The 57,671-nt window shown below is 67.2% G+C and carries 53 protein-coding genes (2 of these 53 cut by a window edge); 25 read left to right on the forward strand and 28 right to left on the reverse strand.

What is annotated here, in order from left to right; translation table 11 throughout:
- Positions 1–406, forward strand: partial view of a putative protein N(5)-glutamine methyltransferase gene (locus tag ABEA50_RS13305; protein ID WP_345495625.1) — the 3' portion only. 398 nt of this gene lie to the left of the window's left edge; the window shows 406 of its 804 coding nt (coding positions 399–804); the start codon falls outside the window, past its left edge; the stop codon is at positions 404–406.
- 116 nt (positions 407–522) lie between these two features.
- Here ABEA50_RS13305 and ABEA50_RS13310 read toward each other — a convergent pair whose 3' ends face one another.
- On the reverse strand, positions 523–1,368 hold the full coding sequence (locus ABEA50_RS13310; protein ID WP_345495626.1) for an SDR family NAD(P)-dependent oxidoreductase: 846 nt from the start codon (positions 1,366–1,368) through the stop codon (positions 523–525).
- A gap of 205 nt (positions 1,369–1,573) precedes the next feature.
- Here ABEA50_RS13310 and ABEA50_RS13315 point away from each other — a divergent pair, with 205 nt between their 5' ends.
- Entirely contained in the window at positions 1,574–2,269 is a 696-nt protein-coding gene (locus ABEA50_RS13315; protein WP_345495627.1) for a TetR/AcrR family transcriptional regulator, read from the forward strand.
- Positions 2,270–2,323: 54 nt separating this feature from the next.
- Here the strand turns inward: ABEA50_RS13315 and ABEA50_RS13320 are convergent, their stop codons facing one another.
- The 4 genes from ABEA50_RS13320 to recC all read right to left on the reverse strand — a co-directional run bounded on the left by ABEA50_RS13320 (position 2,324) and on the right by recC (position 12,118).
- On the reverse strand, positions 2,324–3,289 hold the full coding sequence (locus tag ABEA50_RS13320) for a short-chain dehydrogenase/reductase (RefSeq protein WP_345495628.1): 966 nt from the start codon (positions 3,287–3,289) through the stop codon (positions 2,324–2,326).
- Positions 3,290–3,415: 126 nt separating this feature from the next.
- Positions 3,416–5,353 carry an exodeoxyribonuclease V subunit alpha gene (gene recD / locus ABEA50_RS13325; protein ID WP_345495629.1) on the reverse strand — a complete coding sequence of 646 codons (1,938 nt, stop codon included), beginning with the start codon at positions 5,351–5,353 and terminating at the stop codon, positions 3,416–3,418.
- The gene (locus ABEA50_RS13330) at positions 5,350–8,727 is read right to left on the reverse strand and encodes a UvrD-helicase domain-containing protein (protein WP_345495630.1); all 3,378 of its coding nucleotides are present in this window, start codon (positions 8,725–8,727) and stop codon (positions 5,350–5,352) included. Before ABEA50_RS13330 ends, recD begins: the two co-directional genes overlap by 4 nt.
- 22 nt (positions 8,728–8,749) lie before the next feature.
- The gene (gene recC / locus ABEA50_RS13335; protein WP_345495631.1) at positions 8,750–12,118 is read right to left on the reverse strand and encodes an exodeoxyribonuclease V subunit gamma; all 3,369 of its coding nucleotides are present in this window, start codon (positions 12,116–12,118) and stop codon (positions 8,750–8,752) included.
- A gap of 262 nt (positions 12,119–12,380) precedes the next feature.
- Here recC and ABEA50_RS13340 point away from each other — a divergent pair, with 262 nt between their 5' ends.
- Together ABEA50_RS13340 and ABEA50_RS13345 are read left to right on the forward strand one after the other, a co-directional pair.
- Positions 12,381–12,578 (forward strand): hypothetical protein, encoded by a 198-nt coding sequence (locus ABEA50_RS13340; protein WP_345495632.1) that lies wholly within the window; start codon positions 12,381–12,383, stop codon positions 12,576–12,578.
- 247 nt (positions 12,579–12,825) lie between these two features.
- Entirely contained in the window at positions 12,826–13,710 is an 885-nt protein-coding gene (locus tag ABEA50_RS13345; protein WP_345495633.1) for a serine hydrolase, read from the forward strand.
- A gap of 34 nt (positions 13,711–13,744) precedes the next feature.
- Here the strand turns inward: ABEA50_RS13345 and ABEA50_RS13350 are convergent, their stop codons facing one another.
- Positions 13,745–15,223: a cytochrome P450 gene (locus ABEA50_RS13350; protein ID WP_345495634.1), complete on the reverse strand. Its 1,479-nt coding sequence runs from the start codon at positions 15,221–15,223 to the stop codon at positions 13,745–13,747.
- A 230-nt stretch (positions 15,224–15,453) separates the two neighbouring features.
- On the opposite strand from ABEA50_RS13350, the gene ABEA50_RS13355 reads away from it, so the two are divergent.
- Positions 15,454–16,998, forward strand: a complete 1,545-nt coding sequence (locus tag ABEA50_RS13355) for an NAD(P)/FAD-dependent oxidoreductase (RefSeq protein WP_345495635.1) — start codon at positions 15,454–15,456, stop codon at positions 16,996–16,998.
- Positions 16,999–17,062: 64 nt separating this feature from the next.
- On the opposite strand, the gene ABEA50_RS13360 is transcribed toward ABEA50_RS13355, so the two are convergent.
- Positions 17,063–18,562 (reverse strand): MFS transporter, encoded by a 1,500-nt coding sequence (locus ABEA50_RS13360; RefSeq protein WP_345495636.1) that lies wholly within the window; start codon positions 18,560–18,562, stop codon positions 17,063–17,065.
- Between the two features lie 96 nt (positions 18,563–18,658).
- Between ABEA50_RS13360 and ABEA50_RS13365 the strand changes: the two genes are divergently transcribed.
- Positions 18,659–19,336: a TetR/AcrR family transcriptional regulator gene (locus tag ABEA50_RS13365; protein ID WP_345495637.1), complete on the forward strand. Its 678-nt coding sequence runs from the start codon at positions 18,659–18,661 to the stop codon at positions 19,334–19,336.
- A 14-nt stretch (positions 19,337–19,350) separates the two neighbouring features.
- Here the strand turns inward: ABEA50_RS13365 and ABEA50_RS13370 are convergent, their stop codons facing one another.
- The 3 genes from ABEA50_RS13370 to ABEA50_RS13380 all read right to left on the reverse strand — a co-directional run bounded on the left by ABEA50_RS13370 (position 19,351) and on the right by ABEA50_RS13380 (position 21,963).
- Positions 19,351–20,028, reverse strand: coding sequence for an O-methyltransferase (locus ABEA50_RS13370; RefSeq protein WP_345495638.1), 678 nt, complete (start codon positions 20,026–20,028; stop codon positions 19,351–19,353).
- Between the two features lie 186 nt (positions 20,029–20,214).
- Positions 20,215–21,531, reverse strand: a complete 1,317-nt coding sequence (locus ABEA50_RS13375; protein WP_345495639.1) for an SPFH domain-containing protein — start codon at positions 21,529–21,531, stop codon at positions 20,215–20,217.
- On the reverse strand, positions 21,532–21,963 hold the full coding sequence (locus ABEA50_RS13380; protein WP_345495641.1) for an NfeD family protein: 432 nt from the start codon (positions 21,961–21,963) through the stop codon (positions 21,532–21,534).
- Between the two features lie 166 nt (positions 21,964–22,129).
- On the opposite strand from ABEA50_RS13380, the gene ABEA50_RS13385 reads away from it, so the two are divergent.
- From ABEA50_RS13385 to ABEA50_RS13395, 3 genes are all read left to right on the forward strand, one after another.
- Entirely contained in the window at positions 22,130–22,954 is an 825-nt protein-coding gene (locus ABEA50_RS13385; RefSeq protein ID WP_345495642.1) for a DUF3097 domain-containing protein, read from the forward strand.
- A gap of 348 nt (positions 22,955–23,302) precedes the next feature.
- Positions 23,303–24,124 (forward strand): hypothetical protein, encoded by an 822-nt coding sequence (locus ABEA50_RS13390; RefSeq protein WP_345495643.1) that lies wholly within the window; start codon positions 23,303–23,305, stop codon positions 24,122–24,124.
- Between the two features lie 9 nt (positions 24,125–24,133).
- The gene (locus ABEA50_RS13395) at positions 24,134–24,907 is read left to right on the forward strand and encodes a S1 family peptidase (RefSeq protein WP_345495644.1); all 774 of its coding nucleotides are present in this window, start codon (positions 24,134–24,136) and stop codon (positions 24,905–24,907) included.
- A 601-nt stretch (positions 24,908–25,508) separates the two neighbouring features.
- Here the strand turns inward: ABEA50_RS13395 and ABEA50_RS13400 are convergent.
- From ABEA50_RS13400 to ABEA50_RS13440, 9 genes are all read right to left on the reverse strand, one after another.
- Positions 25,509–25,973 (reverse strand): hypothetical protein, encoded by a 465-nt coding sequence (locus tag ABEA50_RS13400; protein WP_345495645.1) that lies wholly within the window; start codon positions 25,971–25,973, stop codon positions 25,509–25,511.
- A gap of 75 nt (positions 25,974–26,048) precedes the next feature.
- Positions 26,049–27,113, reverse strand: coding sequence for a ferrochelatase (locus tag ABEA50_RS13405; RefSeq protein WP_345495646.1), 1,065 nt, complete (start codon positions 27,111–27,113; stop codon positions 26,049–26,051).
- 21 nt (positions 27,114–27,134) lie between these two features.
- The gene (gene inhA / locus ABEA50_RS13410; protein ID WP_345495648.1) at positions 27,135–27,971 is read right to left on the reverse strand and encodes an NADH-dependent enoyl-ACP reductase InhA; all 837 of its coding nucleotides are present in this window, start codon (positions 27,969–27,971) and stop codon (positions 27,135–27,137) included.
- A gap of 98 nt (positions 27,972–28,069) precedes the next feature.
- Positions 28,070–28,786: a 3-oxoacyl-ACP reductase FabG1 gene (gene fabG1 / locus ABEA50_RS13415; protein WP_345495649.1), complete on the reverse strand. Its 717-nt coding sequence runs from the start codon at positions 28,784–28,786 to the stop codon at positions 28,070–28,072.
- Between the two features lie 116 nt (positions 28,787–28,902).
- Positions 28,903–29,904, reverse strand: a complete 1,002-nt coding sequence (locus ABEA50_RS13420) for a VWA domain-containing protein (RefSeq protein WP_345495650.1) — start codon at positions 29,902–29,904, stop codon at positions 28,903–28,905.
- Positions 29,901–30,857 carry a DUF58 domain-containing protein gene (locus ABEA50_RS13425; protein ID WP_345495651.1) on the reverse strand — a complete coding sequence of 319 codons (957 nt, stop codon included), beginning with the start codon at positions 30,855–30,857 and terminating at the stop codon, positions 29,901–29,903. Before ABEA50_RS13425 ends, ABEA50_RS13420 begins: the two co-directional genes overlap by 4 nt.
- A gap of 26 nt (positions 30,858–30,883) precedes the next feature.
- A complete protein-coding gene (locus ABEA50_RS13430; RefSeq protein WP_345495652.1) occupies positions 30,884–32,074 on the reverse strand; it encodes an AAA family ATPase in 1,191 nt (396 codons plus the stop codon).
- A 188-nt stretch (positions 32,075–32,262) separates the two neighbouring features.
- The gene (locus ABEA50_RS13435) at positions 32,263–33,672 is read right to left on the reverse strand and encodes an NlpC/P60 family protein (RefSeq protein ID WP_345495653.1); all 1,410 of its coding nucleotides are present in this window, start codon (positions 33,670–33,672) and stop codon (positions 32,263–32,265) included.
- 1,054 nt (positions 33,673–34,726) lie between these two features.
- Positions 34,727–35,314 carry an Rv1476 family membrane protein gene (locus ABEA50_RS13440; protein WP_345495654.1) on the reverse strand — a complete coding sequence of 196 codons (588 nt, stop codon included), beginning with the start codon at positions 35,312–35,314 and terminating at the stop codon, positions 34,727–34,729.
- A gap of 290 nt (positions 35,315–35,604) precedes the next feature.
- On the opposite strand from ABEA50_RS13440, the gene acnA reads away from it, so the two are divergent.
- Positions 35,605–38,421 carry an aconitate hydratase AcnA gene (gene acnA, locus ABEA50_RS13445; RefSeq protein ID WP_345495655.1) on the forward strand — a complete coding sequence of 939 codons (2,817 nt, stop codon included), beginning with the start codon at positions 35,605–35,607 and terminating at the stop codon, positions 38,419–38,421.
- A 151-nt stretch (positions 38,422–38,572) separates the two neighbouring features.
- Entirely contained in the window at positions 38,573–39,139 is a 567-nt protein-coding gene (locus ABEA50_RS13450) for a TetR/AcrR family transcriptional regulator (protein ID WP_345495656.1), read from the forward strand.
- A 3-nt stretch (positions 39,140–39,142) separates the two neighbouring features.
- Here ABEA50_RS13450 and ABEA50_RS13455 read toward each other — a convergent pair whose 3' ends face one another.
- A complete protein-coding gene (locus ABEA50_RS13455) occupies positions 39,143–39,685 on the reverse strand; it encodes a MarR family winged helix-turn-helix transcriptional regulator (protein WP_345495657.1) in 543 nt (180 codons plus the stop codon).
- A 68-nt stretch (positions 39,686–39,753) separates the two neighbouring features.
- Between ABEA50_RS13455 and ABEA50_RS13460 the strand changes: the two genes are divergently transcribed.
- From ABEA50_RS13460 to ABEA50_RS13475, 4 genes are all read left to right on the forward strand, one after another.
- Positions 39,754–40,224, forward strand: a complete 471-nt coding sequence (locus ABEA50_RS13460; protein ID WP_345495658.1) for a cupin domain-containing protein — start codon at positions 39,754–39,756, stop codon at positions 40,222–40,224.
- A gap of 168 nt (positions 40,225–40,392) precedes the next feature.
- Positions 40,393–40,857 (forward strand): acyl-CoA thioesterase, encoded by a 465-nt coding sequence (locus tag ABEA50_RS13465; RefSeq protein WP_345495659.1) that lies wholly within the window; start codon positions 40,393–40,395, stop codon positions 40,855–40,857.
- 226 nt (positions 40,858–41,083) lie between these two features.
- A complete protein-coding gene (locus tag ABEA50_RS13470; RefSeq protein WP_345495660.1) occupies positions 41,084–41,584 on the forward strand; it encodes a hypothetical protein in 501 nt (166 codons plus the stop codon).
- Positions 41,585–41,596: 12 nt separating this feature from the next.
- Positions 41,597–42,559 (forward strand): MvdC/MvdD family ATP grasp protein, encoded by a 963-nt coding sequence (locus tag ABEA50_RS13475; protein ID WP_345495661.1) that lies wholly within the window; start codon positions 41,597–41,599, stop codon positions 42,557–42,559.
- Positions 42,560–42,662: 103 nt separating this feature from the next.
- Here ABEA50_RS13475 and ABEA50_RS13480 read toward each other — a convergent pair whose 3' ends face one another.
- Complete coding sequence (locus ABEA50_RS13480; RefSeq protein WP_345495662.1) at positions 42,663–42,899, reverse strand: helix-turn-helix domain-containing protein; 237 nt, start codon at positions 42,897–42,899, stop codon at positions 42,663–42,665.
- Positions 42,900–42,979: 80 nt separating this feature from the next.
- Complete coding sequence (locus ABEA50_RS13485; protein ID WP_345495663.1) at positions 42,980–44,611, reverse strand: ABC-F family ATP-binding cassette domain-containing protein; 1,632 nt, start codon at positions 44,609–44,611, stop codon at positions 42,980–42,982.
- Between the two features lie 177 nt (positions 44,612–44,788).
- Between ABEA50_RS13485 and ABEA50_RS13490 the strand changes: the two genes are divergently transcribed.
- A complete protein-coding gene (locus ABEA50_RS13490; RefSeq protein ID WP_345495664.1) occupies positions 44,789–45,553 on the forward strand; it encodes an SDR family oxidoreductase in 765 nt (254 codons plus the stop codon).
- A gap of 54 nt (positions 45,554–45,607) precedes the next feature.
- Here the strand turns inward: ABEA50_RS13490 and ABEA50_RS13495 are convergent, their stop codons facing one another.
- Complete coding sequence (locus ABEA50_RS13495) at positions 45,608–45,868, reverse strand: hypothetical protein (RefSeq protein ID WP_345495665.1); 261 nt, start codon at positions 45,866–45,868, stop codon at positions 45,608–45,610.
- A 351-nt stretch (positions 45,869–46,219) separates the two neighbouring features.
- On the opposite strand from ABEA50_RS13495, the gene ABEA50_RS13500 reads away from it, so the two are divergent.
- Together ABEA50_RS13500 and ku are read left to right on the forward strand one after the other, a co-directional pair.
- Positions 46,220–47,314 (forward strand): lycopene cyclase family protein, encoded by a 1,095-nt coding sequence (locus tag ABEA50_RS13500; RefSeq protein WP_345495667.1) that lies wholly within the window; start codon positions 46,220–46,222, stop codon positions 47,312–47,314.
- Positions 47,314–48,237, forward strand: coding sequence for a non-homologous end joining protein Ku (ku, locus tag ABEA50_RS13505; RefSeq protein WP_345495668.1), 924 nt, complete (start codon positions 47,314–47,316; stop codon positions 48,235–48,237). The genes ABEA50_RS13500 and ku overlap by 1 nt, the downstream gene beginning before the upstream one ends.
- Before the next feature lie 373 nt (positions 48,238–48,610).
- On the opposite strand, the gene ABEA50_RS13510 is transcribed toward ku, so the two are convergent.
- Positions 48,611–49,474, reverse strand: coding sequence for a MetQ/NlpA family ABC transporter substrate-binding protein (locus ABEA50_RS13510; protein WP_345495669.1), 864 nt, complete (start codon positions 49,472–49,474; stop codon positions 48,611–48,613).
- A gap of 132 nt (positions 49,475–49,606) precedes the next feature.
- On the opposite strand from ABEA50_RS13510, the gene ABEA50_RS13515 reads away from it, so the two are divergent.
- From ABEA50_RS13515 to ABEA50_RS13525, 3 genes are read left to right on the forward strand one after another with little or no spacing between them, the layout of a single operon-like run.
- Positions 49,607–50,491: a MetQ/NlpA family ABC transporter substrate-binding protein gene (locus tag ABEA50_RS13515; RefSeq protein ID WP_345495671.1), complete on the forward strand. Its 885-nt coding sequence runs from the start codon at positions 49,607–49,609 to the stop codon at positions 50,489–50,491.
- Entirely contained in the window at positions 50,488–51,549 is a 1,062-nt protein-coding gene (locus tag ABEA50_RS13520; protein WP_345495672.1) for a methionine ABC transporter ATP-binding protein, read from the forward strand. The genes ABEA50_RS13515 and ABEA50_RS13520 overlap by 4 nt, the downstream gene beginning before the upstream one ends.
- Positions 51,550–51,552: 3 nt before the next feature.
- Positions 51,553–52,215, forward strand: a complete 663-nt coding sequence (locus ABEA50_RS13525) for a methionine ABC transporter permease (protein ID WP_345495673.1) — start codon at positions 51,553–51,555, stop codon at positions 52,213–52,215.
- Between the two features lie 61 nt (positions 52,216–52,276).
- Here the strand turns inward: ABEA50_RS13525 and ABEA50_RS13530 are convergent, their stop codons facing one another.
- The gene (locus tag ABEA50_RS13530) at positions 52,277–52,702 is read right to left on the reverse strand and encodes a DUF4189 domain-containing protein (protein WP_345495674.1); all 426 of its coding nucleotides are present in this window, start codon (positions 52,700–52,702) and stop codon (positions 52,277–52,279) included.
- Between the two features lie 108 nt (positions 52,703–52,810).
- A complete protein-coding gene (locus tag ABEA50_RS13535; protein ID WP_345495675.1) occupies positions 52,811–53,179 on the reverse strand; it encodes an antibiotic biosynthesis monooxygenase family protein in 369 nt (122 codons plus the stop codon).
- A 46-nt stretch (positions 53,180–53,225) separates the two neighbouring features.
- Here ABEA50_RS13535 and ABEA50_RS13540 point away from each other — a divergent pair, with 46 nt between their 5' ends.
- Positions 53,226–53,723, forward strand: a complete 498-nt coding sequence (locus tag ABEA50_RS13540) for a MarR family winged helix-turn-helix transcriptional regulator (RefSeq protein ID WP_345495676.1) — start codon at positions 53,226–53,228, stop codon at positions 53,721–53,723.
- A 108-nt stretch (positions 53,724–53,831) separates the two neighbouring features.
- Here ABEA50_RS13540 and ABEA50_RS13545 read toward each other — a convergent pair whose 3' ends face one another.
- Entirely contained in the window at positions 53,832–54,236 is a 405-nt protein-coding gene (locus ABEA50_RS13545) for a winged helix-turn-helix transcriptional regulator (RefSeq protein WP_425577603.1), read from the reverse strand.
- Between the two features lie 97 nt (positions 54,237–54,333).
- On the opposite strand from ABEA50_RS13545, the gene ABEA50_RS13550 reads away from it, so the two are divergent.
- Positions 54,334–55,161 carry an NAD(P)H-binding protein gene (locus tag ABEA50_RS13550; RefSeq protein ID WP_345495677.1) on the forward strand — a complete coding sequence of 276 codons (828 nt, stop codon included), beginning with the start codon at positions 54,334–54,336 and terminating at the stop codon, positions 55,159–55,161.
- The gene (locus ABEA50_RS13555; RefSeq protein WP_345495679.1) at positions 55,128–56,084 is read left to right on the forward strand and encodes a haloalkane dehalogenase; all 957 of its coding nucleotides are present in this window, start codon (positions 55,128–55,130) and stop codon (positions 56,082–56,084) included. Before ABEA50_RS13550 ends, ABEA50_RS13555 begins: the two co-directional genes overlap by 34 nt.
- Positions 56,085–56,143: 59 nt before the next feature.
- On the opposite strand, the gene ABEA50_RS13560 is transcribed toward ABEA50_RS13555, so the two are convergent.
- Positions 56,144–56,710 (reverse strand): TetR/AcrR family transcriptional regulator, encoded by a 567-nt coding sequence (locus tag ABEA50_RS13560; protein WP_345495681.1) that lies wholly within the window; start codon positions 56,708–56,710, stop codon positions 56,144–56,146.
- A gap of 106 nt (positions 56,711–56,816) precedes the next feature.
- Here ABEA50_RS13560 and ABEA50_RS13565 point away from each other — a divergent pair, with 106 nt between their 5' ends.
- Positions 56,817–57,671: the 5' portion of an NmrA/HSCARG family protein gene (locus tag ABEA50_RS13565; protein WP_345495682.1), read on the forward strand. 69 nt of this gene lie beyond the right edge of the window; the window shows 855 of its 924 coding nt (coding positions 1–855); it begins with the start codon at positions 56,817–56,819; its stop codon lies off the right edge, out of view.

A 57,671-nucleotide genomic window follows, 5' to 3' on the forward strand; every position in this document is an offset into this window, starting at 1 on the left:
CCCCGCCGCGGTCGCGTGCGCACGCGACAATCTCGCCGAGCTGGGCGCGCGGGTGTACGAGGGTGACCTCTTCGCCGCGCTGCCAGCCGACTTCCGCAACCGCATCGACATCCTGATGTGCAACACGCCGTACGTGCCGTCGGACATGATCGCGCGGCTGCCAGCGGAGGCACGCGACCACGAACCACGCGCCGCCCTCGACGGCGGCCGCGACGGACTCGATGTCCTGCGTCGAGTCGCCGCACAGGCGCCGGCGTGGCTCGCTCCGCACGGACATCTCCTGGTCGAATCCGGACAGTCCCAAGCGGACGCCGCCGTGGCGATCCTCGACGAGCACGCCCTGCGCGGCAGCGTGCACGCCTCGGAGGAGTACTTCGCGACGGTGCTCGTCGGCACACCGAGATGACCACGCGCCCGTAGGCACGGCCGACTGGCAAGACCCGTCAGGATGTCCCGGTGACCAGGCTGAGGTCAGCACGCACCCGTGACAAGGCAGCTCGATGCCGACCTCTGGCGCGCCGGCTACTTCCGGCCGGTGAACTCGTCCATCGAGTGGTAGACGCCGACAGTGTTCAGGAACAGGTCGCGCAGCTTGATCGGCAGCACACCGGACAGCGCCTTGTTCAGCCGTGAGGTCCACGGCATGATCACCACCGGGGTGCCCTTCTTCATCGCCTGCCACGCGGTCTCGACCACGTCGTTCTGCTCGAGGATCGGGGTCAGCAGGAATCCCTTGGCGCCCTCGAACATTCCGGTATTGATATAGGTCGGGCAGACGGTGGTGACGCGCACGTGCTTGTGTCCCGCGTGTTCGAGTTCGATGCGGACCGAATCCGACCAACCGATCGCGGCCCACTTGGACCCCGCGTACACGCTCATCCTCGGGTTGGCGACCAAACCCGCGGAAGAGGCGATATTGAGTACCCGTGCCTCGCTGGTGCCACCGACCATGGCGGGCAGGAATTCCCGCGTGATGTACATGGGCGCAAGGGAATTGATCGCGATGGTCTGGTCGATATCGGCCGGGTTCTCGGTCTCCCAGAAGTAGCTGTTGCCGCGCACGATGCCCGCGTTGTTGACCAGGATGTCGATGCCGCCGGTTTCGGCGCGCACCGCGTCGGCCGCCGTGGCGACCGCGTCACGCGCGGAAACATCGACCGCGTGCGCATGGATGACACCGCCGCGACCGGTCGCCGCGGCCAGCGCGCCGAGTTCCTCGGCGGTCTGCTTCAGCGCGACTTCGTTGATGTCCCAGACCACCACGGCGGCGGCACCCTCGCGCACCGCGCGTTCGGCGAACAGTTTGCCCAGCCCCATGGCGGCACCTGTGATCAGGACCCGCTTGCCCGCGACCGTGTCCAGTTTCATCCCGTCGTCCATTCGTCGTCCCGGTCGTCATCGACCGGAGTGCCAGCACATGCGGCGACCTCTGTGGGTCGAATCTCGATCGATCCACCGAATCGCCCCTATTTAATTGAACAATGCTGTTAGATTAATATTTCCCCCGGTACCCGTGTCAAGGTGGTCGTCGTGGAACACAGCCGAGTCGAGTCCGAGTTTGTGCGGCGTCACCATGTCCGCTGACGCGTCGACATCGGCTACCACCGCACGCCGCGGTCGGCCGCCGCAGACGCCGGAACAAGCCGAGGAAGTGCGCGCCAAGATCGTCGACGCCACCGCGGCCGTGTTCACCCGCGCCGGTTCGCGCGGACTCAGCGTCGCCCAGATCATCGAGCAGGCCGGACTGGCACGGCCGACGTTCTACCGCTACTTCGGCAATGCCACCGAACCGCTGCACGTGCTGCTGGAGGCGTCCAACCAACGGCTGGTCGGCGGTATCGCCGCCGCGCTCTCGGACACCGCGCAGCCGGTGCAACTCGGCATCCACCTGATCGACGCCTACCTCGCCTGGGCCAACGGCCACGGCCCGATGCTGCGACCGCTGTTCGCCGAACTGCACGATCCGGCCTCACCGGTCTCGAGCTACCGCGAACGCGCCCTCGACGACATTCGTGACCTCGTACTCGCGACCTTCGTCACACTGCACCGCCCAGCGCCGACACCCCTCGACCTCGATGCCGCGCTGCACGTCTGCGAATACGTTGTCTACCGCGTCTCCTCGGGCACCGAACCCGGCGTGCGGCCCGACCCCGCCACGGTCGAAGCGGCACGGGGCACCATGATTCGCGTGCTGCTCACCACCCTCGGCACCAGGGCCGATCTCGAATACGCGATGACGCTGCCCGGCATCATGCGTGCGGCGGACTGAACGATCGGCTTCGACCGAGCAGCGAAACGCCTTGCCGTGCCGTCGGATTCACCCTCAATGGGGGACCGGGCGCACCGACTCCTTGGTGTCCACCTTGCGCTCCAGGTGCCGGATCAGTTCGTGCACACGCAGGTCGCGGGCCAGCCGATGATCGAGCACCACGTTGAATACGCCGCGCAACAGCGAGTAGACCTCCCACTGCGGCGGTGCCACCACGCGCGGCGCGCGTGTGGCGATCGCCTCGGCCAACGCCTGCGCCGCGTCGTACACATCCAGCCTGCCGTTGAGCGGCCACGGCAGCAGCTCGGCCATGGCGGAGCCGAGGCCGCCGTCGTCGAAGACCTCCTTGGTCATCGCGGTGTCGACGGCACCGAGATAGGCGACACCCGCCGTCGCACCCACCGCGGCCAGTTCCACGCGCAGCGCACGACCGAACTGTTCGGTGGCGGCCTTGCTCACCATGTACGCCGAGCCGGTCATCCCCGGTGTGAACGCCGCGACCGACGAGACGACCAGTACGTGACCGCGCGCCTCGATCACGTCCTCCAGCGCGGGGCGCACGGTATTGAAGACACCGGTGAGATTGATCCCGATGACACGATCGAAATCGGCGGGGCTCATCTGCCGAATCGTCGACGGCCGAGGCGCGACACCCGCGTTGGCGACCACCACGTCGATCCGCCCGAACCGCTCACGCACCTTCGCGAACGCTTCGCGCATGCCGATCCGATCGGAGACGTCGGCGCGCACCGCCAGCGCGCGCTCCCCCATCGAACGGCCGACGGTCGCGGCGGCCCGTTCGTCGATGTCGATCAGCGCCAGCAGCGCGCCCGCCCGGTAGAGCCGCTCGGCCAGCGCGCGGCCGATTCCCGCACCCGCACCGGTGATCACCACCACGCGTCCGGCGACGTCGAACTCTTCCGTGCCCGAATCGGACACTGACCTGAGCAGTTGCTTTGTCGCATCGAACGCTCGAGTCGGATCGAACGTCCGCGCCAGGTCGAACACTGAAGAGCTCATCACACCCGTACCTCATCGGAATCGGCCTCGCCGCCGTGGGTTTCGACCCTATGCGACGCCCCGACGCCGGTTCAAGACCTGGCACACCCGACGGCACCCACCTGTCTCGACGCGGGTCGATCAGGATCAGCCACCCGCGGTCCCCGCGCCCGCGCCCGCGCGCGACAAACCGCTGGCACGCAATACCCGTCGAGCGATGGCGGCCCTGATGGACTCCTCGGTGCCGAGCACGCGCACGTGAGCGCGCGCCCTCGTGATCGCGGTGTAGAGCAATTCCCTGGTGAGCAAGCTGGATTCGGGTTCGGGCAGCACCACCGAGACGGTGTCGTACTGGCTACCCTGGCTGCGGTGGATGGTCATCGCGAATACCGTCACCACGGCGGGAAACTGGGTCGGATGCACCAGGTACGGTTCGCTGCCACGTTGCAGTGCCGCGCGTAACGAGCCGTCGGGCATGCGCACCACCACCCCGGTGTCGCCGTTGTAGACGCGCGCCTCGTGGTCGTTGGCGGTGACCAACAACGGTTGCCCCGGGTACCACGGTGCCTGCGTCGAATCCGGTCCGGCGCCACCGGCAGCGGCCCACTCCGCGGCCATCCGGTCCCACCGCTCCACGCCGAACCGTCCCTGCCGATGCGCACACAACAGCCGATGGGATTCCAAGGCGCGCAAGGCGGCTGTCGCATCCCCGGCCAGCGCGGCGGTGGTCACCTCGTTCGCCGCGCGGACCACATCCGCGCGCGCCGCGGCCATCTCGTCGGGTTCGCTCAGCGACAGTTCGTCGCCGCCCGCGCGCAGCAGAGCCAAGGCGGTGTCGGCGTCGCCCGCGCGCACCGCGACGGCGAGCTCGGCGATCTTGCCGCCGAATCGCCTACCCCTGGTGAGCCGAACGATGCCGCCGCGCAGCCGAGCGCGTTCCAGGTCGGTCAGCGCGGCTTCGGGCGCCCCACCGGCGGATGTCGTGGCGGACTCCGGCGCCACGTCCTCGCCGATCACCTTCTCCAGCAGGGGGTTCGGCGCCGACTCGACCGGCGCGGCCACCAGATCGGCGAGCACCGCGCCCGCGTCCACCGAGGCCAGTTGGTCCGGGTCGCCCACCAGCACCAGGTGTGTGTCGGGCCGCAACGCCGCCAGCAGCCTGCTCATCATGGTCAGCGAAACCATGGAGGTCTCGTCGACGACGATCACGTCGAAGGGCAGCCGATTGAATTCGTGGTACCGAAACCTGGTGGTGCGCCCGCGCTGCCAGCCGAGCAGCCGGTGCAGGGTGGCCGCGCTCAATTCGGGCAGGCCGAGCGTCGGCGCCTGCTCGCGCACCGCCTCCTGCAATCGCGCCGCCGCCTTGCCCGTCGGTGCGGCCAGCGCGATACGCAGCGCGGGCAGCTTGGGATGGGCGCGACGATTGGCGTCGAGCAAAGCGATGATGCGCGCGATGGTGTGCGTTTTGCCGGTGCCCGGCCCGCCCGCGACCACCGTGGTCCAGTGCGTAGCGGCCAGGGCCGCCGCGAGCCGCTGCCGGTCCGACAGGCCGACGGGATCCGCGTCGAAGAGCCGATCCAGCTCGCGCCGAACAAGATTCGGGTCCACCACGGGGTGCTGCTGTGACCGCTCGACCAGTACCCGGCGGATCGTCTGTTCCTGCTGGTAGTAGCGGTCCAGATAGAGCAGCGGCCCCGCGTCGTCGCCGCGCCGCGCGGCCACGAGGCGGAGCGGGCGCAGTGGACCCGCTGGCCCGCCGACCACCAGCGGACTGACCCGCAGCGCGGCACTCACCAGCTCGATATCCGGCCACGGCAAGGTCTCCGGGTCGATACCCGCACCACCGTCGGGGATCTCGTCGGCCTCGATGCCGATCTCCCGCATCCGATGCAGCTCGAGGCACACCGACCCGGACCGCACCGCGCGCACGGCGAGCGCGGCCGCGAACAACACCTCCTCGGTCTGCTCACCGGCCATCCGGCCCAGCCGCAACGCGACGTGCACATCAGCGGCCGAGAGCACGCCCGCCTCGTTGAAGGTGCGCAAGAGCCCGGTCGCGCGCTGCGCCAACTGGATCGCGGTCATCGGCGCACCTGCCCAGCCAGCAACCGCGACACCGCGACCACCAGGTCGGCCGGTGGGTCCCAGGCGAACACCCCGTGCCCCCGCGGCGTACCCGGGCCGACCATGCCGCGCACGAACAAGTAGCGGGCGCCACCCAGGTGCGTCGCGGGGTCGTAGTCCGGCAGGCGCCAACGCAGATACCGGTGCAACGCCACCGAATACAGCAGCGCCTGCAACGGATAATGCGACCGCGTCATCTCCGCCGTCATCCGCTCGCCGGTGTAGTGCTCGACGGTGAGGTCGCCGGTGCCGAGCCGGTTGGTCTTGTAGTCGACCACCACGAATCGAGTCACACCGTTCTCGGTGACCCGCAGCACCGCGTCGATGCTTCCGGTCAGGTAGCCGCGCAACGGAATACCGTCCAACGCGGCAAGCTCATCGGCGTAATCGACGAGAACGTCGTCGGCGGGCAGATGCGCGCGCAGCAACTCGGCGATCGCACCGAGCGTCGCGCTCGTCGCGGCCTGCTCGTCACCACCGGCCAGCGGCAGTTCGAAATCGAGCTCGTTCAACCGATCGCCGGACGCGATGTCAGCCAGGGTGATGCCGTCGAACGGGGTGCGCAGCACCGCCGACAGCGCGGTCGCGAGTTCGGCGGGGTCCATGTCGGCCATGAGTTCGGCCACCGCCTCCGCGCAGCGCGCGTGCACCTGCGCGTCGAGATCCGTCGCGTCGGTATCGATCCGTTCCAGCACGCCGTGCACAAGGGTGCCGAATTCGGCACCGTAGGGCAATCCGTTCATCAACGACGGCTGTCCGATCGGCGCGGGCGCTTCCTCGTCGAGCGTGGGTTCCTCGGCGGGCTCGTCCAGGGGCCCCCTCGGATCGTGCTGTTCGAGTTCCGCGACCGCGGTGGGCCCGTGCGCGGCGGCGGTCAATGCCGAATACGAGGTGCGCCGCCAGTGCTGGTCGATGACGCGATCGAAGCTCGCCGCCGCGAGCGCGGTGTGACCGTCGCTCACGCGCACCCGACGCGGAACCAACTCGGCGGGTCCCGCCACTTCGGTCACCGAGATGGTGCCGCGCGCATCGTGTGCCCAGTCCCGCAGTGTCCGTGCCGCACTGTCATCGGCCGGGACAGTCGCGCGCGGTGGCACTGTCGACCCGCGATCGGGTCGACCGAAGATCATCCGGTGCAACGGTCCCGACGCGGTACCGGCCGTCGGCGCCCACCAGGCCACGACCTGACACATGGCGCGGGTCAGCGCCACATAGAGCAGCCGAAGCTCCTCCCCCGCCTCTTCGGCTTCGCTGCGCGACCTGCGCTCGGCATAGCCGGTGGCTTCCTGGCCGCCGACATCGAGGACCCGCGCACCGGACTCGTCGTGGAACAACAGCGTCGCCGGATACGGGTTCTTCGCGCTGTCCCACGCGAAAGGCAGGTAGACGAAAGGGAATTCGAGTCCCTTGCTGGCGTGCACGGTCGCGACCTGCACGGCCGCCGCGTCCCGGTCGAGGCGACGACTGCGGTCGGCGACGGCACCGGAGGCCGGATCGCGTACGCGGTCGGTGAGCCAGCGGGTCAGCGCGGTGAGCCCGAGGGATTCGGTGAGCGCGACCCGATCCAACAACTGCGCGATGTGACGCAGGTCGGTGAGCTGACGTTCCCCGTTGTCCACCGCGAGCAGCCGACGCGCAAGATCCGTTTCGGCCGAGATCTTCTCGAACACCGCCGCGAACCCCGACCGCGCGAACACCCGTGCCGCCTCGCGCAGCCGCGCACTGAGCCGGCCGACCAGATCGGCTCCGCCGCTGTCGATCTCGGCGGCGCGAACCCCGAGCAACGGCGTGCACGCCGCCAAACGGACCCGATCCGAACGATGCGGTTGTTCCAACGCCCGCAACAGCCACAGCCAGTCGGTCGCAGCACCGGTCGCGAACACGCTGGTACCACCAGCGAGCACCGACGCGACGCCGACCTTGTCCAAAGCGGTACGCACCACGTCGATTTGGGTGCGGGTTCGCACGAGCACCGCGATATCGCCCTGGCTCACGGCGCGCGCCTGCGCATGGTCGTCGCCACCGAGGGTGACCCCGGATTCCAAGAGCCGCACGATATCCGCGGCGAGATCGTCGGCGACCCTGGCGCGCATTCGCCCAACCACCGGAAAGCCGGACCTGTTCAGCGGCCCCGCACCCGTGCGCGGCAGACACCGCATGCGCAGCGGCGTGATCGCCTCGGTCGGCCCGGACAATCGCGTCCACGGTCGGGTCGCGGCGACCGGGTGCACGCCGATCTCGTGGTGGCCGAGGCTCGCACCCCCGTACAGGTGCTCGAGCGCGGCGAGCAATCCCGCGTCGCTGCGCCAGTTCGTGGTCAGTTCCTTGCGCGCGTCGGCGAGGGTGACCGCGTCCAGATAACTGAATACTTCGGCGCCTCGGAAGGCGTAGATGGCTTGCTTCGGGTCGCCCACCAGCACGAGGGTCGCGTGCCCGTGGAAGCACCGCCGCAGGATGTCCCACTGCAACGGGTCGGTGTCCTGGAACTCGTCGACCAACGCCACCCGGTGACGCTCCCGAATCCGACGGCAAGCACTCGGCCCGTGCTCGGGATCGGCGAGCACACCGTGCAGCAGAACCAACAGGTCGTCGAAGTCGCGCGCTCCGGTCAGTCGCTTCCTGCGCTCGGTTTCGGCGCGCACGGCCGTGGCGAACGCGACGCGTTCCCCCGCCGCGGACTCGCCCACCGGCACCAGTGTCGCGTGCCGATCACGCACTGCGGCCAGCGCGAGCCGGTGGGCTTCCTTCACCGAGAACGGCGGCTCGTCGCGGGCGTATCGGGTCAGATACAGGTCGTCGGCGACGGTGGTGACGAGTTCGTCCACCGACTCGACCACCCGCGCACCCGGGTCGTGCTCCCCCGCCGACCCCAATTCGTCGAGCATGCGTTGACAGAAGCTGTGCGTCGTCGCGATGGTGCCCGCGTCGAAGTCCGACAATGCCGCGAGCAATCTGCTGCGGCGCAGCAGGACCTGCGCCGCATCGGCCTGTGCCAGATGCCGGATCAGCTCGTCGGCGTGGGCGCGCGCCAGCTCGGGATCTGCCAGCCCCTCGGCCACCGCCACGAAGCGTTCGCGGGTGCGTTCACGCAGTTCCTGGGTGGCGGCGCGACTGAAGGTCACCAGGAGCAGCTCCGAGATATCGATCCCGGCCTCGGCCACATACCGCACGGCCAGGACGACGATCGCGTAGGTCTTGCCGGTTCCCGCGCTCGCCTCGAGCACCGTTGTCCCCGTTGGCAACCGGCCGTAGGGCTCGAAGCCGGTGCCGCTGCTGCCGACGCCGGTGACCTCGACGACACCGGGTGCCGTGAACGCCGCCTCGTGCACGGTCATGCCGACTCCCGCCTTTCCTCGCTCACGGTTGCCCCTGGTTTTCCGCGGCCAACATCGGTGCCCACAGCCGTCGCGCCAGCGCGCCGAAACGCGTGGTCTCGCCCGGTTCGCCCGCCTGCGCTGGCGCACGCATCAGGTCATCGAGCCGTGGCGCGGAACCGAAGACGAAGCGCAGGTGTCGATCGGTGTGATCGCCGAACGCGCCGGGACCGTTGGGGCCGCCGTTGAATTCCCGTTCGGCGGCGGTGACCGCGTCCTCGACGCTGCCACCGCGAAACCGACGTTCGGCATAGGCGGCGCTCGCGGTGGGCGCGATCGGCAGTGGCTCGACCATCCCCGCGTCACGCAAAGCCACCAACTCACGCAGAATCGCCAGCGCGGCAGGCGGTTCCGGCGCGGTCAGCTCCGAACGCCATGCCGGACGCCCGAACTGACCGCGTCCCGTGCCGACCGCACGCCACGACCTGTCCTCGGTGACCGCGAGCGCCAACACCGAAACCCACGCCGAGATCCGGTGTTTCGGCGCCAGCCGGGAAAAGGTGGTGCGCACCAGCGTTTCGCCGCGCACCTCCGGCACCGTTCCCGCGAGCCTGCGACCATTGCCGAGATCCACCGCGATATCCACCGCACGCGCCGTCCCCGTGTAATCGTCCTTCGACACCCGCACCAGCCGGTCCACCGTGTGCTCCACCTCGTCGAGCACCGCGGCACCGAAGCCGAAGGGCGGCAAGGTCCCTCGCCGCCATTCCGCGGCACGCAAAGCGGCGGGATCGGCGCCGGTGAGCCGCGCGGTGAGCAGTCGCTCGCCGAGCTCCCACTTCGCCAAGCCGTCCAACTCGATGGGCAGCCGGTCGGCGATGTCGTCGTCGTGTTCGGGAATCCGCAGGCCGAGGCGCTGCCACAGGAACGCGCGCAGCGGGTGTTCGACGAACGAGATCAGTTCGGCCAGCGCCACGTCCTGCTGGCTCATCGGCGGCAACGGCTCGGACAGGAACGCGGCCCGCACCACGGCGGGCTGTTGCGCGGCACGTGCGCCTTCGAGCGCAACCGTGTCGAAGCTGAACGGGCGCGCACCGGAAAAGTTACGAGCGTCGAAGTCCTGCAACGGATGCCGGGTAAGAACCCGATCCATTTGCGCAGGATCGACCTGCGCGCGCAGCACATCCAGCAGTTCGGCCACCGGGACGGCGGGCGGTCGCGGCGTTCCCATGACGGGATCCGCACCGGAGTAGAACACCAGCAGGCGATCGCTCGCCGCGAGCACCGCCTCCAGCAACAGCTGCCGATCCTCGCTACGCGGATCGCGTTCGCCCGCTTGCGGATCGCGCGCCAACACGTCGTCGCCGTCCACGCCACCCGCCCGGGGGAACACCTCGTCGTCCAGGCCGAGCAGAACCACCACCCGGTGCCCGACCGCGCGCATCGGCGCCAGTCCGCACACGGTCAACTCACCGGTGCGGAAGTTCGCACGCGCCGGGCTCGCCGCGAGACGCGAACGCAGCAGCACCTCGATATCCGGCAGCCGCAGGTCCACCGCGTCCGCGTGTTCGGTGGCGGTGGCCAATTCTCGACGCGCCTCGGTGCGCACCCACTCCTGCGCCCTCGGCACATCGGTCAACAGATCGAGCGCGCGGGCGAGCACCGTTGCCCACTCGTGTGCGGGCCGAGGGCCGCGCAGATCGCGCAGGCAGACCGCGAGCCGGTCGATGAATTCGGCGAACCGTCCCGCCAGGTCGACATCGTTGCTGTCGACGTCGGCGAGGGGTAGCGCGAGTGCCAACCAGTCGTCGTCGGTCTCGCCCGCGGTGACCCCGAGCAGGATGCGGTCGACCGCGGTGTTGAGGGTGTTCTGCGCGAAATCCGCCAGCCCGAAGGCTTGCCGTTGGCGCTGACCGATCCCCCAGCGCGCACCCGATTCGGCCGCCCACTCGCGCAGTCGTTCGATATCGTCGTCGTCGAATCCGCAACGGCGCCTGATCGGTTCGGCGGCGGCGAGGTCGAGCACCTGCGTGACGGTCACCCGACCGTCGGCCAGGTCAAGCAACACCCCGATCACCGCGAGCAACGGATTGGTGACCGCGCGACCCCGGTCGGCCAAGCGCACCCGCAACAGTTGCGCGGGGTGTCGCGCCGTCGTCGCCTGGTCGACCGGTTCGGTGCCGCGTTGTCCGAAGGCGGCGCGCACGAGGGGGGCGTAGGTCTCCACCTCGGGACACATGATCACCACGTCACGCGGTTGCAGGGTCTCATCGGCGGCGAACAGTCCGAGCAGACAGTCCCGCAACACCTCGACCTGCCGCGCCGCTCCGTGGCAGGCATGCAGCTGAATGCTCCCGTCGGCGCTACGCCCGCCCTCCGGCGGCCAGTGGTCGTCGCGGATGCCCGCATGCACTGCGGCGAGCAGGGTTTCGGCGTTCGCCGCGCTCGGTTTCGCCGTATCCGCTTCGGTCACCGGGTGATACGTGTCGGTCGCGGCGAGGCCAGCCAATCCGCGTTGCAGTTCGCGAACATCCCGGCCGAGCGCGCCGAGCAAAGGGTGGCGCACCAGCGCCGCGGTGGTGTCCTCGGACCGTGACCCCGCCCCGGCGGCAGCAGCGAGCGCGCGCCACAACACCGGGCTCGGATGGGTGAACCACAGGTGGATCTCGCGGTGCTCGGCGAGCGCGGACAGCACGGCGCGTTGGTCGACGGTCAATCGTGTCACCCCGAACAGCGACAGCCGCGGCGGCAACGCCACCAGGCCGGGGTCCGCGCGCAGCCGCGTACACGCCGCTGTCAATCGTTCGGCCGGACTCGCCGTGCCGATCGCGGCACGTAATCCGCGCCACAGCAGCGGCTGCCACGCCAGGTCTTCGGGGATCGCGCCGCCCGCGCCGTCGGTGTTCGCGCCGTCCGCCCACGCGGTGATCAACGCGGGACGTTGCGTCGCATAGCTTTCGAACAGGGCGATCAGGTGCGCGGCGGTGGCGTAGCGCCGTCCGATCCGATGTTCGTTCTCCCCATGCCCATTCGCGCCGAGCGCGCCGAGATGTCTGGCGAGCACCCCGGCCCACGGCTGACCCACCGCGTCATCGAGCACCCGCAGCATGGTCCACACCGCGCGCGCGGAATCCCACGGGTCCTGCTCCGGCGCGCGGGCATCGGCCGCCGCGAGCGCGTCCGCGACCAGTGCCGCGGGCGAGGGGAATTCGATATTGGCCGCGATACCGTCGGCGCCGTCGGCCGCACCGAGCATCGTCGACAACCGCTGGGTGAGCCAGCGCTGCACCCCTTTGGCCTGCACCGCCACCACTTCCGCCGCGAACGGGTCGGCCAGCGGTACGCCGAGCTGCGCGGCCAAGACCTCGACCAAGGTGTCGGCGCGCTCGGCGCGGTGGATGTGCAGCGGCATCTCCACCCCCTCGGTCGGTGCGCTCGCCTGCCTTCGGCGCTTGTGCGTGGTGTCGCACGTTTATACGCCCAGCGACACTACGGCAACGCCACCACCCCCGATCCACGCCGACGTGAAATAGACCACATATGCGGAAATTCGCCCGCCGTGTCAGCGCCGATCCGCGCACGGGGTGTGCCACAGTGCTCAGCCAGGGGGTGCTCGACGGCGACGACATCGCCGAGAGCTGCACGGAAAGGCTGGTTTCGCGTTCATGGGTGCGATGGTGATTCCCCTGATACCACGCGGCGGGTTCACGGTCCGTCGAGTCGGTGACTCCTGGGAGCTCGTCAACTCGCGCGGCTACGGCCGCACGGTGGTGCTACAGACCTGGCCCCGCGAGGAACACACCACCGCCTTCGAGCACTGCTACCGCCTCAACGGCCGCACCGTAGAAGAATTGCGCGCGGCCTTCCGCTGACCGCGCCGCCGCGCACGCGCCGACGGTTGCTCACCGCACGCCCAGACCGTTCATCGCACCGCGATCGCGCGCCGACCTCGCCGTTGACCAGCACCGACCGCGATGCCAAATCTTCGCCGCCGCCACCCAACTCGGGTCAAAACAGCAAATCCGCTGTGCCGCAATGGTTCAACCGATCCCCTATCCGACCCCCAACCTCCCGCTCCTGACGTGCATCCGCGCCGACGATGTGCGATCGTGTTCCCTCGTGCGTTACCCCTCGCCGGCCCTACAGGCCGTACCCCGCGTCGCAGCCACCGCCGTTGCCGTCGCCGCTGCGGCGATTCTCCTGCCGAGCGCGCCGAGCGCTGTCCCCCACGCCTCCGCGCTGCCGATAGCGCATACCCAAGGAAGCATTTCCGGTTTCGACGGCGACATGAGCAGCCGCATCGACCAGGTCGACGCGTATCTCCAGGATCGCCCCGGCGTCACCGGCTACATCGTGCGTGACCGGGTCACCGGCGGGTTCTACGCCAACGAGAACGCCGAGAACCCCGTCTGGACGGCCTCGACGATCAAGCTCGCCATCGCGGTCGACCTGCTCAATCGGGCACGCGTCGGCGCGATCGGCTTGCCGCCCGAAGACCGAGGACTGCTCGAGTCGATGCTGGCCACCTCCAACGACGCGGCCACCGACCAACTCTGGCTGAAGTACGGCGGCCTCGATCGCATGGCGTTCAACAATGCCTTCCGCAATTTCGGCATGACCAGCCTGGTCCCGCAGCCGACCAGTTCCGCGTTGTTCCCCGACTGGTCGTTCCAGCAGTGCACGCCCGCCGACCTCGATCGGCTGATGGATTACGCACTCACCCAGATGCATCCGGACGACCGCAACTACCTGCTCGACCGGATGCGCAAGGTCGACTTCAACCAGCACTGGGGTGTCTGGGGCGCGGGTTCGGACCAGCGGCCAGGCCTGAAGAACGGCTGGTCCGAGGAGCAAGGTGGCTGGGTGGTGAACTCGGTCGGATTCGCGGGACCCGATGAGCGCTACACCCTGTCGATCATGAGCTCGCTCGGCGAGGATGGTGGCTACACCGAAGGCTCGGAGACCGACACCAAGGTCGCCGAAATGCTGTTCGCGGGACGCTGATTCACCGAAGGCAGCCGCGTGTGTCGCGGCTGCCTTACTTTTCGCGACGCCGCAACAGCATGGGTGCGTTGTCGGTTGGTGTCGTCATCGGCGCGTAACGCAGGGGAATTCGGTAGGTTTCCGGGATTTCCCAGGTGTAGTCGCGCACGAGGGTCGCGACCGCTGCCTTCACCTGCGCGGTGGCCACATGGACGCCGAGGCACCGGTGCGCACCCGCCCCGAACGGCAACCACGCGAATCGGCGCGAGCGGTCCTCGGGGGCGCCGGTGTCGAATCGGTGCGGGTCGAACACCTCCGGCCGAGCCCACACCTCGGGCAACAGGTGACCGACCTGATAGGCGAGATCCACCGGCGTTCCCGCCGGGACATGCCGACCGAGAATCTCGGTGTCGCGCACCGCACGACGCGACAGCCACGAAACCGGTGGCATCAGACGCAGGCTCTCCTTGACCACCGAGTCCAGAGTCGGCATGCGATCGAGGTCGGGCGTGCCGCCGACCGCATCCGCCTCCGCGCGCACCCTTTCCTGCCAGTCCGGATGTTTGCCCAGGTAATAGGCGACAGCCGTGAGGGCAGTCGGCGTCGTGGTCATGGCGGATACGAGCAGAAAGATCAGGTGTCCGAGCACGTCGGCGTCGCCGAAGACGCCGTGCTCATCGCTGCGTGCGTGACACAGTCCCGAAAACACGTCGTCGGTCGCCGCGCGTCGCTTCCGTGGCAGCAGCGTCGCGCAGTACTGCTCGAGCACCCGTCTGCCCCGCACCCGTGCCCGTCGACCGCCCGAAGTCCGGTCGGACCCGAAGGCGCACGCTCCCACCGCGGCGGCTAGTCGGTCACGGTCACGACCCGGGTCGACGCCGAGCAACGACGCGAACGCGAGTTCCAGCACGAGTTCGCGGGCCGAGGCGAAGACCGGCACCGGTCGATTCGCCCGCTGCCGCGGTGGAACCCATTGTCCGACAGCATCTTCGACCACAGCGGCAGCCATATACCCGGCGAGCCGTTCGACGGTGAACACCTGACGCATGATCGCCCGGTGAAACCGGTGCTCGTCGAATTCCAGCAGGCCGAGCCCCCGCCGCAACACCTGACGGTCACCGGGGGAAACCTCTTGCCCGAAGTCACGCCGCTGCTGCTGGAGTACCTGCTCGATCGCTTCGGGTCCCGCCACCAGGACGCGCTGCTCGCCGCGCACCACGTGCAACGACACCGGCCCTTCGGCACGATAGCGGCCCAGCAATTCGGCGGGGCCCCAGCGCGCGTACTGCCACGTCCTCCCCACGTGTGGGAGCCCGATGTCACCGAACACGGCGCCCGCGTCGCGATCGGGCGGCGGGGGTGCGAGCCGACGACGGCGCGCGGGTACCCGCCGCAACACGTCGTCGAGGAGCCGATCGGCGATCGCATGGTCGACGGGCACGCCGGAGAAATCCGCGCCGGACCCCGCGTTTCGCACCGAGTTTCCGGCTACCACGCTGGGCTTTCGGCCGTCGAAGCTCCGACCGGCGACCATGCCACACCTCCCTGTGTGAGGCCATCGATCCTACGGCGGTCGCCGCGTCGTTCCCGGCACTTCGGCGCATCACCCGCCCTCGTGTCCGTTCGTGTCTAGCGACCGGTACAACCCACACGACACCGAAACGGGCATCTCGCCGTGACGCCGAGAATCGACCCGACTACGGTTGTGCGTGGCCAGCAACCGTTCGCGGGGGACGAACCCCAGGTCTGTCGAGGAGCACGACAATGAGCACTGAGTCTGTCGAGAACCGTCGTCACCAGGTGGTGGTGATCGGCTCCGGGTTCGGCGGCTTGTTCGGCACCAAGCACCTCAAGAACGCCGACGTCGACGTCACCCTGATCTCCAAGACCTCGACGCACCTCTTCCAGCCGCTGCTCTACCAGGTGGCGACGGGAATCCTCTCGGTCGGCGAGATCGCGCCCGCCACCCGGCTGGTGCTGCGCAAGCAGCGCAACGCGCGGGTACTGCTCGGTGAGGTCACCGACATCGACCTCACCGCGAAGACGGTCTCCTCCCGCCTGCTGACCCAGGACGCGGTCACCCACTTCGACAGCCTGATCGTCGCGACGGGCGCGCAGCAGTCGTACTTCGGCAACGACCAGTTCGCGACCTACGCACCCGGCATGAAGACCATCGACGACGCGCTCGAGCTGCGCGGCCGGATCCTCGGCGCCTTCGAGCAGGCCGAGGTCGCCGAAACCCAGGAGGAGCGCGACCGACTACTCACCTTCGTCATCGTCGGCGCAGGGCCCACCGGCGTCGAATTGGCAGGGCAGATCGCCGAACTCGCCGACCGCACGCTGGAAGGCACCTTCCACAACATCGATCCGAGGGACGCCAGGGTCGTGCTGCTCGAGGGCGCGGGCGCGGTGCTCGGCCCCATGGGCCCCAAGCTCGGCGGTAAGGCCGAACGTCGGCTGGAACGAATGGGCGTGGAAATCCAGCTCAACGCGATGGTGATCGACGTCGATGCCTTCGGCGTCACCGTCAAGGACAGCGACGGCACCGTGCGGCGCATCGAGTCGGCCTGCAAGGTGTGGTCGGCGGGTGTGCAGGCCAGCCCGCTGGGCAAGCAGCTCGCCGAGCAGTCCGACGGCACCGAGGTCGACCGCGCCGGTCGTGTGGTGGTCGAGCCGGATCTCACGATCAAGGGTCACCCGAACGTTTTCGTGGTCGGCGACCTGATGTCGGTGCCGAACGTGCCCGGCCAGGCCCAAGGCGCGATCCAAGGCTCCACCTACGCGGCCAAGCAGATCACCGCGAGCCTGAAAGGCCAAGCGCCGCAAGAGCGCAAGCCGTTCAAGTACTTCAACAAGGGCAGCATGGCCACCGTGTCGCGGTTCAGTGCGGTGTGCCAGGTGGGCAAGCTGGAGTTCGGCGGATTCATCGCCTGGCTCGCCTGGCTGGCACTGCACCTGTACTACCTGGTGGGCTACCGCAGCCGCATCATCACCGTCATCCAATGGTTCGTGACGTTCCTCGGGCGCAGCCGCGGCCAGATGGCCGCCACGGAGCAGTGGGTCTTCGCGCGCCTCGCACTGGAGGCGATCGGCACCCGGGACAACGCCGACGACGACGCGCTCAACGCCTCACGCGGTGTACGAGCGACACCGGCGACGAACGGCAAGGCCGAGAAATCCGCCGAGGCAGCGACTCCCGTTGCCGAGGGCGACGAAGGCTCGCCCGTCGACAAGGGAGCCGAGTCCGCGCCCGCCGACAAGGGCACGAAGGACGACGAGCCGGTGGGCAACGAGCGCGAAGCAGGCTGACCCCCTGCGGGGCAGCAGGGCAAGACCGCACCCCTGCTCAGCCGTTCCGTGACCGCTGTTCCCCCTACTCGACGGCAGTCTTCCTGAACCGATCCGACGGCGCCGCGATCAAGACGATCACCGTCATCGCCAGCAGCACCACCGCGGCCGCGGTGGTGGCGGCGTGCATACCGTCGACGAACGACTCACGGGCGGCGTCGACCAGGCCGGGGTCCGAACCCGACCGATGGATGGTCTCGCCGATCGTGGCACCGAAGTCGCCGCCGGAGCGGAAGATCAATGCCGCGAGGGAGCCGAACAGGGCCAGGCCGAGGGCGTTACCCAATTCGAAGCTGGTCTCCGAGATCCCGACGGCCGAGCCGGCCCGCTCCGCGGGCACCGACGACACCGCGACATCGGAAACCAGCGTGAACACCACGCCGTATCCGACACCGGCGACCACCGATCCTGCGATGTACCAACCGATTCCGCCGTGCGCGCCGAGACCGAACAGCATGAGGTTGCCGACCGCGCAGGTGGCCAGGGAGAGCACGAAGGCGGTCCGCACCCCGAGCCACGCACCCACCCGCGCACCGCTCATCGCGAAGACGAACACCACCACCGCCATCGGCAGGCCGAACAACGCCGCCTCCAGCGGCGGCTTGCCCGCCACCGATTGCAGGAAGACGCTGGTGAGATAGCTCATCCCGGCCAGCGACATCATGCCGGTGGTGCTCGCGCCGATCGCGACGCAGAACTGGGCGCGACCGAACAACCGCAGATCCAGCAGCGGCTCGGCCAGCTTCCGTTGCCGCCGGACGAACACGACCAGCAGCACGACGCCGACGACGCCGATCAGGCTCGAGAGCACTTCGAACCCCTCGGCCGCGATGTGGGTGATCGCGTAGACGACCGGCAGAATGCCGCCGATCGACAGCACCACGCTCGGTAGATCCAGCGGCCCCCGCTGGTCGGACCGGTGTTCGGGCAGCACGAAGGGGCCGAGCGCGAACAGCACCAACAGCACCGGGATATTGATCAGAAAAACAGCGCCCCACCAGAATTGGTGTAGCAACAGGCCGCCGATGATCGGACCGACCGCCGACCCACCCGCGAAGAACGCCGTCCAGACGCCGATCGCCGCGCCCCGCTCGCGCGCGTCGGGAAACAGGCTGGAGATCAGCGCCAGACTGGAGGGGAGCAACGTGGCGCCGCCGACGCCCATCAGCGCACGCGCCGCGATGAGCACGCCCGCACTCGGCGCGAACGCAGCCAGCACGGACGCGATCCCGAACACCGCCGCACCCGCGAGCAGAATATTGCGACGCCCGACGCGATCGCCGAGATTGCCCATAGTGATCAGCAGACCGGCGAGCAGGAACCCGTAGATGTCGAGAATCCACAGCTGCTGCGAGGCCGAGGGGTCGAGGTCGACGGTGAGCGTCGGCAGCGCCAGGAACAGCACCGACACGTCCATCGACACCAGCAATACCGGAAGTACCAGCACAGCCAGGCCCACCCAGGCACGCCGCTGCCCGGTGGGCGGCCGCGTCCGCGCGGCCCGCGCTGCTTCCAGGTCCGTCATGTCCACAATTCCTCTCCCGATGTCGCGTACACCGTACGCATTACGCCGGGTACAGTGTACGCACACGAATCAGGCAGTGGAAAGCGAGTTCATGGGATGACCAAGGTCGAGCTCAATCGCGACGCCATCATCGACACCGCGATCGCGCTCGCCGACGCCGACGGCCTCGACGCGGTGTCCATGCGACGCATCGCCGAGCGCATGGGCGTCGGCGCGATGTCGCTGTATCGCCACATCGCGCACAAGGACGAGCTGCTGGCCGCGATGACCGACGCGGTGGCCGGTCGCTATCCCTATCCCGCACCGGAAGGCCAAGGGTGGAACTGGCGCGACCGCGTACGGATCGCCGCGGAGATCGATTGGGCGCTCTACCAACGACATCCGTGGGTGCTGCTGGCCTTCGCGACCCCGCGCTACAGCTTCGGCCCGCAGAGCCTGGCCTGCCTCGGCTGGCTGGTCGAGGGACTACGCGAACTCAACGTGTCGACCAGGGAGGCCACCACCATGGCGTTCACGGTGTGGAACTACATCTCCGGTGCGACCTTGCCGCAGGTCAGCACCGCGCTGATGCGGCGAAACGACACCAATCCCGACGGCGACAACGGTCTGCGCGACCTACTCAGCGGCGCACAGAAAGATCGGGCCCCCGACGCCTTGCGCGAACTCGTCGGCAGCGGCGCCGAGGATCTGACCCCGGAAGATCTCCTGCATATCGGATTATCGGCACTGTGCGACGGGTTCGAGGTGCGGGCGGCCCGTCGAGCCGACGTCTGAGCGGCGCCGAAAACCTATTCGTCGTTCTCGCCGTTGACCACCGCGTAGGCGAAGCCGTCCCACCCCTTGGCACCCACCGTCTGCACGACGGTCGCGGTCAAAGTCGGTTCGGCATCGAGCAATTCGATCGCCGCGCGCGCACCCTGCACACCGGGATCTTCGGATTCCTCCTCGACCAACGCACCACTGCGCACCACATTGTCGACGATGATCACCGAGCCGGGCTTGGTCAGGCGCAGCGCCCACAACACGTAGTTGGCATTGTTGATCTTGTCGGCGTCGATGAACACCAGGTCGAAGGGCTCCGGCTCGTCCTCGGCCACACCGGGCAGATTGTCCAGTGCCGCACCGACTCTGATCTCGACCCGCGCGCCGAGACCCGCACGGTCGAGATTCGCGCGCGCCACCTCGGCGTGCCGCGCCGCGAATTCCAGTGTGACCACGCGCCCTTCGGCACCGACCGCACGCGCCAGCCAGATCGTGCTGTAGCCGCCGAGCGTGCCGATCTCCAAAACCCGCCGCGCACGCGCGGTCCTGGCCAAGAGATAGAGGAATTTGCCCTGCGCGGGCGAGACATCGATCGCCGGTAGCCCCGCCGCGGCGTTCGCCACCAACGCCGCCTCGGAGTCCGGGTCCGCCACCAGGCTGTCGACGATGTAGCGATCCACCGCGGCCCATTCGCTTGAGGTCATGGTTGCCAGTCTGCCACCAGGGACGGCACCTGGGCACTGCCCGCGCGCCCGTATGTCGCAGCCGACCGCCGCAAGGGGCAACCACCGAACCCGCCCCGCCATCGAGATGAACCACCCTGGCGCACGAAGCAATTCGGCCGAACCCCTGAGGGGTTCGGCCGAATGCGAACTCGCCTCGCCGAGGCGTTACCGCGAGAAGTTCTCCGGCGGCTGCCACGGCCGACCGTAGGGATCGTTCGGGCGCGGCTGACTCTGTTCGGGCTGCTGCTCGGACGGCTGCTGTGGCGGTAGCGGCGGCTGCCGTTGCTCGAGCGGAGGTTGCTGAGCGGCCTCTTGCTCCGGTGGCACCACCGACTTGTGCGGTGACGGCTCCGGTCGCCGCGAAACCGGCGGCGGCGAGGCCATCAGGTCCTCGACCGGTGTCCGCGCGGTCGCCTCGGCGGCACGCACCGCACGCTCGATCGTCGGGTCCGGCGCGGTGTCGAACCAGTCCGCCACCGAGGGATCTTCCCCCGACGGACTGGCCGGGGTGTCGTCCACGGGTGGCTCGTAGCGGAACACGCCGTCCTCGCCCTTCGTGGCGAAGTTGTTGGCGAAGCCCTCCAACGCCTTGCCGAAGTCGCTCGGCACCAGCCACACCTTGTTGGCATCGCCCTTCGCTACTTCGGGCAGCGTCTGCAGGTATTGGTAGGCGAGCAGCTCCGGCGTCGGCTTGCCGGATTTGATGGCGGCGAAGACCTTTTCGATCGCCTTCGCCTGGCCCTGCGCCTGGAGATAGGCCGCGGCACGCTCACCCTGTGCACGCAGGATGCTGCTTTGGCGCTCACCTTCGGCGGACAGGATCGAGGACTGCTTGGCGCCCTCCGCAGCCAGAATCTGCGACTGTTTCTCACCCTCGGCGGTCTTGATCGCCGATTCGCGGGTGCCCTCCGCGGTGAGAATCATGGCGCGCTTCTCACGGTCGGCCTTCATCTGCTTTTCCATCGACTCCTGGATCGACGGCGGCGGATCGATACTCTTGAGCTCCACTCGGGCCACCCGAAGACCCCACCGGCCGGTCGCCTCGTCCAGCACACCGCGCAGCTGACCGTTGATCTGATCGCGCGAGGTCAGCGTCTGCTCCAGCGTCATCCCGCCGACCACGTTGCGCAGCGTCGTCACCGTCAACTGCTCGACCGCGGCGATGTAGTTGCTGATCTCGTAGACCGCCGCCTGCGGGCTGGTGACCTGGAAATACACCACCGTGTCGATATGCAGGGTGAGGTTGTCCTCGGTGATCACCGGCTGCGGCGGGAACGACACCACGCGCTCGCGCAGATCCACCTTGGCCCTGATCCGATCGGCGAAGGGCACCAGGAACGTCAACTGTCCCGACACCGTGCGCGAATACCGGCCGAGCCGTTCGATGACCGCCGCTTCCGCCTGCGGCACCAGCGCGATCGATTTGAACACCACCACCACGACCAACAGGACGAGGACGATGGCAACGATCAGTACAGCCATTTACGGCCCTTTCCAGACGACAGCCGTCGCGCCGTCAATTCTCATCACGTACACGGTTGTTCCTGGTTCGTAGACCTCGGTCGTTTCCATCGGCCGCGCGGTCCATACCTCACCGCCCAGTTTCACCTGACCGGAATGCTCGCTGATCTCGTCGAGCACCAGCGCTGTCTTCCCCGGCAGCGCATCCACATTCGTCGGAATCGGCGGCGGTGTTCCGTAGCGGCGCCGCAACATCGGTCGAACGCCGAGGATCAGCACCCCGGTCAGAATCGCGAAGACCACGGCATCGAGTACCAGCGAGGTATCCGCGGCAGCGCTCACACCGGCAGTGCCGAGTGCGGCGACTCCCAGCATCAGTAGCGTGAGGTCCCCGGTCAGCATTTCCGCCGCCGCGAGAAGAACTCCCGCGACCAGCCAGAATATTGCGGCCACACCCCCACTGTAATGCGCCGTCGGTGATCTCGGGCCCTCCCCACACAACGGACTATTCGGATATTTTCGCCGCGCACGCCAAAACCCGTGCGGCGATCACGAATCCGAGACGCGCGCGAGCACGGAATGTCGCGAAATTCGCGAGGGCGGTGCTAGCTTCTCCGGCGTGAGTGGGCACGACAGCTACGGCGACATCTTTTCCGGACATTCCCGAAAGAAGACCCGTGCCGTACCGAAGGTCACCGCGGAGCGCGACTTGGTGGTCGAAGACGCGGCAAGCGGATTCTGCGGCGCCGTAGTGGGTTTCGACCGCAGCTACGACGGCGACTTCGTGAAACTCGAGGACGCGCGCGGCACGGTACGCCTGTTCGCGTTGCGCGAGGCCGCCTTTCTCATCGACGGCGCGCCGGTGACACTGACCCGCCCCACCGCCACCGCACCCTCGGCGCCGACCAGATCCGCCTCCGGCTCCACCCGTGTCGAAGGACTGCGGGCCAGGGTGGCGCGCGGCAGCAGAATCTGGGTCGAAGGCGTGCACGACGCCGCGCTGGTGGAGCGGGTGTGGGGTCACGACCTGCGGGTCGAGGGCGTCGTCGTCGAACACCTCGAAGGTCTGGACAACCTCGCGCAGCGCCTCACCGAATTCCAGCCGGGGCCCGGCCGACGCGTCGGTGTCCTGGTCGACCACCTGGTCACCGGGTCGAAGGAAACTCAGCTCACCACCGGACTCGGCCCGCACGTGTTGGTCACCGGCCATCCGTTCATCGACGTGTGGCAGGCCGTGCGTCCGGCCACCGTTGGCATCGAGGCGTGGCCGAACGTCCCCCGCGGTGAGGACTGGAAGACCGGCATCTGCCACCGACTCGGTTGGGGCACACCGCAAGCGGGGTGGCGTCGAGTCTACGACTCCGTCGAAACCTTTCGCGATCTCGAGGCACCGCTGCTCGGTGCGGTCGAGCGATTGATCGACTTCGTCACCGAACCCGAGTAACCACCCATCCCGCGCACAAGTCACACCGACGGCGGGCGCCTCGCCGGCACAAACGCCGTATTCGCTGCTACACGCGTCGCACCGACGGCGCGGTGTTGGCTCCGAAACGATCAGCGCGGTCTTGTGCCCGGTCGAGGCCGTGGGTGGGAGAACTCGATCACGACGCGGGCGCTGCGGCACATGACGCGGACCACACCGTGCCCCGACAGTGTTCGCGCGCACCGCCAATTTCATGAAGGCGCGCAGGATAACAGCTCGAGCGTCGACAAGCTCGTGGACGAACGCCAGCTCAGCAATGCCATCGTGGGGAGGCACGCCGATCGCGCCCACCGTTTATGCTCGATAATTATGTGCTCCCCAAGTGCCACCCTGACGGTGTGGGCCGGCTCGTGGCTGGCCGGTTGCAGCGCGCCCGACGACGTGCTGGAGGCCCTACACGCTTGGGCGCCGCTGCACACCATCGCCGCAGGTGACCCGGTCACCGGCGGCCGCACCGACCTACCCTGGTCGGCACACGGCCACCTACCCGGCACCGGAGTGATGGCGCTGCTCAAGGTGATTCGCGAAGCGATGGCCGAGTCGAACGCCTACCTGCGGCTCGTGCTTCCAGTACCGGGGGACGTGCGTGGGCTGCCCGCCGGCACCGCCTTCGCCGCCGACGCCATCGAGGCGGAGGAAGGCATCCTGGTCGGCGTTCCCGGCACCGAAGGCACAGGACTGATCCCGCAGTGGGTCGACGACAACACCCTGCAATGGACCGTCTACAGCGCACCCGTTCCCCCCGAGGGCGGACCCGATATGTCGCTCGGTGAGGCCGAACACGCGATGCGCGAAGCGGTTCGGGACGCGGCGGACGCCCTCATGCGGTTGCACACCACGGCGGTCGGCGCGGCGGATTCGGATCCGAGGGAGCTCATCGAAGCCGAGTTGGCCGACCTCTCCCGCCACGATTACCCCGAGTCGATCTCGTTGCGCGCCAGGCGCATTCTGGACACCGCCGACCATGTCGCCGCGATACTCACGGTGGCACAACGGGAACCGGCGTCCTCCCCCACCTCCGCCAGTGCGATCGTCGCCCAGGAGTCGCTGCTGCGACCGCTCTGGAACGCGATCCGCGCGGCCAGGCTCGCCGCGGTGCACACCGCCCCGCGCCGCGACAACGGAAATTAGGAGGCCGCTGTGTATCCGACCCGGACCGTGGTCGCCGTAGCGGCGGCGCTGGTCGTCGGCCCGATCACCGTGGCGACCCCGGCGACAGCGGTCGTCGGCGGCACGGAAGTCGCCGCCTCGGACTACCCGTGGCTGGCCGCGATCGGCACCCCGGTGTTCTTCCCCCGTCCGTCCGGACAGTTCTGCGGCGGTGCACTCATCGCCGCCGACCAGCTGCTCACCGCGGCGCACTGTGTCGACCTCGCGAAGGCCGTCCCCGGCGCGCTGACGGTCACCTTCGGTCGCTCCGACCTACGCACCGACGACGGAGAAACGGTGGGTGTCACAGAGATTCGCGTCCACCCCGATTTCCACGACACCGATTTCGACGGCGAGGACGTGCACCACGACGACCTGGCCGTACTCACCCTCGACCAGCAGCGACCAGGCCCGTACGCCCAGCTCGCGATCCCCGATCACGACGATGCCGGCTACGACCGCACCGCACCCGGCACGGTGCTCGGCTGGGGTGCCACGGCGGAGGACGACGACTCGAACGTGCTGCTGCACAAGACAGAGGTGCCCCTGGTCTCCGACGACGACTGCGCTGCGGCCTACGGCGAGTCCTTCGACCCGTCGCAAATGCTGTGCGCCGGTTCACCTGAGGCCGACACCGGCCAATTCGACAGCGGCGGGCCACTTCTCGTCGGCGATCACCTCGTCGGCCTCACCTCGTGGGCCAAAGGCACGGCCCGACCGGGTTTCCCCGGCGTCTACACCAGACTGTCCAACGTCGCATTCTGATCGCCGACCTCGCGACGCCGCGAGCGATCCGCGCTAGCGGCACCACAGGGCCAGCGCCAACACGCTCGCGTACGGTGACTACATCACGCTGGCTCCTTCGCGGCTGGATGATCAGCCTCGCTGTCTTCCCTCCCCTGCCGCGCGACTCAGGGTTTCCGCGGCGGATATGGTTGCCGCTACGCCGGTTGACCAGAGGCCGACACCGGCCAATTCGACAGCGTCGGGCCACTTCTCGTCGACAACCACCTCGTGGGCCGAAGGCACGGCGCGGCCCGGCTTACCCGGCGTCTACACCAGACTGTCCGACGTCGCGTACTGATCGCCGACCAGCTGATATTCGGGCACGCTCGTGATCTTCGTGCGGTACGCCGCATGACGAGGCCGCGCCGACATGAGCTCTTCCCGAACGGGTGCGATATCAGTCGGTGGGCCGACGGATGCCTGCGCGTGCGCGCCGACCACGCGCAAGTTCCCTCGGTACGACCAGATCGCGGACCCCCGGCGTCAGGTACAGCCGACCGCGCGTGGCGGGACACCCACTTCAGACGCCGCTGCCGATTTCAGGCTGGCCCGCGCAACCCCTGCTGCGCGACTCAGGGCGCTACCGCGGTGGATACGGCTGCTGCGGCGGTGGATACGGCTGCGGGTATTGATACCCCGACGCTTGCGGCTGTTGCGGGTAGCCAGGACCTGGCACCGGAGCGTACTGCTGTTGTTGCGGCGGATACGGCGGCGCCGGTTGTGGATACTGTCCCTGGAACTGCTGTGGTGCATAGCGATTCGGCTGCTGCGGGTGTTGCGGGAACTGCGATTGCCCCCCGCCCCGGTTGCCCCGCTGTCGCCGCGATTGCCACACCACCACACCGATACCCACGCCGAAAATCGCGATCAGTACGACGGCGATGAGCCAGCCCGACACATCGTCCTCGTCGTCACCGTCGCCGCCACCGGTACTCACATGATGGTGCGGTCGCGCCTCGATCGTTTCCGAACCGCTGGCGATGGTGTCGCCCGACCAGCCGTACTCATCGAGCGTTACCACGGCCTGCCACTGCTGAATTGTCACCGAATCCTCCCCGAAAACGCACTCCACCGCGGCCCCGTACCGCAGCGGATCACATGCTAGTGCAACGGATTCGGTTCACCGACCCGGCCTTTGCGGCAGCGCGCAGCAGCCGAAAACGCACGGTGCGCCGTCGAGCGCGCACCCGTAGCCGGGCACCTCCCCGAGTCGACGTGGCTCAACACCGTCCAGCTGCTCACCGATCAGCTCCACGACCAGCTGAGCGAACCGAGGATCGGTGCCGGGTGTCGCGGCGCGCGCGAACGCCATGTCCAGTTCGGCGGCCTTCTGCTTCGCCTCGTTGTCCAGATCCCAGATCACCTCGAGGTGGTCGGAGACGAAGCCGACCGGGCACACGATCACCGACTCGATCCCCTTGGCGGACAACACTTCCAGGTGATCGACGATGTCGGGCTCGAGCCACGGAATATGCGGCGGACCCGAGCGCGACTGCCACACCACGTCGTAGTCGGTGTATCCGGTCGCGGCCGCGCACAAGCGGGCCGCCTCGGCCACCTGTCGACTGTAGAGCCGACCACCGGCATCCGGTGGACCCGCCGCCACGTCGGCCGAGACCGGGATGGAATGCGCGGTGAACACCAGGCGCGCACCGTCCCTGCGCTGCTCGGGCAATTGTGCGCGTGCCGCACCGATCGCGTCGGCGAACGCCTCGATCAACAGCGGGTGGTCGAAATACTGCCGCAACTTCAGCAATTGCGGCGCACCGGATCCGCACGCGGCCCGCGCCCGCACGATGTCCTCGTGATATTGCAGGCACCCGGAATAGCCACCCCACGCCGAGGTCGCGAAGACCAGCGCCGACTCGACCCCGTCGGCCGCCATCCGCGCCACGGTGTCCTCCACCATGGGATACCAATTCCGGTTGCCGAAATACACAGGAAGATCGCGACCCGCCGCCGACAATTCCGCCTCGAGAGCGGCAATGATGTCCCGATTGAGCGCGTTGATCGGCGACACCCCACCAAAGTGCAGGTAGTGCTGCGCCACCTCTTCGAGCCTGGCACGCGGCACACCCCTACCCCGGGTGACATTCTCCAGGAATGGCAGCACGTCCTCGGGGCGCTCCGGGCCACCAAAGGAAAGCAGCAGCACCGCCGCTGTCGAACTGGTGGCCCGAACCACGGGAGTCCTCCGTCTTCCTGATCAGTTGGTCGGCATGTTCTCCGGGAACCAGGTGTTGTGGCTGGCTCCGCCGTCGACATAGATGATCGACCCGGTGGTGCCGGGCAGCCAATCCGAGAGCAGCGCGACGATCGACTTCGCGACCACCGTCGGGTCGTCGACGTCCCAGCCGATCGGCGACGCGCCGTCCCAGTAGGTGTTGAGCTGGTTGAGCTTCGCGGCATCACCGGTCGCGGTGCCCGCGATGGCCTTTGCCGCCAGCGTCTTGATCGGGCCGGCTGCGATCAGGTTCGACCGAACCTTCTTGGCCTGGCCCACTTCTCGCGCCACATACCGGTTCACCGACTCCAGCGCCGCCTTGGCCACGCCCATCCAGTTGTAGTACGGCAGTGCGGTGCGCGGATCGAAGTCCATGCCAACCAGCGAGCCGCCCTCGTTCAGCACCGGAAGCACCGCGCGCGCCAGCGAGGCGTAGCTCCACGCGGAGATCTCGAACGACTTGGCGGCGTCGGGGCCCGGCCCGTCGAGGAACGGCAGCGCCTCGGGGCCCATCAGGGTGCGCGGTGCGAACGCGATCGAGTGCAGCACACCGTCGATGCCCTCCGGCGCGAGTTCGCGGACCTTGTCCGCGAGTCCGGCCAGGTCCTCCTCGCTGGTGACGTCGAGGCCGATCGCGGGAGGAATCTCCTGCGGCAGGCGCTTGCCGATCCGGTCGATCAGCCGCAGCCGCTCCGGAATACCGGTGATGATCACCTTCGCGCCCTGCTCCTGCGCGACAGCGGCCGCGTGGAACGCGATCGAGGCGTCGGTAATGATGCCGGTCACCAGAATGGTCTTGCCTTCGAGCAGTCCGCTCATGAGTTTCTCGGTTCTCCTGAATTCGATTACGGGGCCCGCACCTACCCCGAAGTGGCTGTGCCGCACCCGTTCCTGCCGAGCGCGGCCTTTCGGTCAGCTCAGTGACCCATGCCCATGCCGCCGTCGACGGGGATCACCGCGCCGGAGACGTAGGCCGAGTCCTCGGAGGCGAGGAAGCTGATCACGGCGGCTACGTCCTCGGGCTTGCCGAGACGCTTGAGCGGGATGAACTTCTTCGCCATATCGCGCAGTTCGTCGTCCAGACCCGAGGTCATGTCCGTCTCGATGAAGCCGGGGGCCACCACGTTCGCGGTGATCGACCGTGAACCCAGCTCACGGGTGATCGACCGCGCCAAACCGACCACGCCCGCCTTGGAGGAGGCGTAGTTGATCTGCCCGGCCTGACCCGAGAATCCGACGACCGAGCCGAGGAAGACCATCCGACCCCACTTGCCCTTCAACATGTTCCGGTTGGCGCGCTTGGCCACCCGGAACGCGCCGGAGAGATTGGCGTCGATCACCTTGGTGAACTGTTCTTCACTCATCCGCATCAGCAAGGTGTCGTCGGTGATGCCCGCGTTGGCCACCAACACCTCGACCGGACCCTGGTGGGCCTCCACCTCGGTGAACGCCTGATCCACGGAATCAGCGTCGGTCACATCGCATTTCACGCCGAACAGCCCGTCCGGCACCCCCGAACCACGATGCGTGACAGCCACCTTGTGGCCGTCGGCGAGCAGCCGCTGCGCGACCGCGAGTCCGATACCACGATTTCCGCCGGTGACGAGCACCGACCGCGATTGCTTGTTCGACATGGGCACCAACCTATCTGTTCGAGTTCACAGGCCGCGCCCTGGCCGCACACCTTCGTGTGATGCCACAATCGCGCAGCCTGGTGGGTGTGTCGCGCGCGCGAATGAGCGACGGCGACCTACGGCAGGCGTTGACGATAGAGCAAGCCGGTTACCAGACCGCACGACACGAGCAGCATGCCGAGCAACATCCACGGCCTGCTGGCGTCACCCCTGCTCAACTCGTAGCCGATCTGCTCCTCGAGGGTGTCGTAGACGGCGTTCAGCTCGGTCAAGCTCGACGCGGTGAAGAAGTCACCACCGGACAGCTTGGCGATCTGGCGCAACGAGTCGTCGTCCACCGGCACCGGCTGGCGCGCATGCCCGCCCTCGCCGTCCGGAATGTCGACAACTCCGTAATTGGTGCCGAACGAAATCGTCGAGACCGGAATGTTTTTGCTCTTGGCCAATCTCGCCGCGGTGAAGCCGTGGCGCGGATTGTCCACGTCCTTGTCGCTCGGCACGGTCTGCTTACCGTCGGACATCAGCACCACGCGCGCCGGTGGCGGGGTCTCCGCACCGCCGAGCACCGCAGACAGCGTCTCGATGGACTGCACCGCCGTAAAGATGCCCTCACCGGTCGCGGTGCGCTCGGCGAGCTTGATGCTGTCGATAGACGCCTTGACCGATTCGCGATTCACCGACGGCGGCACCATCACCGACGCGGTCCCCGCGAAGGTGACGAACCCCAGGTTGATGCCGGGCGTCAAACCGTCGGCGAATTCCTTGGCCGCCTTCTGCGCCACCTGCAACCGGCTCGGCTGCACATCGGTGGCCTCCATCGACAACGAGACGTCCATGACGAGAACAACGGTCGCGCGGTTGCGCGGCACCTTCTTGACCGCGGTGGGCCCCGCCGCCGCGATGGTCAGGAATACGACGCCGACCAGCATCAGCGCGATGGGCGCGTGCCGCAGCGGACTCGGCCGCGACGGCGCGACCTTCTCCAGCACCGCCATATTGCTGAACCGCAGCATCTGCTTGTGCTTGCTGCGCTGGACCAGGATGTAGCCGAGCACAATCGCCGCGACCACGACCAGGAAGCCGAGCCAGACCGCGGAGGTGAAATGGGAAATACTCACTGGCGTGGCACCCGCCCAGTCGGGGCGCCCAAGGCATGGCGCCGGGTGGACACGAACCGGACCACGTCGGCGATCCAGTCCCGGTCGGTCTGCAAGGTGAGCACGGGCGCGCCGCAACTGCGCAACGCCGACTCGACCTGTTGCCGGTGCTGCTGCGCGGCGGCCGCGAAATCGTTACGCAGCGTGGGGGTCACGCTGAACTCACGGGTCCGTCCCGACTCCGGATCGTGCAGCACGACGTCACCCACATCGGGCAGCGTGAGATCGCGCGGATCGAGCACTTCGACCGCGAGCAGGTCGTGTCTGGCCGAGATCGCGCGCAGCGAACGCTGCCAGTCGATATCGCCGAGGAAGTCGCTGATCACCACCGCGAGTCCACGCTTGCGCTGTGGACGTCGCAACGATTCGATTCCGCCGCGCAGGTCGCCGCGCACGCCGTCACGAGCGTGCGGAGTGGTCGCGATACCGCGCAGCAGCGCCTGCGCGTGTACACGTCCGCTGCGGGCCGGAATACGCACCAACTGTTCGCCCGTGGCGACGACGGCACCGATCCGGTTACCGCCACCGCTGGTCAGGTGGGTGATCGCGGCGGCAGCGGCGACCGCGAGGTCGCGTTTCTGGCATGCCGCCGTGCCGAAATCGAGGCTGGCCGAGAGGTCGACGACCATCCAGGTCTCCAACTCACGGTCGGCGACGGTCTGGCGGACGTGTGGATGCGTGGTGCGTGCGGTCACCGACCAATCCATTTGCCGCACATCGTCACCCGGCGTGTAGACCCGGGCTTCGCCCGGCTCGGAACCGGGTCCGGGGATCAAGCCCTGGTGGTCACCGTGCAGCACACCGTCGAGCCGACGGCGGATGGTCAGCTCGAGGGTTTTCAGCGCGACGCTCAGTCGAGGGTCGGTCAGCTCACCGGATCGAAACGACGGCGGCGGGTGCGATGAACTCGGCACTCCTGGAACCGGATTCGGCGCCGCGCTCACTTGGGCTGAACATTGCCGGCGGGCTGAGCCTGCTGCCCGTTCGGCGGTTGCTGCGGTGTGGGCTGCTGCGCGATCGGCTGCTGCGGCTGTGGCTGCTGCGGCGGCGCGGCCTGCGGCGGCACGGGCGCCGCCCCTGGCGCGACAGCCTGGGGTGCCACCTGCGGCAGTCCGATGGTCTGCAGCACGCGGTTGATCACCTCTTCGGGATCGACCTCGTCGGCCAGCGCGTCGTAGGACAGAACGAGCCGGTGGCGCAACACATCCGGAATCACCTCGACCACGTCCTGCGGCACCACGTAGTCGCGGCCGCGGATCAGCGCGACGGCGCGGGCCGCGGCGATGATGCCGAGGCTGGCACGCGGCGAGGCACCGTAGGAAATCCAGTTCGCCACATCGTGCATGCCGAAATCTTCGGGCTTACGCGTCGCCGCGATCACCCGAACCACGTAGTCGACCAGCGCGTGGTGCACGAAGGTGTTGGCGGCGACCTTCTGCAAACGGATCAACGCCTCGGGGTCGAGAATCGCGCTCGCCTCCGGCGGTGCGACACCCATCCGATAGATGATCTCGCGTTCCTCTTCCACCGACGGGTAGTCGACGACGACCTTGAACAGGAAGCGGTCGCGCTGCGCCTCGGGCAGCGGATACACGCCTTCGCTCTCGATCGGGTTCTGCGTCGCCATGACAAGGAACGGATCGGGCATCGGATAGGTCGTGCCGCCGATCGACACATGCCGCTCGGCCATCACCTCGAGCAACGCCGACTGCACCTTCGCCGGAGCGCGGTTGATCTCGTCGGCGAGCACGAAATTGGCGACCACCGGGCCGAGTTCGGTATCGAATTCCTCACGGCCCTGGCGGTAGATACGGGTACCTACGAGGTCGGTGGGCACCAGGTCGGGGGTGAACTGCACGCGGGAGAACGAGCCACCCACCACCTTCGCGAAGGTCTCCACCGCGAGCGTCTTGGCGATGCCGGGCACACCCTCCAGCAGCACGTGGCCACGCGCGAGCACACCGACGAGCAGGCGTTCGACCAACCGATCCTGGCCGACGATCACCCGCTTGACCTCGTAGATCGCCTTCTCCAGAGTCTGGACGTCACGCTCGAGGGTGCTCGGCGATGGCGCAGGCGCATCCTTTGCCGAGCTCGCCTCGCTGACACCGTCCGTCGAAGTCACCAACATCCCCGCTTTCGCCTTGGTCTTGTGCGTGCTGCCACAACTATTCCAGGTAATGGCCGCAAGTGCCGCAACCGGACCCGGCGTGCAGGGAATTCAAAGGATCGGATGTCCGATTCGACCCAATGTGTCAGCCCCGCGCGTGACAACCGTGCCCGCAGGCTACGTCAGCGCACCCCGTTCGGCCGCACAGGCTAGCTGACGATCCGCACCGCGTACGGCATGATGCCGCCCTCGCGGACCGGCGACACCTTGACCACGTCACCGGATTCGGGCGCCTCGAGCATCTTGCCCTTGCCCAGATACAGCGCGACGTGTTGGCTACCGTTGGCACCCCAGAACAGCATGTCGCCCCGCGCACGGTCGTCGACGGGAACCCTGGTGCCCGCGTTGTATTGGTAGCCGCTGTAATGCGGCAAGGAGACGCCGATTCCGGCGAACGCGTAGACCATCAGTCCCGAGCAGTCGAAGCCGACCTTCTTGTAATCGCCGTGCCGGTCGGCGACTCCACCGTCGCGAATCCCGAGCGTTGGCCCGTCCTCGTCGCCACCACCCCACGCGTAGGTGACGCCGAGTTGCGCCATGGCGCGGTCCACGACCGTCTCGACCGCGGCGGATCCGGTCACCGACGGTTCGCTGGGACTCGGTGAACTCTGCTTCGGCGGTGCCGAACTCTCCAGCTGAGTGTGTGGGCGGCGGTTCGCGTTGAGCGCGGCGGCGCGATCGCGCGCGTCCTGGTCGGCGGCCGCGCGGGCGGCGGCCGCGGCCGCGGCGGCACGCACCGCGGCTTCCTCGGCTCTACGCTGCTCGTCCCACGCCTGGTAGGCGTCACGCTGGTCTTGCAGCCCGGCGACATTCACCCTGGCTCGATCGAGCCTGCCCTGGGTGTCTTGGCGCTGGCGTCGCAGATCGTCGCGCTGGACGGTCTGTTGCTGTAGTGCGGTGGTCACCCTGGTGACGGCGGCCTGCGCGTCGGACTGTTTTTGTTCGGCGACGCCCGCGGCGGTATCGGCGTCGGCCTTGGCGCGACGCGCGCCGGAGTTCTTGTTGCCCTTGTCGATCTGGGCGCGACGCAGACTGTCGAGCACCTGCTGTTGGTTCTTCGATACCAGGTTCAGCAGCTCGGCCTGGTCGATCGCCGACGACGGGGTCGCCGCCGTCAGATACGAGACCACCGATTGCGCGGCCGGGCGGGTGTATGCCTGGGTGGCGAACTGGTCGAAGTTGCGCCTGGCGTCGTCGACTCGCGTTCCCGCCGCGGACAATTCACGCTGGCTGGTATCCACGGCCGCGGCGGCGGCATCGGCCGCGGCCCGCGCGTTCTGCAAGTCGACCAGCGCCTTGTTGACCTCTTCACGTTTGCTCGCGACCTCGTCGTCGAGCTGACGTAGTCGATCATCGACCTCGGCGACCTGATTGATCAAGGCACCGATCGCGCCGACGTTCGCGTCGACTTCGGCTCCCGCATCGGCGATTTCACCGTCGCTCGGATTCGGCGGCGGTGGTGGCACGGCCGTAGCGGGCGCGACCACCGCGACCGACATCAGCAATCCGAGAGCGACCACCCGAAGTCGACGTTTGCCAACCTCCCCGCTGTAGCGCATCGCACCTCCCACGGACCGACGCCGACCTCCGCCGAAACCACACCGGCATCAGCCGAACCATGAATCACGATGGTCGACAAGCGACCTTTCCACCACTTGTTCCCCATCAGTGGCAGTTTGAACCGTACGACACATCAGCCACTCAAAGAACTCCAGCAACGGAACTACAGTCGCGTAATTTGCACTTAGCTGTTGATTTGCCGGGTGTGCGATAGGTGATCCCGGAGGGAAACGAACCGTGTGCCAGAGATTTGTTCGCTAACTAGAACTCGAGGTTGGCGACGGCCCCTACCGGCACAGGGGTTGTGGGAGGGGTGGTGTACGGGCGAGGAGTTGGGGGTGTGGCCAGTGTGCGAGCGGAGGAGGGCGGCGGTGCGGGGAGGAAATGTGGGGAGAAAGCCGGTGCGGGAACGGTGCGCGAGAAGCTGGGAACCCGCGGCGGGGGATATGCGGGGCGGGATGCATCGGGGGTGATATACGGGGTGGATGCATCGGGGACGGGGTGATATTCGGGGGCGGCGTGCGGGGGTGATGTGCGGGGGCGCGGAACCAGCACTGCGTTAGGCGGCGGGGTGATACGCGGGGGCGAGTGCTTCCTCGCTGTGTTTATTGGCGGCTGGCGCCGCGTGGTTCGCGGCCCTGAGTCTCGCTGTTGAGTACCCGTTTCTTGCTCCTTCGTCGCCTACGAAACGGGCACTCAACAGCGAGACGGCCGCGAACTTGCCGTGCCGGTCTCGCTGCGCTCGGAACAGGTGTTTGGGCGGTTCGTGGGGTGGGTTGAGTTGGGTGTGGGTGGTGCTGGTTTCACCGGGTGTTGGGGTGCGTGCCTACGAACCGGGTGCTCGGGCGGCGAGACGGTCGTGAACTTGTTGTGTCGGTCTTGCTGCGCTCGGAACAGGTGTTTCGGCGGCTCGTGGGGGTGGCTGGGTTTGGTGAGCGGGAGTAGCTGACTTTAGGGAGGGTGGTGGTTCACCAGGAGGCCTGCTGAGGGCCTACCAGGTGGGCAGGATTTGCGGGGGTGTTCGCCCGACTGTCTCGGTGGCGGGCTTAATGGTCAGGATCCGGCGGCGCTGCGGGCCGAGTGCTCCCCCGCGACCTGCTCGCCTGCCACCGTCGCCACCTCGGGCTCGCGCCGCGACTTGACGAAGTACAACCCGGCAACCAGAACTACCGTGATGGCGATCAGCACGGCCGTGAACCCGACCCACGGAATCCGTTCGGGCTGTTCGAGTTGCGTCACGAACGCCTGCGCCGCCTCGGCGGAATGCCCACCGCCCTTGAACTTCGCCTTGTCTTCGGCGTGCTCGAGGCGGACTCGGCTGATCGCGTCACTGTCGGTGCCCATCCAGTCGTCGCTGAATACCGCGACGGTGCCGTGCTGGGTCTTACTGAGCTCGATCGCCAGATCGCGCAGGCTCGAATCGCGCTCGGGATTGCTCGGCAGGACCACGATACTGAGGGGGATGCCGTTGGCTCTCGCCTCGGCGGCTATCTGCGCCAGCTTCGGCTTGTCCTTGCCGGTCATCGTCGCGACATGATCATCGGCCAAGTCGGCGTTGATGGTCTTGACGGTGGCTTCGGTCATGTATGGCGGCAGTTCGGCGGCCATGGGCAGGAAAACCGAGGTGTGCGAGACGGTCATCTTCCATCCGGTCTTGGTCGAGCCGCATCGGCATCCGAGGCGACGGGCATCCAACTCTGGGGGTGAGCGACGCATGGTCACCCCGGTAGCTCGAAAGCACAGTACGCGACGCGCTCGCGCAGTAGCCTCGCACGGCACGCGGAGCGGGGGCCGCGTCTTTCATAGGACAAGCGTACTGTTAAGGTGACAGCGCGAGGAACGGCGCCGAGACGACGCCGAAGACCTCGAAACGACTCGGCCGTCGGCACAGCCCTGCCTACGGCCAACCCTCACAGATGAGTGGAGCTGACGTGACGACAAGTATCGATACTTTCGGCGCCAAGGGCACCCTCGAGGTCGGAAGCAACTCCTACGAGATCTTCCGCCTCTCCGCCGTGCCCGGCACCGAAAAACTGCCCTACGCGTTGAAGGTCCTCGCCGAGAACCTGTTGCGCACCGAAGACGGCGCCAACATCACCGCCGAGCACATCCGTGCCATCGCCAACTGGGATCCCTCGGCCGATCCGAGCACCGAGATCCAGTTCACCCCGGCCCGCGTGATCATGCAGGACTTCACCGGCGTGCCGTGTGTCGTCGACCTCGCCACCATGCGCGAGGCCGTCACCACTCTCGGCGGCGACCCGAACAAGGTCAACCCGCTCTCGCCCGCCGAGATGGTCATCGACCACTCGGTGATCCTCGACGTCTTCGGTCGCGCCGATGCCTTCGAGCGCAACGTCGAACTCGAGTACGAGCGCAACGGCGAGCGCTACCAGTTCCTGCGGTGGGGTCAGGGCGCCTTCGACGACTTCAGTGTCGTCCCGCCCGGCACCGGCATCGTGCACCAGGTCAATATCGAGTACCTGGCCCGCACCGTCATGGTGCGCAACGGTCAGGCCTACCCGGACACCTGCGTCGGCACCGACTCGCACACCACCATGGTCAACGGCCTCGGCGTGCTCGGCTGGGGCGTCGGCGGTATCGAGGCCGAGGCCGCGATGCTCGGTCAGCCGGTTTCGATGCTCATCCCGCGCGTCGTCGGCTTCAAGCTGACCGGTGAGATCAAGCCGGGCGTCACCGCCACCGACGTGGTACTCACCGTCACCGAGATGCTGCGCAAGCACGGCGTGGTCGGCAAATTCGTCGAGTTCTACGGTGCCGGCGTCGCGGAGGTTCCGCTGGCCAATCGCGCCACCCTCGGCAACATGAGCCCGGAGTTCGGCTCGACGGCCGCGATCTTCCCGATCGACGAGGAGACCATCAACTACCTGCGTCTGACCGGTCGTTCGCAGGAGCAGCTGGACCTGGTCGAGGCCTACGCCAAGGAACAGGGCATGTGGCACGACGCCGCGCACGAGCCCGCCTACTCCGAGTACCTCGAGCTCGATCTCGGCACCGTGGTGCCCTCGATCGCGGGCCCGAAGCGTCCGCAGGACCGAATCCTGTTGTCGGAGTCCAAGGTTGCCTTCCGCAAGGACATCCACAACTACACCAGCGACGCCGAGGGCGTCGACGCGGCGGTCACCCCGCATTCGCAGCTCGACGAGGCGCTCGACGAGTCCTTCCCGGCCAGCGATCCGGCCGAGCTCAGCTTCGCCGACGACGGCGCGGTCGTGCCGACCGCCGCCAACGGCAGCACCGGCCGCCCATCCAAGCCGATCAAGGTCACCACCGAGGACCGCGGCGAATTCATCATCGACCACGGTGCGGTCGCGGTCGCGGGTATCACCTCCTGCACCAACACCTCGAATCCCTCGGTGATGATCGGCGCGGCCCTGCTGGCGCGCAATGCGGTCGACCGTGGCCTGACCAGCAAGCCGTGGGTCAAGACCAATATGGCGCCGGGTTCGCAGGTCGTCTCGGATTACTACGAGAAGGCCGGACTGTGGCCCTACCTGGAGAAGCTGGGCTTCCACCTGGGTGGCTACGGCTGCACCACCTGCATCGGCAACACCGGTCCGCTGCCGGAGGAGATCTCCAAGGCGGTCAACGATCACGACCTGACGGTCACCGCGGTGCTCTCCGGTAACCGCAACTTCGAGGGCCGTATCTCCCCCGACGTGAAGATGAACTACCTGGCCTCGCCGCCGCTGGTCATCGCCTACGCGCTCGCGGGAACGATGGATTTCGACTTCGAGTCCGACTCGCTCGGCAAGGACACCGACGGCAAGGACGTCTTCCTCGCCGACATCTGGCCTTCGGCCCAGGAGATCGACGACACCATCAAGTCGGCGATCAACCAGGACATGTTCCGCAACTCCTACGCCGATGTATTCAAGGGCGACGAGCGCTGGCGCAGCCTGGCCACCCCGGAGGGCAACACCTTCGAGTGGGACGAGAACTCGACCTACGTGCGCAAGGCGCCGTACTTCGAGGGCATGGCGCTCGAGCCCTCCCCCGTCGCCGACATCACCGGCGCGAGGGTGCTTGCGCTGCTCGGTGATTCGGTCACCACCGACCACATCTCCCCGGCCGGTCCGATCAAGCCGGGCACCCCGGCCGCGCAGTACCTCGACGAACACGGTGTGGCGCGCAAGGACTACAACTCGTTGGGCTCGCGGCGCGGTAATCACGAGGTGATGATCCGCGGCACCTTCGCCAACATCCGGTTGAAGAACCAGCTGCTCGACGACGTCTCGGGTGGTTACACCCGCGACTTCACCCAGGACGGCGGCCCGCAGGCGTTCATCTACGACGCTTCGCAGAACTACCAGAATGCGGGCATCCCGCTGGTCGTGCTCGGCGGCAAGGAGTACGGTTCCGGCTCCTCGCGCGACTGGGCGGCCAAGGGCACCAGCCTGCTCGGCGTGAAGGCGGTCATCACCGAGTCGTTCGAACGGATCCACCGTTCGAACCTCATCGGTATGGGCGTGGTCCCGCTGCAGTTCCCGCAGGGCGAGTCGGCGGCATCGTTGAAGCTCGACGGCACCGAGACCTTCGACATCCAAGGCATCACCGCCCTCAACGAGGGCAAGACGCCGAAGACGGTGCGGGTCATCGCGACCAAGGAAGACGGCAGCAAGGTCGAGTTCGACGCCGTCGTCCGCATCGACACCCCCGGTGAGGCGGATTACTACCGCAACGGTGGCATCCTGCAGTACGTGCTGCGAAACATGGTCAACCGCTGACCCTTTCGAGGGTTCACGGGTATTTTTCGACGAAGGTCCGCGCGTCGCACCACGACGCGCGGACCTCGCCGCATCGGCCGCACCACCTGCGCGAGCGCACCGGATCACGCTCGACTACCGCTTCACTGTGTTCGCTTCCTCGGAGGAGCCCATGCCCAAAGTCAGTGACGACCACCTCGCCGCCCGGCGCAGTCAGATCCTCGACGGGGCACGGCGTTGTTTCGCCGAGTACGGCTACGACGGTGCGACCGTGCGTCGGCTCGAAGAGGAGATCGGGCTGTCGCGAGGTGCGATCTTTCATCACTTCCGCGACAAGGACGCCCTGTTTCTCGCGTTGGCGCAGGAGGATGCGGAGCGGATGGCCGATGTCGCGGCCGACCAGGGTCTTGTCCAGGTCATGCGCGACATGCTGGAGCACCCCGAGGAATTCAATTGGCTCGGCACGCGGTTGGAGATCGCTCGCCGGTTGCGCACCGATCCGGATTTTCGCGCGAGCTGGACTCAACGGTCGGCGGAGCTGAACGCGGCGACGCTGGCCCGACTCGAGCGACGCAGGGCCGAGGGCGCGCTGCGTGAGGACGTGCCGACGGATGTGGTGCTCGGCTATCTCGACCTGGTGCTCGACGGGTTGATCGCCCGTATCGCCTCCGGTCACACCAGCGAAAACCTTTCCGCCGTCCTGGATCTCGTGGAAGCGTCGGTGCGCCGCAAGGACTGAGCGCTAACGACCGGGCTCCATGCTGTCGAGCAGCACTCGAACGAGCCGGTCGAGTTCGCGCCGGTCGCGCGCGGGCAGTACGGACAGCAGCCGGGTCTCGTTCGCGGTGTGTTCGGCGACCACGGTGTCGATCGTGTCGCGTCCGGCGTCGGTGAGCGCTACGCGCACGGCCCTACGGTCGGCGGCATCGGCGATCCTGCGCACCAATCCCGCCGATTCGAGGCGATCGAGGCGTCCGGTCATGCCCGCGCGCGAGAGCATCATGGTGTCGGCGAGTACCGAGGGGCTCAGCTCGAACGGCGCGCCCGAACATCGCAGTGCCGCAAGCACATCGAACTCTCCGCGCTGAAGTCCGTGTGCGCGGAAGACGACGTCGATCTCGCGGCGACCCACCATCACCAGCCTGCCGAGTCGGCCGAAGATCGCCATGGCTTCCAGGTCGAGATCCGGACGTTCGGCGCGCCATTGGCGTTCGATCGCGTCGATGCGATCCGAAGTGGGTGCGGTCGGTACGGACGCTCTCGCTGCCGCTGCCTGATCAGTCATGGACAAGACTCTATTCGACGACATATAGTTCGATACCGAATTATCAACCATCGAACTAAGTAGCGTCGATGTCCGGGGTATCCGAGTCCAGCGTTCAGCCCCACCGCCATGTCGCCGTGCGGCAGCCGGACGCCGCCGAGACACTGCGCACCGACGCCGTCACCGTCCGGCTGTTGCTCGACGCCGATGCCACGGCGGGCACGGTCAGCACCCTCGAAGTCACCATGGCCGCCGGCGCCACCGGCGCCGCCCCGCACTACCACACCCGCTCCGACGAGCTGTTCTACGTCACCGACGGCGAGCTGCGACTGCTCGCGGGCGATCGAATCACCACCGTGGGCGCGGGCGGGGCGATCGTGGTGCCCCGGCACATGCCGCACGCCTTCGGCGCCACCCCCGACAGCGGCGCGCGCATCATGATCGCCCTCATGCCCGGTGTCGAGCGCTTCGAATACTTCCGGCTGCTCGACCGCATCGCCAAGGGCGAATCCACCGTCGCCGAGCTCACGGCGGCGCAGGAGGAATTCGCGTGCCGATAGGCCACGATCGACCCCGACCGCCAACACCACGGACCCCGCAAGAGGGTCGGCACCACGGGGATCGGTCGAGTGCCGAGCACGACTCGCATCCAGTCAGCCCACGGACACGCAGTTCCGGATGAATGCGCCCACCAGGAACAACGATGTACGCGCCGAGGTTTCCCCGGCATGACCTTTTCCGTTCCGGTAGTGGTGCGCGGATACGAACTCGACACCCAGGGCCACCTCAACCAAGCCGTCTACGTCCAGTACGCCGAGCACGCCCGCTGGGAACTCTTGCGCGCCGCGGGCCTCCCCCAGCAAAAACTCATCGGCGCGGGGGTCGGCCCAGTGGTCCTCGAGACCACCATCAAGTACCTGCGCGAACTGGGCGGCGGCGACGAAGTGCTGGTCACCTGCGAATTCGGTTGGCGCAGCGGCAAAACCTTCGCCGTCGAGCAGCGCATTCACCACCTCGATGACACGGTCGCGGCCGAGATACACAGCGTAGGCGGGTTGCTCGATCTCACCACGCGCAAACTGGTCGCGACACCCGATCGGCGGATCGCAGAACTCGCACAGCAGCCCGAACTGCTCGGGCTCCCCTCTGCTGCACGCACGGATGCACAGCCGCCAATCCCGGGCAATACATAGGGATTCGGTCAGGCCCCTGCGCCGCGGCACCGAGCGCCCCGCCGAACGTTCGCGCCGAAAAACTTTCGACACCAGCCGGTGTCCCACCGGAATACAGTCGGCGATCAGCGGCTGAATCTCCTCGATCCGAGCCGATCCTGGCCACACTCGCGATATCATCGGACACACGCTCGGGGGTCGTGGCAAATTGCGAGCAGACCATTGCGAGCAGATCGGAGTAACCGTAATGACCGACGCAATCCGCCTTCCCGCGACCGCGCCGAAGGGTGACCGGATTCCCCCGCTGCACGGAATGCTGGTGGGGGAATCGGAACGGGAGATCACCGTGCGCGTGGCCGAGGGAACGTGGACCTTCTGTCGGTCGGACGTCTTGCGTGTGCGCGACTCGGCGCGAACGGTGGAAACTGGGCCTGCGGATTCGACTGCGACGCAACCCGACATCGCCTATCCCGCCGAGGGACGGCCCGTTCTGGTCGACATTCGCGCCGGTGCCACCGCGGATTTCACCCGTCGCCTGCGGATCGAGGTGGTCGAGCGGCCGATGACCATCCCCGAAACGCCCTCACCGGCTCTCGGCGACGAGCAGTTGCGTGAACTCACCGAATCCTGGGCGGCGCGAATGCGTCTCGACGACCGGCCCGGCCTCGGCGGCGCCTCCTTCACCTACTGCCAGACCAGATCGATGGGCAGCAGCGACGACGGTATCAACTGCGACAGTCTCGACTGAGCCGGCACACGGATGTCGGCACACCCGAGCGGGTCGGTACTCATCGTCTCCGAATCCGATGACCTGCATGCCACCGCGATGGCGGCCACCCTGCGGGAACATCACGGGCACAGCCCGATTCGGCTGGATCTGCGCGACTTCCCGCGCGAGTCCGGCAGTTTTCGACTCGACCGTTTCGGCACGACCCGGTCGATGTCGCATCTGCTCGGCCTGGACGATGTGCGCTCGGTGTGGTGGCGGCGGCCGCACCCGAGCAATGTCCCCGCGGGGGTCCTGGCCTCCGACAACGACTTCCGGCAGGCCGAGTGTGACGGGTTCATCCAGGGCATGCTCTGGTCGATCCCCGCGTTCTGGGTGAACGATCCCGGCGCCGACCGCACCGCTGCCCGCAAGATCGTGCAATTGGAGACGGCGTTGCGTGCGGGATTCGCGGTACCGGAGACGCTGATCACCAACGATTCGGACGAGGCACGCAGTTTCATCGAATCACGGCCCTGCCCGGTGGTTTACAAGCGCACCGGCACCGGTCGCGCCGAATTCGCCGAGACCAGGATCGTCACCGACGACGACTATCCGCGACTCACCGCGATCCACTCCGCGCCCACCACTTTTCAGGACTACGTGAACGCGCGCTGGGACCTACGCGTGGTGTGGGTCGACGGGGTCGCCTGGACCACACGGATCGACTCGCAGGCGGGCGTCGGGTGGGTGGATTCACGCCTCGACACGTCGGTGGATTTCACTCCGGATCAGCTTCCCGCCTCGGTAAGCAAATCTATGGCAACCCTCATGGGGGCGCTCGGCCTCTCGTTCGGCGTGCTGGACCTACGCCTGGGGGTCGACGGCGAATACTACTTCCTGGAAGTCAATCCGCAGGGCCAGTTCGCCTACCTCGAGATCAAGACCGGCATGCCGATCTTCCGTAGCCTGGCCAATCTGCTGATCGACGGCGACGGGACGGTCCAGGGCCACTGAACCTGCGGACACCCAAAAAAAACCGGCCGCCGGACACCGACACCAGAAATCTCGGCCGGGCGAAAAGCTTTCGCCCGTGCCGATTTCCGAAACCGAACGACCGCTACTCTGCCGTCTTACGCCGGTTTGCGCCGCCGCGTCCGCGCAATTGCACGCTCGACTCCACCAGCACATTGTGAATGAAGCCGTAGGAACGGCCGGTCGAGCGCGCTAGCGAGCGAATGCTCGCACCCGCCTCGTATTGCTTCTTCAGCTGGTTCTGTAGACGGTCACGGGACTTGCCGGTGACGCGCGTTCCCTTGCCCAAGGTGGGCTTGGTTTGTGATGGCCTGTCGCTCATGGCTTCCTCCGAGTCGCCGAGCCGGTAGTTCCAGGCTAAGCACTCGGCGGGCCATGATCAACGAATTCTTGTGATGAAACTCACGCGAGCTGAATAAGTTCCAGATATTCGGCCGACCAGTGGTCCTCCGTACCGTCCGGCAACAAGATCACCCGCTCCGGCGACAGCGCCTCGGCCGCGCCGGGATCGTGGGTCACCAGCACCACCGCGCCCGCGTAGGTGCGCAACGCGTCGAGCACCTGCTCACGCGAGATCGGGTCCAGGTTGTTGGTCGGCTCGTCCAGCAACAGCACGTTCGCCGCCGACGACACCAGCCCGGCCAACGCCAGACGCGTCTTCTCACCACCGGACAGGGTGCCCGCGGGCTGCTCCAACTGCGGTCCGGTGAACATGAACGCACCGAGCAGGCCGCGCAACTCCTGCTCCCCCGCCGTCGGCGCGGCATGCCGGATGTTCTCCCACACCGTCGCCTGGTCGTCGAGAGTGTCGTGCTCCTGGGCGAAATAGCCGACGCGCAGGCCGTGACCGGGAACCAGACCGCCCGCCGTCGGCTGTTCGACCCCGGCGAGCATGCGCAACAGCGTGGTCTTACCCGCGCCGTTGAGCCCGAGCACCACCACTCGGCTGCCCCGGTCGATCGCCAGGTCGACGCCGGTGAAGATCTCCAACGACCCGTAGACCTTGGTGAGGTTCTCCACCATCAGCGGTGTCTTGCCACACGCCGCGGGTTCCGGGAACTTGATCCTGGCCACCTTGTCGGCCACCCGCACGTCGTCGAGTTCGGCCATCAACCGGTCGGCGCGCTTGGCCATGTTCTGTGCCGCAGTGGCTTTCGTCGCCTTGGCGCCGAGCTTGGCGGCCTGCACCCGCAGCGCGGACGCCTTCTTCTCGGCATTCGCGCGCTCGCGGCGGCGGCGCTGTTCATCGGTGGCGCGCGCGTCGAGGTACTTCTGCCACGCCATGTTGTAGACATCGGCCTCGCCGCGCACCGCGTCCAGGAACCACACCTTGTTCACCACGTCGCCGAGCAGTTCCACATCGTGGCTGATCACGATGAGTCCGCCGGTGTGGTTCTGCAGGAACCCGCGCAGCCAGGTGATGGAATCCGCGTCGAGGTGGTTGGTCGGTTCGTCGAGCAACAGCACGGTGTCCGAGCGCCCACCGCTGCCGTCGGAAGCGGCGAACAGGATGCGCGCCAACTCGATTCGGCGACGCTGACCACCCGACAACGTTCGCAACGCTTGCCCGAGCACCCGATCGGGCAAGCCGAGGCTGTTGCAGATGCGGGCGGCGTCGCTCTCGGCGACGTACCCGCCGAGCGAGGAGAACCGATCTTCCAGCCTGCCGTACTTGCGGACCGCCTTCTCGCGCTCGTTCTCGTCGGCGACCTCGGCCATCAACGCCTGCTGCTTCTCCATATCGCGGATCAGCGCGTCCAGACCGCGCGCGGACAGCACCCGGTCGCGTGCGAGCACGTCCAGGTCGCCTTCCTTGGGGTCCTGGGGCAGGTAGCCGACATCGCTGGAACGCACGACCTTGCCCGCGTACGGCTCACCCTCACCCGCCAGGATGCGCAACGTGGTGGTCTTGCCCGCGCCGTTACGTCCGACCAAGCCGATCCGGTCCCCCGCCTGCACTCGCAGTGCCGGGCCAGGTGCCGACAGTAGAGTGCGGACTCCGGCCCGGACCTCCAGGTCGGTCGCGGTGATCACAGAATTCTCCTCGCGGATCGGTGGTGCTCGACGGTGGTGTCTCGAGTGTGCGCGTCTCGATTGTGCGACCCTATGCGCACACGAACCACTGATTTTACCTGCGCTGTCCCGGCTACTCGACGCCCGCCGACGCGCATGTGACCGCCGTTACCCCGTGCACGGGTACCGTGGCACCGCATGGGAACCGATCTATCAGGCAAGAGCGCGTTGGTCACCGGGGCGAGCCGGGGCATCGGCAAGGCCGTCGCGGCGGAGCTGTTGACCCGAGGCGCCAACGTTCTGATCACCGCGCGCAAGAAGGAGCCGCTGGATCAAGCCGCGAACGATCTGCGTGCCCTCGGCCACCGCGGCGAGGTCATCGCGCTGGCGGGCAACTCCGGTGTCGACGAGGATCGCGCCGACGCGGTCGGTCGGGTGGTCACGGAATTCGGCTCGTTGGACATCCTGATCAACAACACTGGCATCAATCCGGTGTACGGCTCGCTGATGGAGGCGGATCTCAACGCGGTCCGCAAGATCTTCGACGTCAATGTCGTCGCCGCGCTCGGTTATGTGCAGCAGGCCTACCGCGCGTGGATGGGCGAACACGGCGGCGCGGTGGTGAATGTCGCGAGTGTCGCCGGTATCCGCTCCAGCGGTGTGATCGCCGCCTACGGCGCGTCCAAGGCCGCGCTGATTCGGCTCACCGACGAGCTGGCCTGGCAGCTCGGACCGAAGATCCGCGTGAACGCCGTGGCCCCCGGCGTAATCAAGACGAAGTTCGCCGACGCGCTGTACTCCTCCGATGAGGAAAGCGCGGCCAGCGTCTACCCACTCAAACGTCTCGGCACACCGGAGGATGTCGCGAGCCTGATCGGTTTCCTGGTCTCCGACGAGTCGGGCTGGATCACCGGCGAGACGGTGCGGGTCGACGGTGGCTTGCTGTCCACCGGCGGCCTCTGACACTCGAGATACCTTTCGGCACAGAACTTTCGCCGGCGACCGCCGCCACCGCGCTCAGCGGAACAACAGCGCGGCGAGCAGATCGGCATGCAAATAATGCAGGTACTTCTGTGCCATCGGGACATCGACCGCGGGGGTCGCCGTCAGCACCGTGACCACCACGATGTCGTCCTGGTCTCCGGCGCTCGACGCCTGCGTCGCGGCTTCGGCGATGAACGAGCCTTCCGGCAGATTCAGCTCGCCGGCGGCGAGTTGTCCCGCAGCCGACTTCGCCTGCGCCGCGCTGGCCATGCCGAACGCGAACTGGGTGAGCACCAGTCCGTCCCCCTCGGCGCGACTCGAAAGAGTGGCCGCGCTTAAAAGTGAACCTCCAAGGTCACCAGGACATGGGGTGACAGCTGGCCGGGTCACGGCTTAGCTGATGTCCTGGTGATCGAAGCTCGGGCGGGGGCTTGGTGGGTGTGAGGTGGTTTCCTGCTTTCCGGCCTGGTCCGCCGCCCTGCGGTCCTTGCCGCAGTGGGGGAAGATGGCGGGCTGGCCGGGCGGGCTGGGGGAGGCTGCTCGGTGAACAATGGGGCGGGGTCAGTTGAGAGGAGGGATTCAGCGGTGGTGCCAGGTAGGGGGTCGGTATCGGTCGGGCGATCGCGACGCCGTGTGGACGCCGAGGTGATCGTTTGTGGGCTCGGGCCGGCGGGGCGGGCGTTGGTGCATCGTTGCGTGCGGCACGGCGTCGACGTCGTCGCGATCGACTCCGCGCCGCAACGGCGTTGGGCGGCGACGTATGCCGCGTGGCGTGATGAGCTGCCGGACTGGTTGCCCGAGAACGTGATCGGCGCCCGGATCGAATCTCCCGCCGTCTGGGGCACTCGGCCGCAGCGCCTCGACCGGGAATACGTGGTATTCGACAACACCCGACTGCGCGAAACGCTCGATATCGATGGCGCACGAGTACGCACCGGTCGCGTGCTCGAACTGACCGCGACGAACGTCGAATTGGCAGACGGCACAAGACTTTCGGCGTCCAGGGTGATCGATGCTCGCGGAGTCGCGCGCTCCCCTGTGCTCGCCGAACAAACCGCGTACGGTCTCGTGGTAGACGCGCGGGAGTACCCGGCACAACCCCTGTTCATGGATTGGCGACAAGACAACGGCGCCGACCCCGACGCGCCACCCTCGTTCCTGTACGCGGTCCCGCTGGACGCCGACACGGTGCTGCTCGAGGAGACGTGCCTGGTCGGCCGCCCCGCACTGGCACCGTGGGCGTTGCGCGATCGGCTACAGCACCGCTTGCGTGTGCGCGGCATCGGCCCCGCCGACGACGCGCGCGTCGAGCGGGTCCGCTTTCCGGTGCAGAGCCAGCACGTCGGCCGTGACCGCTTCGGCGCGGCGGGCGGATTCACCCATCCCGCAACCGGATACAGCGTCGCGGCCGCCCTCGCCGCCGCCGACGCCGTCGCGACCGGCGCGTCCGCGTGCCCCGCCTCGGCGCGCGCGGTGCACCTGCTGCGGTCGGCGGGACTGCGCGCGCTGCTGGCGCTGGCGCCCACCGAGCTGCCGGTCTTCTTCGACGCGTTCTTCGCCCTACCGACCGACCTGCAACGCGCCTACCTGTCCGGACGCACCGATCCGCGCGCCACCGCACACGCCATGCGCGCCCTGTTCACTACGCTCCCGCCCGCACTGCGTCGGCGTGTCGCCCTCGCGACACTCGGGTTGCCGATTCTCTCGCGCCCCCGCCCCGGTTCGGCCATGATGGAGTGATGAGGTCGATCTGGAAGGGCTCGATCGCCTTCGGGCTGGTAAACGTCCCGGTCAAGGTCTACACGGCCACCGAGGACCACGACATCCGATTCCACCAGGTGCACGCGAAAGATGGTGGTCGGATCAAATACGACCGCATCTGCTCGATCGACGGCGAGTCGGTCCAGTACGCCGATATCGACAAGGCCTACGAATCGCCGGACGGTCAGAAGATCGTTCTCACCGACTCGGATTTCGCGAAGCTTCCGTCCGCCGAAAAGCACGAGATCCCGGTGTTGCAGTTCGTGCCTTCCGATCAGATCGATCCGATCCTGTTCGACAAGAGCTACTACCTGGAGCCCGACTCGACCACGCCGAAGGCGTATGTCCTGTTGGCGACGACGCTCGAGCAGATCGACCGCACCGCACTGGTGCATTTCACGCTGCGGCAGAAGACCCGACTTGCCGCCTTGCGCGTGCGCGACGGCGTCTTGGTCCTGCAAACGCTGTTGTGGCCCGACGAGGTGCGCTCGGCCAGCTTCGAATCCCTCGAAGGCGTCACCGAGCCGCGCCCGCAGGAAATCAAGATGGCCGAGACGTTGGTCGACACCATGTCCGACGATTTCGATCCCTCGCAGTACACCGACGAGTACCAGATCGAATTGCGGCGGATTCTCGACGAGGCGATCGCCAGCGGCACCGGTAAGGTCGCCGAACAGCCCGAGTCCCCTCGGGCCGACACCGACGCCGAGGTGGTCGACCTGGTGGCCGCACTGCAACGCAGTCTGGAGGCCAGCGGCGAGGGGACGAAGAACTCGAGCACGGGTGGCAAGAAGGCGAGCAAGTCCTCCCCGAAGAAGGCGACGGCCAAGAATGCGACGGCCAAGAAGACCTCGGCGAAGAAGGCCCCCGCCAAGAAAACCGCCACCCGCAAAGGCGCGTAACGCCGCAGGCAGTCTTTATTCGGCCTGAGCTGAGTTTCGCTTGCCGAAGAGGCGGTTCGGCATCAGGCGAGTCGACCTCGCTGATGCGCGCGCCTCACGCCTCACGTACCTCACCCCTCACGTACCTCACCCCTCACGCACCACACGCCGCCCGCGCGCCTCACGCACCTCGCCCCTCGCACACCTCACGCCGCGCGCCACACGCGCCTCGCCCCTCGCACACCTCACGCCGCGCGCCACACGCGCCTCACCCCTCGCACACCACACGCCGCGCGCCACACACACCACACGCACCTCCTAGCGGCGCCCGCACCGGGCCGGTCCGCCCTCGCACCGCGAGCCACTCGACGCAAGGGGCCGGGACTGCACCGATCTACCCGCGGAAGTGCTTTTCCAGCTCCCCGAGGGTGGTCTGGAGGTCTTCGGGGCTGTTGGACTTGAAGATCCCCTGGTAGCCGCTTTCGGCGCGCACCTCGGCCTCGACATCCGGGTCGTGGTAGAGCGCGGCCAGTTTCAGCAATGTCGGGTTGTCCTTGTCCTCGGCGCGCGCGGCGAAGACATTGATGTACTGCTTCAGTTCGGGGCGCTCGGGGTCGTCGGTGAGGATGACGTCCTTGTCGGTCAACCCGGCGGGCGTGGCGAAGGTGTCGTCGACGAAGGCGGCGTCCACGCTGTCGAGCGAGGGGGCGGTCAGCGTCGGATCGATGGTCGTGAGCTTCACCTTGGAGGCGGCGGTATCCACATCCTCGATCTTCGAATCCCAGGTGGCGCCGTTTTTCAGCACGACAAGCCCGGCCGCGGCGAGACTGAGCAGCGGGCGCACCTGGTTGGCCGGGTTGTTGCTGAGGGTGATCTCGCCGCCCTGCGGAATCTCGGTGACCGACTTGTGCTTTCGCGAATACAGCGTCAGCGGGAAGATCTCGGAGGCGCCGATCGGGGTCAGCGTGTCGTTATTGGCGACGTTGTAATTGGCGAGGTAGCGCACGTGCTGGAACTTGTTGAGATCAATCTGCCCTTGCGCCAGTGCGGGATTGGGCTGGTTGTAGTCGGTGAAGTTGACGAACTCGACCGTGATGCCCTGCTCGGCGGCCTTCTTCTTGTACACCGCCCAGTGCGGTAGCGCGAGGTCGTTGACCCCGATACGGACGACCTCGCCGTGCTCACGCCCACACGACACCGAAGCGATGGTGAGAACACTCAACAGGACGAGCAACACGATTCGGTGCAGCAGGCGCATTTCGAGCAAATTAGACGATCGTCCAGGTTATGGGAAGGATTGTGCTCACCACAATCGAAACTCTGGCTGTCGCGGGCCACGCACCGGTTGGATCGGCGGGTTGATATCGCGACAAGCAATTCGGGAGCACTAGTGAAATTCCATCGGGTACTGGCGACCCCGGTCCTGGTAGCGACGATAGTGGCAACCACGGCGGCCCTCACCCTGACCGGGTGCGGCGCCGACGGCGACTCCGGCTCGGTGATTCGGATCGGCACCACCGAACAGGACAAGTCATGGGACGTGTTCGAGCAGGTCGCCAAGGAAAAGGGCGTCGACGTTCAGATCACCCACTTCTCGGACTACAACCAACCGAATCTCGCACTGTCGCAGGGGCAGGTCGACCTCAACCTGTTCCAGCACCTGCAATTCCTCGGCGCCTACAACGTGGCCAACAACGACACATTGACGCCGATCGGGTCCACCTACGTGGTGCCGCTCGGCCTCTACTCCAAGAAGCACAAGACGGTCGCCGACCTGCCGCAAGGCTCGGAGATCGCGATTCCGAACGATCCCACCAACCAGGCCCGGGCGCTGTTCGTCCTGCAAGCGGCGGGTCTGCTGAAGCTGTCCTCGAAGACCGAGTCGCCGACCCCCGCCGACATCGACCAGGCCGCATCCAAGGTGCGGGTCACCCCGGTCGACGCGGCGCAGACGGCGCTGTCGCTGAATTCGACCGACGGCTCCATCATCAACAACACCTACCTCGAACGCTCCGGCATCGACCCGCAATCGGCGCTCTACAAGGATGATCCGAAGGATCCTTCCGCTGAGCCGTACATCAATGTGGTGGTGGCCAAAGCCGAGGACAAGGACAACCCCGCCTACCGGGAGATCGTCGATCTCTGGCACGACCCCGAGGTGCAGAAGGCCCACGACGAGGTCAGCAAGGGCACCGCGGTCGAAGTCCAGCGCCCGGCCGCCGAACTCGAACAGATCCTGGACCGGGTGCAGCAATCCGCCCGTGACGGCAAGTGAGCGAGGCCACCGACCCCGCCACCACCTCCGCCAGCACACGTGATCAGGTCCCCGCGGTCGAATTCCGCTCGGTCACCAAGGTTTTCGGCAAGGGCGAGAGCCGCCAGGTCGCGCTGAACGACCTGGACCTGCGCATCGAACGCGGGGAGATCTTCGGCGTCATCGGCTATTCCGGCGCGGGCAAGAGCACGCTCGTTCGTCTGATCAACGCACTGGAGAAGCCGACGACCGGCACCATCGAGGTGTCCGGTTCACCGGTCACCGGGGTGGCGGAATCGCAGGTGCGGCGGCTGCGGCGCGATATCGGAATGATCTTTCAGCAGTTCAACCTGTTCCGATCACGCACGGCCGCAGGCAATATCGAGTATCCGCTGAAAGTGGCGGGCTGGAAGCGGGCCGAACGCAAGGAGCGGGTCGCCGAACTGTTGGAGTTCGTCGGCCTGTCGGACAAGGCGCGCAGCTACCCCGACCAGCTCTCCGGCGGCCAGAAGCAACGGATCGGCATAGCACGCGCGCTGGCGACCTCACCGGCATTGCTGCTCGCCGACGAGGCAACCTCGGCGCTGGACCCGGAAACCACCGGCGAAGTGCTGCGTCTGTTGCAGAAGATCAATCGCGAACTCGGCGTCACCATCGTGGTGATCACCCACGAGATGGATGTGATCCGCGCGGTGGCCGACCGGGTGGCGGTGCTCGCCGAGGGCAAGATCGTCGAATTGGCCAGTACCTTCGAGGTTTTCGCGACGCCCAAGGCCGCGCCGACGAAGTCCTTCGTCGGGACCGTCCTGCACAACCGTCCTTCCGACGAGGAACGGCGCAGGCTCACCGAGCTGCACGGTGGCCGCCTGGTCACCGTCGACATCGACGACCGACACGGCATCGGCCCCGCGCTGGCCACGGCGGCGAAAGCCGGTGTCACCTTCGAGGTCGTGTACGGCGGGGTGAGCACGTTGCAGGACAAGACATTCGGCAGCGTGACGCTCGCGCTCTACGGCGAGGACACGGCGATCGAGCACGTCATCGACGAGTTCGCTGGCCGCACGACGGGGAAGGGATAGGCGATGCACACCGACTGGGACAAGTTGCAGCCCGTCCTGACCGAGGCGATCGGCACCACGATCTACCTGGTGTTGATCACCTTCGTGGTGGGCGGCGTGATCGGGTTGCTGCTCGGCACCCTGCTCTACACCACCCGCAAGGGCGGCCTGCTGGCGAACGCGCCGATCAATCTCGTGCTCAATGTTTTGGTCAATATCGTGCGACCGATCCCGTTCATCATCCTGCTCGCGGCCCTGGGTCCGGTGACATTGGAGGTGGTGGGCACCACGATCGGCACCGACGCGGCGGCGTTCGTGATGATCGTCGCGGCCTCGTTCGGCATCGCGCGGATCGTGGAACAGAACCTGGTGACCGTCGATCCCGGCGTCATCGAGGCGGCGCGTGCGGTGGGCGCGGGACCGTTACGGATCATCCTCACCTTGCTGATTCCGGAGGCACTCGGACCGCTGGTGCTCGGCTACACCTTCATCGTGATCGCCATAGTCGACATGTCGGCCATGGCGGGCACCGTCGGCGGTGGTGGGCTCGGCGACTTCGCGCTCGTCTACGGCTATCAGCGCTTCGATTGGCAGGTCACCCTGGTGGCGACGCTGATCATCATCGCCGGTGTGCAGGGCATCCAGTTCTTCGGCAACTGGCTGGCGCGTAAGGTGCTGCGCCGCTAGGTGTTCAGCCGTCTCGGGGGCGGATTGCTCCCGCCTCCGAGACCGCGTTCATGCCGGAGTCTCAGCCCGCGTTCGAGGTGCACGACGCGGCGATGACATTCGCGGCACGCGGCGCGGCGCTGCCGAGATCGGGGAACGGCGGCGCACTGTCGCCGAGCCCCTCGACCGCCTGTCGTTCGGCTTCGTCCCGTGATCCGGCGATGACGGAGGCGATGCGCCCATCGGCTCCCCTGGCCACCGCCGCGCACGCGTCCACGAATCGCACCTCGATCCGACAGTCGTAGATGTCGCATTCGCGCAAGGCCGCCGCGTCGGCGGACACGTAGGTCGGCTCATCGATGCCGACACCCACCCGACCGGAGCTGTGCGACACCGTGATCGTGCCGTGTAGACCCGACGCAGCCGAAGCCGAGCCAGCGCCGACCATGGTGCACGCGGCGAACGCCACCAACGACACACCCAGTGCGCCACCACCGATGATTGCCAAAGAATCCTCCACGGGATAAAGGAAATCCGCCCGAGGAAATCATTACCGAGTGCGCGCTCCGTGTCCAGCATCGGTTGCGCGAGAGCATGTTCGGCGGACAAACCTCGTTCAGGGCAGCGGGTCACCCGGCACGACGTGCAACGCCGCTTTGTACACCATCGGATGTGCGACGGCGTCGAGTTCTTCGTCATCGATCAAGCGCTGAACGCTGCGCTGCCACTCCGGATCGGTCCGCGCGGCGTCCAGTGCCGAGCCGCTGGACCATTCCGCGACGTTCACGAAGGTGAACTCGGCATTCTCGTTGAGCGACTGCATCATTCGCGCACCGACGAAGCCAGGGGCGGCGGCCATCAACCGAGCGTTGCTTTTCCACCGCATCAGAAATCGCTCCTTCTGCGCGAACGGCACCGAAAAAGCATTGATCAGGGTGACCGGTTCATCCGTGACGGCCGGGGTGTGGCCAACAGGTATCGTCATATTGTCATCTTAAATGACAATCACTGTAACTTGCTAGCATGGGACGATGCCGACACCGCTGAGTCACCGCGCGAGCTTTCTCTTGTCGCAACTCGGTCATTACGTGGCGCAGCAGTTCACCGAAAGACTCGCCACCCGCGACCTCGAACCAGCGCATTTCGGCGTTCTCAGTCATCTCGCGACCGCAGATGGACGCAGCCAACAAGAGTTGGCCCAACTGCTGGACGTGCACCGCAACGCCATGGTCGGCCTGATCGACCAACTCGAGCAGCGCGGGCTCGTTCGCCGCCAGCCACATCCGGACGATCGCAGAGCCCACGCGATCCACCTGACGCCCGCCGCGCACCGCGCGATCGACGCGGGCGAGCGGGAAGCCGACGCGCTAGAGGCCGAGATGCTCACCCACCTCGACGCGACCGAGCGAAAAACGTTGGTCGAGTTGCTGTCTCGCGTCTCGTCGGATGCCGGATTGCCGCCGGGGATACATCCAGGACTCCAGCGTCGGCGCCGTTCAGGCGCCCGCATGCAAGGGCGCGCACGATAAGACTGTCACCGACAGCTACTCATCAGCCGCCCCGAGCCCAAGCACACGCGGGCGCACGATCGGTCGCCGACTCGGCTCAACCTCGGTGACCCTGCCACCCGAGCACACTCATCCACGTTGGCGCACTTGATGTTCGGCGTCGTACTCACGGCGCGCCTTGTCGACCTGCTCGAGATTCTCCGACCAGTCCGCGAGCGCCGCGAAGACCGGGGCAAGGCTGCGACCGAGGTCGGTGATCTCGTAGATCACCCTCGGCGGGACCTCCGCGTAGTAGGTGCGCTCGATCAGACCGTCGCGTTCGAGTTTTCGTAGACGTTCGGTGAGCACCTTGGGGGTGACGGCCGAAATATGGCGCGCCAACTCCACGAACCGGTGCGGGCCGGATTCGTGCAGCGTCCACAGAATCGGCGTGGTCCAGCGACTGAAGACGACGTCGACCACCGGGGTGATCGGGCACGCGGTCTCCGCGGTCGCACCCGCCGACGACGTCCTTCGCCGTGTGCTCTCGGTCACATTTGCCATCGTCGCCATTACTTTCCTCTAGGTACCTACTATCACCACGATAGTAGCGTCGGTCATGTCGAAATACGAACGCACACAAGGAGCGAACATGATCGTGGTCACCGGAGCGACCGGAAATGTCGGGAAGCCTCTCGTGCGAGCCTTGGCCGCGGCGGGCGAGAAGGTGATCGCGACCTCGCGTGCGATCACCTCGGCCGATGTCCCCGAGGGCGTGCCTTTTCAGCAGGTCGACCTCGGCGATCCCGGCAGCCTCGCGACGGTTCTCGACGGCACCGACGCATTGTTTCTCCTCACCTCGGGCGATTTCCAGGCCGGAGGCGGGGATCTGCACACACTCATGGCCACCGTGCGCGAGGCGCGGGTCCGGCGCGTGGTCTTGTTGTCGTCGTTGGGCGTGGTCACCGGACGTCACCCCGGGCACCTGGAGAGCGCGGTCGAAGAATCCGGCGTGCCGTGGACGTTGTTGCGTCCGGGCGGTTTCGCGTCGAACACCCTCTGGTGGGCCGAAACGGTGCGCGCGCAGCGCACGGTCGCCGCACCCTTCGCGGATGTCGCGCTGCCGCTGGTCGACCCCGCCGATATCGCGGAGGTCGCGGCACTCGCACTGCGCGAGCCCGGCCACGAGGGTCGGGCATACACCTTGACCGGGCCCGAGCCGATCACTCCGCGTCAGCAGGTCGCGGCGCTCGGCGAAACATTGGGTACGCCTGTCGCTTTCATCGAACAGACGCGGGCCGAAGCCAGCACAGCGATGGCGCGGTTCATGCCCGAACCGGTGGTCGAGAGCACCCTCGACGCCCTGAGTACGCCGACCGAGTTGGAGCGGCAAGTCAGCCCCGATGTCGAGAAGCTACTCGGTAGGTCGCCGCGCACGTTCGCCGAATGGGCGGCGCGCAATATCGCCGCCTTCGAGTAGAAGACCCCTACTCACCACTGCCCCACCACAATTCGAAATCGGAGGCACCTATGCCAACCCAACATGTCCTCGACTCGACGATGCGCTACCGCACGGAGGGCACCGGAACACCCTTCGTCTTCCTGCACGGCAATCCGACCTCGTCCTACCTGTGGCGCAATATCATTCCAGCCATCGAAAATCCGGCTCGACGACTCGCACCCGACCTCATCGGCATGGGCGATTCCGGGAAGCCCGCGATCGACTACACCTTCGACGAGCACAGCCACTACCTCGACGCCTGGTTCGACGCGCTAGAGCTCGATGACGTGGTGCTGATCGGACACGACTGGGGTGGCGCATTGGCCTTCGACTGGGCAGCGCGCCATCCCGAGCGAGTCCGCGCCGTCGCGTTCTTCGAGACCATCGTGAAACCGATGACGTGGGAAGAGTTTCCAGCGGGTGGGCGTGAACTGTTCACACTGATCAAGACTCCCGGTGTCGGAGAGAAAATGATGCTGACCGACAACGGATTCATCGAGAACCTGCCGGGCACGATGGCGACCCCGTTGCGCGACATCGACTTCGAGGCGTATCGGGCGCCGTATTCGACACCGCAGAGCCGTCGACCAGTGTTGCAGTGGGCGCGATCCATGCCGCTCGGTGGCGAACCCGCGGAGGTCGTCGAGCGGGTCGAGACCTACGACAAGTGGCTGGCGAGCAGCACCGAAATCCCCAAGCTGCTCCTGACATTCGAGCCGGGTCCAGGTGCCATGCAAACCCCCGCCATGGTCGACTGGTGCGCCACCCACATCGCGAGCCTCGATATCGCACACCACGGCGTGGCCGGTCACCACGCACCGGAGGATCAGCCCGCGGCGATCGCGGCATCGATCAACAGCTGGGCGGACAAGCACGAGTTGCGTGCCACAGGAAACCGGTGAACTACCGCGCCGCAGTGCGTGCGCACGGGCTGGAAACGCCATCCCCTTTCGACGTCGCGTCAGCGGGGCGGACTCAGGCCGACCACCGCGAGCTGGAAGAGCCTCGACGCTTCGGCGTCGGGTGCGGGATGGTGCTCGGTTGCCAAGACGATCCCGACGGCCAGCGTGATGAAGTCGCCGACACCGATACCTGCCGCCACCGCACCGTCGGCGACCGCGGCGCGCAGCAACGGCTGGCCCGCGTCTTCCAGCGAAGTCGCGCAGGTGTTCTCGTGCACGGAATCCGAGCCCGTGCTGTCGTAGGCCAACGCGACGGCCAGCCAACGGGCCGAAACACAGTACGCGACAACGCCGTTCAGCCATTCCAAGAGCGCGTCCCGACTATCACCCCGACCGGTCAGCTCCTCAGCGCGAACACACAGCGCGTCGATCCGTTTGCGGGAGACCGCCTCCAAAAGCGCGCGGCGAGTCGGGAAGTGCCGACGCACGGTCGCCGAGCCGACGCCCGCGGTGCGTGCGATCTGTTCCAGGGAGGCGCCGGCGCCGCGCGCGGCCACCTCGTGCTCGGCGATGGACAGGATGTGCGCGTAGTTGCGTCTGGCGTCGGCGCGCTGACCGGTTGACATGGCATCCTCTCCAGGGTTGCTAAGTGGCGGGCCCCGCCGTATCGTACCGAAACATAAACGGCGGGGCCCGCCACTTAAGTTTCGACAAGGCCACCGAGGAGATTCCATGTCCACAGATTCCGCACCTGTCCTGGTCACCGGCACCACCGGCCGACAGGGCGGCGCCACCGCACGCGCCCTGCGCGCGGCGGGCGTCCCCGTCCGCGCACTGGTGCGCGACACGACCACCGACCGAGCCAAGGCCGTCGAAGCGCTCGGTGCCGAGCTGGTCGTCGGCGATCTGCACGATTACGACTCCGTCGTTCGCGCCGCGAAAGGCGCTCGCGCGGTCTTCTCCGTTCAGATGCCCGCCATCACCGCGGAAGGATTCGATTTCGACGGCGAGGTGACGCAGGGCACCACCCTCATCGACGGCGCCAAGGCCGCAGGAGTGGAGCAGTTCGTGCACACCTCCGTCACCGGTGCGGGTAAACACGACGGGGAGCCGGGCTGGGCCGAAGGCCGCTGGGCCGCGGTGCAACCCTCCCAGAACGCCAAGGCCGCGATCCAAGATCACCTGCGCGCGGCCGACTTTCCGCGATGGACCCTGCTCAAGCCGGGGTTCTTCATGGAGAACTTCGCGCCCGCCATGGGGTTCCTGTTTCCGCGCGGCGTCGAGGGTGGCCTGGTGAGCGTCCTGAAACCGCAGACGAAACTGTCGCTGGTCGCGGTGCACGACATCGGCGTCGCCGCCGCCGCGGCGCTCACCGACCCCGAAAAATTCGACCGCGTCGAATTGGAGTTGGCGAGCGACTACCTGTCGATGGCACAGATCGCCGAGGTCCTGTCACGCGCGCTCGACACTCCCCTCGCCGCACCCGACATGACCGTGGAGCAGGCCGTCGCCGCCGGGATGCCGCCGATGGGCGCCAGCCACGAGTTCATCAATGTGGTCGGACAACCCGGTCGACCCGAGTACGCG

Source organism: Nocardia callitridis (assembly GCF_039543305.1).
In the GTDB taxonomy this organism is placed as follows: Bacteria; Actinomycetota; Actinomycetes; order Mycobacteriales; family Mycobacteriaceae; genus Nocardia; species Nocardia callitridis.

Bases quoted from the DNA above. Each gene is read 5' to 3' on its own strand.
- ABEA50_RS13310 (WP_345495626.1), bottom strand. From the start codon at position 1,368: ATGAAACTGGACACGGTCGCGGGCAAGCGGGTCCTGATCACAGGTGCC.
- ABEA50_RS13315 (WP_345495627.1), top strand. From the start codon at position 1,574: ATGTCCGCTGACGCGTCGACATCGGCTACCACCGCACGCCGCGGTCGG.
- ABEA50_RS13320 (WP_345495628.1), bottom strand. From the start codon at position 3,289: ATGAGCTCTTCAGTGTTCGACCTGGCGCGGACGTTCGATCCGACTCGA.
- recD (WP_345495629.1), bottom strand. From the start codon at position 5,353: ATGACCGCGATCCAGTTGGCGCAGCGCGCGACCGGGCTCTTGCGCACC.
- ABEA50_RS13330 (WP_345495630.1), bottom strand. From the start codon at position 8,727: ATGACCGTGCACGAGGCGGCGTTCACGGCACCCGGTGTCGTCGAGGTC.
- recC (WP_345495631.1), bottom strand. From the start codon at position 12,118: ATGCCGCTGCACATCCACCGCGCCGAGCGCGCCGACACCTTGGTCGAG.
- ABEA50_RS13340 (WP_345495632.1), top strand. From the start codon at position 12,381: ATGGTGATTCCCCTGATACCACGCGGCGGGTTCACGGTCCGTCGAGTC.
- ABEA50_RS13350 (WP_345495634.1), bottom strand. From the start codon at position 15,223: ATGGTCGCCGGTCGGAGCTTCGACGGCCGAAAGCCCAGCGTGGTAGCC.
- ABEA50_RS13355 (WP_345495635.1), top strand. From the start codon at position 15,454: ATGAGCACTGAGTCTGTCGAGAACCGTCGTCACCAGGTGGTGGTGATC.
- ABEA50_RS13360 (WP_345495636.1), bottom strand. From the start codon at position 18,562: ATGACGGACCTGGAAGCAGCGCGGGCCGCGCGGACGCGGCCGCCCACC.
- ABEA50_RS13365 (WP_345495637.1), top strand. From the start codon at position 18,659: ATGACCAAGGTCGAGCTCAATCGCGACGCCATCATCGACACCGCGATC.
- ABEA50_RS13370 (WP_345495638.1), bottom strand. From the start codon at position 20,028: ATGACCTCAAGCGAATGGGCCGCGGTGGATCGCTACATCGTCGACAGC.
- ABEA50_RS13375 (WP_345495639.1), bottom strand. From the start codon at position 21,531: ATGGCTGTACTGATCGTTGCCATCGTCCTCGTCCTGTTGGTCGTGGTG.
- ABEA50_RS13390 (WP_345495643.1), top strand. From the start codon at position 23,303: ATGTGCTCCCCAAGTGCCACCCTGACGGTGTGGGCCGGCTCGTGGCTG.
- inhA (WP_345495648.1), bottom strand. From the start codon at position 27,971: ATGAGCGGACTGCTCGAAGGCAAGACCATTCTGGTGACCGGCATCATT.
- fabG1 (WP_345495649.1), bottom strand. From the start codon at position 28,786: ATGTCGAACAAGCAATCGCGGTCGGTGCTCGTCACCGGCGGAAATCGT.
- ABEA50_RS13430 (WP_345495652.1), bottom strand. From the start codon at position 32,074: ATGTTGGTGACTTCGACGGACGGTGTCAGCGAGGCGAGCTCGGCAAAG.
- ABEA50_RS13435 (WP_345495653.1), bottom strand. From the start codon at position 33,672: ATGCGCTACAGCGGGGAGGTTGGCAAACGTCGACTTCGGGTGGTCGCT.
- ABEA50_RS13440 (WP_345495654.1), bottom strand. From the start codon at position 35,314: ATGACCGTCTCGCACACCTCGGTTTTCCTGCCCATGGCCGCCGAACTG.
- ABEA50_RS13450 (WP_345495656.1), top strand. From the start codon at position 38,573: ATGCCCAAAGTCAGTGACGACCACCTCGCCGCCCGGCGCAGTCAGATC.
- ABEA50_RS13455 (WP_345495657.1), bottom strand. From the start codon at position 39,685: ATGACTGATCAGGCAGCGGCAGCGAGAGCGTCCGTACCGACCGCACCC.
- ABEA50_RS13460 (WP_345495658.1), top strand. From the start codon at position 39,754: ATGTCCGGGGTATCCGAGTCCAGCGTTCAGCCCCACCGCCATGTCGCC.
- ABEA50_RS13465 (WP_345495659.1), top strand. From the start codon at position 40,393: ATGACCTTTTCCGTTCCGGTAGTGGTGCGCGGATACGAACTCGACACC.
- ABEA50_RS13470 (WP_345495660.1), top strand. From the start codon at position 41,084: ATGACCGACGCAATCCGCCTTCCCGCGACCGCGCCGAAGGGTGACCGG.
- ABEA50_RS13475 (WP_345495661.1), top strand. From the start codon at position 41,597: ATGTCGGCACACCCGAGCGGGTCGGTACTCATCGTCTCCGAATCCGAT.
- ABEA50_RS13480 (WP_345495662.1), bottom strand. From the start codon at position 42,899: ATGAGCGACAGGCCATCACAAACCAAGCCCACCTTGGGCAAGGGAACG.
- ABEA50_RS13490 (WP_345495664.1), top strand. From the start codon at position 44,789: ATGGGAACCGATCTATCAGGCAAGAGCGCGTTGGTCACCGGGGCGAGC.
- ku (WP_345495668.1), top strand. From the start codon at position 47,314: ATGAGGTCGATCTGGAAGGGCTCGATCGCCTTCGGGCTGGTAAACGTC.
- ABEA50_RS13510 (WP_345495669.1), bottom strand. From the start codon at position 49,474: ATGCGCCTGCTGCACCGAATCGTGTTGCTCGTCCTGTTGAGTGTTCTC.
- ABEA50_RS13525 (WP_345495673.1), top strand. From the start codon at position 51,553: ATGCACACCGACTGGGACAAGTTGCAGCCCGTCCTGACCGAGGCGATC.
- ABEA50_RS13535 (WP_345495675.1), bottom strand. From the start codon at position 53,179: ATGACGATACCTGTTGGCCACACCCCGGCCGTCACGGATGAACCGGTC.
- ABEA50_RS13540 (WP_345495676.1), top strand. From the start codon at position 53,226: ATGCCGACACCGCTGAGTCACCGCGCGAGCTTTCTCTTGTCGCAACTC.
- ABEA50_RS13550 (WP_345495677.1), top strand. From the start codon at position 54,334: ATGATCGTGGTCACCGGAGCGACCGGAAATGTCGGGAAGCCTCTCGTG.
- ABEA50_RS13555 (WP_345495679.1), top strand. From the start codon at position 55,128: ATGGGCGGCGCGCAATATCGCCGCCTTCGAGTAGAAGACCCCTACTCA.
- ABEA50_RS13560 (WP_345495681.1), bottom strand. From the start codon at position 56,710: ATGTCAACCGGTCAGCGCGCCGACGCCAGACGCAACTACGCGCACATC.